Source organism: Martinezella dioscoreae (genome assembly GCF_009176305.1).
GTDB classification, from domain to species: domain Bacteria; phylum Pseudomonadota; class Alphaproteobacteria; order Rhizobiales; family Rhizobiaceae; genus Rhizobium; species Rhizobium dioscoreae.
Window position 1 is genome coordinate 1 of the sequence record NZ_BLAJ01000003.1, and the last position, 55961, is coordinate 55961.

A 55961-nucleotide genomic window follows, 5' to 3' on the forward strand; every position below is an offset into this window, starting at 1 on the left:
GTGCGCTTCGTTAATTGGCTCGACCATCTCAATCGGGCCGAAATCGCAATCGCAGTTCAGAAGGGGCCAGCATGTATGGACTAGATGTCGTTATAACAGAGTGGATCAATGGCATAGCCGGAAACCCGACAGTCGACAGCCTGATGATCCTAATCACGGCTTACGGCGTTCCCTTGTTGATCGTTCTCGTCGCTGTCCAATGGTGGGTCGGAGAACGTCGATCGGAAACCCGACACGCACTCGTTGCCGCGGGCCTGACCTTCGTCATCGGTCTCGGCATCAACCAAGTCATCCTGTTTTTTGTCAGTCGCGTTCGCCCGTATGATGTCGGAGTCACCAAGCTACTTATAAATCGCAGCAATGACCCGTCCTTTCCCTCCGACCACGCAACGGCCGCGTTCGCGATCGTTGCCGCATTTGCACTTCAACGCATGCCAGAGCGAAGCCTCTTCTTCCTACTCGGCGCGATCCTTGTCTCCTTCTCGCGAGTCTACGTCGGCACGCATTATGTCGGTGACGTCATGGGTGGGGTGCTTACCGCCGTTTTCGCGGCGATCCTGGTCAAGACGCTCTATCGTCCAGAAACCCGGCTGGATCGCTTCGTAACCGGCATCCTATAGGGTCAGATTTGAAGAGGCCATATATGCGAGCGCCCCGTTTTTCACGTTTTTTCGCCGGTCGCCTCAATACAACCCAATAAAAAAGTGTTGCCAAAGCTATGTGAGGAACCTCATCAGACTTTCGCGAGCGCCTGTTCCAGGTCGGCGATGATGTCCTTGACGTCCTCGATGCCGATCGACAAACGCACGACATCCGGGCCGGCACCGGCGGCAACCTTCTGCTCGTCAGTCAACTGTTTGTGGGTCGTCGAGGCGGGATGGATGACGAGCGAACGCGTATCGCCGATATTGGCAAGATGCGAAAAGAGCTCCAGACCTTCGACCAGCCCCTTGCCCGCTTCATAACCACCCTTCAGTCCGAAGGTGAAGACCGAGCCCGCGCCTTTCGGTGAGTAACGCTGCTGGAGGGCATGGTTCGGATCGTCTTCCAGGCCGGAATAGTTCACCCATGCCACCTTTTCCTGCGCTTTCAGCCAACGCGCAACGGCAGCCGCATTGTCGGAATGGCGCTGCATGCGCAATGGCAGCGTCTCAATGCCGGTCAGGATCAGAAAGGCATTGAATGGCGAGATGGCTGGCCCGAGATCGCGCAGGCCTAGCACCCGGCAAGCAATGGCGAAAGCGAAGTTGCCGAAAGTCGAATGCAGAACGACGCCGTTATATTCCGGGCGCGGTGAAGACAGCATGGGATAATTGCCCGAGGCGGACCAGTCGAAAGTGCCGCCGTCGACGATGATGCCGCCCATGGAATTGCCGTGGCCACCGAGGAATTTTGTCAGCGAGTGCACGACGATATCGGCGCCATGCTCCAGCGGCCGGATGAGATAGGGGCTTGCAAGGGTGTTGTCGACGATCAGCGGCAGGCCATGCTTGTGCGCGATGGCCGCGATCGCGGCGATATCGACGAAGGTGCCGCCGGGATTGGCAAGACTTTCGATGAAGACGGCGCGGGTGCGGCCATCGATCTGCGCCTCGAAGGTCGCAGGATCGGCGGAATCGGCCCAGTGGACTCGCCAGTCGAAATTCTTGAAGGATTGCCCGAACTGATTGACCGAGCCACCATAGAGCCGCTTGGCCGCAACAAAATTGTCGCCCGGCTGCATGATGGCATGGAAAACGAGCAGCTGTGCCGCATGACCGGAGGCCACCGCGAGAGCCGCGGTTCCGCCTTCAAGAGCCGCCACCCGCTCTTCCAACACCGCCTGCGTCGGGTTCATGATGCGCGTGTAGATATTGCCGAACTGCTGCAATCCAAACAGTGCAGCGGCATGATCGGCGTCCTGAAAGACGAAGGAGGTCGTCTGGTAGATCGGCGTCGCGCGCGCGCCTGTCGCCGGGTCTGGCTGCGCGCCGGCGTGGATCGCAAGCGTGTCGAAACCTGGGTTGTTGGTTGGCATATTTTTCCTCCCGCCGGATCTTGTTCGTAACGGGAAAAGCATAACGCCTGGCATATGAAAGTTAACCGCGAACTTTGCCGTGCTTCTCGGCTCGCGGAAAAAACTTGCCATCTTTCAGTGAGATCGCGCGATAAACGGCAGAATGCAGCCGTCATGCATGATCTCGGTCAAGCGACCAGACGCGGATACTCGATAGCCGGGCAGCGGTCCATGACGACCCTTACCCCCGCAGCTTCCGCTCTCGCCGCAGCCGCATCGTCACGCACGCCGAGTTGGCCCCAGATGACCGGGGGCCGCGGCTCGATCATGATCGTCTCCTCCACGACCGATCGGAGATATTCCGGCGCCCGAAAAACATCGACCATATCCACAGGCTCGGGAATGTCGGCCAGGCGTGCATAGACCCATTGCCCCAGAATTTCCTTGCCGGCCTGTCCGGGATTGATGGGGATGACGCGATATCCCCTGTTCAGGAGATAGGCCATCACACCGTTGCTCGGGCGCGCGGGATTGGGCGAAGCGCCGACGAGCGCGATGGTCCTTACGGACAAGAGGATATCGGCTATATAGGAATCGTCATAACTATCGTGGTTCATCACGAAGCCTCCCACCTCGATCACACTTGCGTTTTGTCACAAATATGGAAACCGCAATGGCGGTCTCCGCGTATATATATTGTATTATAACAACTTCAGGGAGGATTACTCAGATGAAAAATTTCATCCTGCTGGGCCTGCTCGTCACTTCGGCCGCGACGCCGGCATTGGCGATTTCGCGATATAATTCCATGTCCATGACCTGCGCCGAGGCCAGGGCGGTCATCAATCGGGAGCGTGCAGTCATCATGCGTTATCCGGCCAGAAGAACACCGAACATGACGCTCTATGATCGCTATGTTGCGGACAGCGGCGCATGCGATATGGGCTTTTACGCCTATCAGGATTATCTCCCCACGAAGGATCGCGCTTCCTGTCCGGTCTATATATGCAGGCCGACGACCGACCTCGATGACGATGATTTGATTTTCCGACGCTGATCGCAATAGACTACGGCTGGATATGACGGACGGCTCACGAGTTCGATACGACCATTGATTGTCCCAGGCACGGTGCATCTTGGGCCCTATGGCCGCGCGCGGGCATTTATACGCCTGTGTTCAAGCCCCTCTCCAAAGCGCTTTCATAAATTTTCCTGAAGCCGCGGGGTTGCGTTCTCAGGAAATGCAATCTTTGTTCGCTTTTTATTCGCATATAAATTAGAAACTTCGAATAGACAGTCAATTCCAACGAGAACCGAATGCGAACGCGGAACATATGCTATTTGATTATTTTCCCACAGAATAATTTTCGAGTTCGCGCAATGATATTGCCCTGCCAATTTTTGGTTCGACGATTCTATACTTATCTCTTATTATGATTTTCATCAGCAGCATCGCGCGCTCTACCTGTAATATTTTTCACCTCTTGTAGAATTATCCACTCTATTCATGAGGGGAAGAGAGATTGCGCACGGCGTTTTCGCGTCGATTTTCCCACGCCCGACAACACGCGGCGTTGCAGGCGACACAGCCCTCTGTCGTTTTTAAGTAAGAAGTGTCTAATGCTACTCTCGCGTTCACAGGACATGCGATATTTGTTCGCGCTTCATACTCCAATAAATTAGTTACTTATAATGCTGAAAAGAGCGATCTGGAACATAACAAAAACACCATTCTCAGCGCCCGACATGACCGGAGCAAATGGCAAGCCGTCAGAATGACCGATATTTCGTTGCTTTTCGATGTATTGCGGATCATATGGGGACCGCACTCCCACAAAATACCAAGCATTGCCATTACGCCTGCCAATTTCCGAGGTTTTCCGTGTCTCTCGACGTTATCGCGCTCGTTCTTTTCGGCGCCCTGCTACACGCGACGTGGAATGCGATCATCAAGGCCGGAACCGACAAATCGCTCGATGCGGCGCTGGTTTCGGCCGGCGGCGCGGTCGCGGCATTGCCCCTTCTGCCGTTCCTTCCCCTGCCCGCCTCAGCGGCCTGGCCGTTCATCGGTGCCTCGGCCATCCTTCAATTCGCCTATTTCCAGCTGGTGGCAGCCGCTTATCGCGCCGGGGATATCGGGCTCGTCTATCCGCTGATGCGCGGTGTCGCACCGCTCATCATTGTTTCGACAAGCAGCTTCATCCTGAAGGAAACGCTTTCGAGCGGCGCATTGATCGGCACCATGACCATTTGTGCCGGCATATTGACGCTTGCCTTCGAGGCCCGAAAGGGCAGCCGCCGGGCGATCGTTCTCGCCCTCGCCAATGCCGTTGTCATCGCGACCTATACCTATGTCGATGGCATCGGCGCGCGGATATCGGGCAATTCGGTATCCTATACTCTGTGGATGGCACTCCTTCCCCCCATTCTCCTTTTCGCCTGGGCGATATCGCAACGCGGCATCAATGCCGTCGCCGCCCACGTCCGTTACAACTGGTGGCGCGGGCTTATCGGCGGCGGCGGCTCGATCGCTTCCTACGGGCTGGCCTTGTGGGCGATGACCAAGGCGCCGGTCGCCATGGTCGCCGCCTTGCGCGAGACTTCGATCCTCTTCGCTTTGGTGATATCCGTCGTCGTTTTGAAGGAGCGGTCCAGCATCTGGCGCTATATTGCCGGCGCCATTATTGCTGGCGGAGTGCTGGTTTTGCGGCTTGGCTGACGATAAATTATGTGGTCTTATTTTACCACATAAACAACATATTGATTTTACTTTATAATTTTTTCGGCCTGCCAATCAGGCGATATTGACCCTGGCCCTTAATCGATCTATAAGCCGCCGCAGATTGCAGCCTCTCCCGGCTGCTTTCTTTTTTGGCACGCATTCATACGCGCCAAACCAAGCAACAAGAAACGCCCAGACGCCTTCGGGCCAAGGGTCCTAAAAGAGAGTATGCAACATGGCAACCTTCTCCCAGAAGCCTGCAGAGGTGGAGAAGAAGTGGGTTCTCATCGACGCCGAAGGGCTTGTCGTTGGCCGTCTCGCTTCTATCATCGCAATGCGTCTGCGCGGCAAGCATAAGGCTACCTTCACGCCGCACGTCGACGACGGCGACAACGTCATCGTCATCAATGCCGACAAGGTCGTTTTCACCGGCAAGAAGTACGAAGACAAGGTTTACTACTGGCACACCGGTTATGCCGGCGGCATCAAGGAGCGTACGGCTCGCCAGATCATCGAAGGTCGCTTCCCGGAGCGCGTCGTTGAGAAGGCCGTCGAGCGCATGGTTCCCCGCGGCCCGCTCGGCCGTCGCCAGATGAAGAACCTGCGCGTCTACGCCGGCTCCAACCATCCCCACGAAGCCCAGCAGCCGGTCGTCCTCGACGTCGCCAAGCTGAACAAGAAGAACGTAAGGAGCGCCTGATAATGGCTGACCTTTCCTCCCTGAAGGACCTCGGCACGACGTCTGAAGCAGCTGCTGCTCCGGTTCACGTCCGCAAGGTTGACTCGCTCGGCCGCTCCTACGCGACCGGCAAGCGCAAGGACGCCGTCGCCCGCGTGTGGGTCAAGGCCGGCTCCGGCAAGATCATCGTCAACGGCAAGGACTACACGGCTTACTTCGCCCGTCCGGTTCTGCAGATGATCCTCCGTCAGCCGATCGTCGCTGCTGCCCGTGACGGCCAGTTCGACATCGTAGCAACCGTAGCCGGCGGCGGCCTCTCCGGCCAGGCCGGTGCCGTTCGTCACGGCCTGTCCAAGGCGATCACCTACTTCGAGCCGGGCCTGCGCTCGGTCCTGAAGAAGGGTGGCTTCCTGACCCGCGACAGCCGCGTCGTCGAACGCAAGAAGTACGGCCGCGCAAAGGCACGTCGTTCGTTCCAGTTCTCCAAGCGTTAATCGCTTACCCGAGATCGGATTTTTGGAAAGGCCGGGTTTTCCCGGCCTTTTTCTTTTACATCATGAGAAAAGATGCAGATCCGCAAAGGCAAGCGGCACATTTTGTGGCAAAGTCCCGATACAAGCACCGGGAGAGTTCAATGCGTGGATTCATCTTTTCGCTTCTGTTTTTGATCGCGAGCGCCGTACCCGTTCTGTGTGACGATGCCCAGCCAGCTCCGCCTGCAGAAACGACGGCGGATATGCAGAGCATGAAGGATTTTCTCCACGCAAATGCCGATTGTCGCGAGTTCAACGACAGCTGCTCCTACTGTGTCGTGACCGATGGGCAGGCCGAGTGTTCCACGCCGCAGATCGCCTGTGTGAAAAAGGCATATCAATGCACCGCTAGATCGGGCAAATAATCACCGGATCTTGGCTTATAATTCCAGCCTGAATTTCCAGATTTGACCGCTCTCCGGAGAAACACCATGAGCAAGAGTACTTCATCGCGTTTCGCGGCCACTCCCGAGCCGCCCTATTACATCGTCACATTCGCGTCGCTCCGCACCGAAGGCGACAACGGCTATGGTTCGATGGGCGAGCGCATGGAAGAACTGGCAAGGGCGCAGGATGGCTTTCTTGGGCTTGAAAGCGCGAGAAGTACCGATGGTTTCGGCATCACCAACTCCTTCTGGCGGGACGAGGAAAGCATCCTCGCCTGGAAGAACGTGGTGTCGCATCTGGCTGCGCAGAAACTCGGGCGCGAGCGCTGGTACGAAGAATACAAGGTTCGCATAGGTAGGATAGAACGGGCCTACGACTTTCAAGCGAGCAAAGGAGAGGCCCTTGCCGAGCACATCGATTGACCATGCCTTTACCGCGGCAAGCCTGACCTCGGCTGCGAGCGACCCGACCTTTGCCGGCACGCTCTCCTTCATGCGCCGCCGCTTCACGAAATCGCTTGATGGTGTCGATGCCGTGGTTTGGGGCATCCCCTTCGATGCCGCCACCTCGAACCGGCCGGGAACGCGTTTCGGACCGCAGGCGATCCGCCGTGCGTCGGCCATCTTCGACAATGATCCGCAATATCCGTTCAATCGCGATCTTTTCGCCGAGATGGCCGTCATCGACTATGGCGACTGCCTGCTCGACTACGGCAATCATCAGGAGACACCCGCTGCAATCGAAAGACAGGCGGCCACGATCCTGGACAGCGGCGCCTTCATGCTGACCCTAGGGGGCGATCACTTCGTCACATGGCCGTTGTTGAAGGCGCATGCCGCCAAGCATGGGCCGCTGGCACTGGTGCAGTTCGACGCCCATCAGGACACCTGGTTCGATGACGGCAAGCGTATCGACCACGGCTCCTTCGTTGCGCGCGCCGTACGCGACGGGCTGATCGACCCGGACCGCTCCATCCAGATCGGCATCCGCACGCATGCGCCCGAGGATTTTGGTATCCAGATCCTCTATGGCCATCAGATCGAAGATATGAGCGCCGGCGATATCGCTTCGATGATCATTTCTCATACCAAAGGCGCACCAACCTATCTGACCTTCGATATAGATTGCCTCGATCCGGCCTATGCCCCGGGCACGGGAACGCCGGTCGCGGGCGGCCCTTCCAGCGCCAAGATCCTGTCGGTGCTGCAGCGGCTGCATCAGCTGGATATCCGGGGGGCCGATGTCGTCGAAGTGTCGCCCGCCTACGACCACGCCGACATCACCGCCATTGCGGGGGCGACCGTGGCGATGTATATGCTCGGTCTCCACGCCGAACGACGTGCGAGCGGTCGTTGAGACATGATTTCGGGATAGGTGGGACGGTTTTCGAAAGCCGCCTTCTGCTTCCACAGCGGCCGTTATGAAATTGAATCAACTGCATGGCAAACTGAGTCCGGAAACACTCTGAACCTATTGAAAGAGCAGGAATAAGATGGCACCGAAAATCTTCATCGATGGCGAACACGGAACCACGGGCTTGCAGATCCGCACGCGCATGGCCGACCGCCGCGATGTCGAGCTGCTGTCCATTCCCGAAGCCGAACGCCGCAACGCCGCCATGCGCGAGGACATGCTGAATAGCGCCGATATCGCCATCCTCTGCCTGCCCGACGACGCATCGAAAGAAGCGGTAAAGATGGTGGCGGGCAACAACAATGTCCGCGTTATCGACACCTCGACAGCTTTCCGCATCCATCCCGACTGGGCCTATGGCTTTGCCGAAATGGACAGCAACCAGGGCAGTAAGATCAAGGCAGCACGTTTCGTCGCCAATCCCGGCTGCTATCCGACAGGTGCGATCGGTGTCATTCGGCCGCTGCGCGCCGCCGGCATCCTTCCGACGGACTATCCCGTGACGGTCAATGCCGTGTCGGGCTACACGGGCGGCGGCAAGCAAATGATCGCCCAGATGGAAAATCCGGATCATCCGGATGCGATCACCGCGCCGCACTTCCTCTATGGCCTGCCGCTGACCCACAAGCATGTGCCCGAGATGACGACCCACGGCCTGCTGGAGCGCGCGCCGATCTTCTCGCCCTCCGTCGGCCGCTTCCCCCAGGGCATGATCGTGCAGGTGCCGCTGCATCTTAGCGATCTCGCGGAAGGCGCGACGCTGGAGAGCATTCATGCCGCGCTCGTCGAGCATTATGCCGGTCAGGATATCGTTCAGGTCGTTTCGCTCGATGAGAGCCGCGCCCTGCCCCGCGTCAACGCCGTCGAGCTCGCCGGCAAGGACACGATGAAGCTCTTCGTCTTTGGCACGCCGGGCGGAGCGCAAGTCAATCTGGTGGCGCTGCTCGACAATCTCGGCAAGGGCGCATCTGGCGCAGCCGTACAGAACATGGATCTCATGCTGAGCGCCTAACTCAGCCCGACGCAAATCGAAGCTTGTTCGGCCCGGCCCGTTCATCCGCAGAGGATCGATCAGGCCGGGCTTTTTACATGCCCGCAAGGGGTTTTGCGCGATTTCGAGCTCGCCATTGTTTGCGGCCTTATTTTTGCCGCTGCTCTAAATTAGCCGAAGCTACACGGAAAAGTGAATGCCTGTGAGGCTCCGCGACCAATTGTCGGCCGGATTTCCTCTTTAACGGCTTTGCTGGTCCGAATGGGCGGGACGTTTAAAACTATCCCTTTTTTCAATGAATATCCAAGAATGAGCCATCGTAAAGGAATTGGTTACCATAATTCGGCATGCTTCCAGACAGCCGGCAAGTTGGCGACCGAACGCGACACTCGCGTTAGGGCGCGTGTGCGTTCTTGAGCCGGCTTGGTGTCTGTGTAGTTTGGATAACGAGTATCATGGCGTTCGTGACCGAAACGTTCGGTAACTTCAATTCGCGCTCCGGCTACGCCTCGCGATCAAAAAAATCCTTCAGCATCCGTCCCGGCACCCTGGCCACCGGCGTCGCAGTCGCTGCTTTCGCCTGGATCGCGGCGACGCTGATGACGACGCAATCGATGGTGCTATCGCTTCCCGGCGCAGCGGCGCCGACCGATAATTTCCTGGCGCCCCGCGCATCGGCATTCATCGTTCCGCCAAGCCGCGCGGCTCATCCCGTCCGTTACGCCAGCCAGACGACCTCGCTGCATGGACAGAGCCGCTTCGGCGGCATCGCAGACGCGGATGTTCAAACGAAAGGTGTCGGTGCGGACGCTGTTCGACTGCAACTAGCCTATGCGCTTGCACAGCAGACCTCCGAAATGAAACAGGCGCAGGACGTAGCGGCGAGCATCAAGAGCGGTCGTATCGAAGTGGCCGCGGCTTCACCCGAGAAGATCGACCATTTGCGCAAGGTCATCGCCATAAACTTCGCGACTGCAATGCAATCGCTGAGCCAAGCAAAGTATGCAGCCGCGCTGATACCTGCCGCAAGTCCTCTAAAGACGACCGGACAGCCGGCTGCGGTTGCTTCGGCAGCCCCCGCGGTAAGCTTGCCCGCCGTTGCGGAAGCCAAGCCGTTGCCCGCCAAGGACGCCGACATTGCGGTGGCCGAAGCCGTTCTGAACGTCATTCCGGTGGCCCGCCCTGCCCGCGAGACACCGACACCCATGCAGCGCGCCAATGCCACGAGCGCGATCGCCAGAGCGACGGGCGACGAAGCAACCGCTCAGCCACCATCACGTCTCACGGCGTATGCCGATCCGGATGACAGTTCCGTGCGCAAGACGAAGCCGTTCATCAATCCGTTTGCGGCGATCAGCCCCGGCGCAGGCACGGCGATCTACGACATCGAGGCGAAAACCGTTTATTTGCCGAGCGGCGAGCGCCTCGAGGCCCATTCCGGCCTCGGCCACATGCGCGACAATCCCCGCTATGTCGACCGCAAGAATACCGGCCCGACGCCGCCTGAAACGTATAACCTGACTTATAGGGAAAGCCTGTTCCATGGCGTGCAGGCGCTGCGCCTGACACCCGCAAACGGCGCTCGCGTCTATGGCCGCGATGGCCTGCTGGCTCACACCTACATGCTCAGAGGCGGCCGTGGCGAATCGAATGGCTGCGTGGTCTTCAAGGATTACAACCGCTTCCTGGCTGCCTTCCGGCGTGGCGAAATCAAGCGATTGAAAGTGGTCTCGCGGATGTCGTCGGCGGCAAGCGTCGCTTCGGCACGGTAAAAGGATTCGAGGCGCAAAGCGCCTCAATCTCTCACGACGATCGAGGTCTGGCGCGGCAATTCGCCATAGAAACCGCGCCAATTGGCAATCGCAAAGCCGAAGACGATCAGGGCGCCGGCCTGATGTGCCAAGGCCAAATGCAGCGGCACGTGCAGCAGCAGCGTCGAAATGCCGAGGATCGCCTGGATCAGCACAAGCACGAAGAGAACGACGGATCGCCGCGCATGGGTCGTTTGCGCCGCCGCGCGCAGCGAGATGATCATGTTGACGGCGACCACGGCGAAGAGCGCATAGGCGCCGAGGCGGTGAACGAACTGGACCGTCTTCGGGTTCTCGAAGAAATTGATCCAGCCCGGCGACTGTATGAAAAGATCACTCGGTACGACGGCGCCATCCATCAGTGGCCAGGTATTGTAGCTGAGGCCTGCATCGAGACCGGCGACGAGCGCGCCGAGATAGATCTGAAACAAGGCCATAAAAGCAATCAAACCGGCGAGTTTTGCTGAATGACGTGTAGGCGGCGGCTCGTTCGAATGCGGCGACAGGGCGCGCATGAACCACATGCAGGCGGCAAAGATCAGACAGGCCGTCACGAGATGCGTCGCAAGGCGATATTGGCTGACGTCGGTGCGCGCTTCGAGCCCCGAGGAGACCATCCACCAACCGATCGCGCCCTGAAGGCCGCCGAGGAGGAAAATGCCCGCAAGCGGCAGCCAGAGCTTGCGCTCGACGCGGCCCGTCAACACGAAGAACAGTAGCGGCAGGCCAAAGATGATACCGATGGTGCGGGCCAGCAGGCGATGAGCCCACTCCCACCAGAAGATGCCCTTGAACTCTTCGACCGTCATATCCTTGTTCAGGATCTGGAATTGCGGGATGCGCTTGTAGAGATCGAATTCGTCCTGCCATTCCTGCGCATTCAGCGGCGGGATAACGCCATGGATCGGCTGCCATTGTGTGATCGACAGGCCGGAATTGGTGAGGCGCGTGGCGCCTCCCACCAGCACGAGACCGAAGAGAACCAGAAGCACACAGGCGAGCCAGATTCGTATAGCGCGACGATTGCGGTCCTGCCGGGCCACTTCCTTCAAAATGGCCTGTTCGGTCGTAAAATTAGTGGCAGCCATGGCTTCTCCCTTCGATCAGGCTGTTGATTTGCCCGATAGGGGCGTGCAAAACAAGTCCCGGGAGTTTGCGGCATGCCGTCGCGGCATGTTGCCATAATGAGGAGAAAACCCCGTGCCCCTTCGCCTGCGCAAATTCATTGGCATGATCCTGCTGGTGCTGCTGGTTGCAATCTATGCGATCGTCGCCATGATCGTTGCAGTGCGAACGCTTGCAGATCAACCCGGCTGGGTGCATTTCCTCTATTTCCTTTTCAGCGGCATCATCTGGGTGCTGCCGGCAATGGGCATCATCAAGTGGATGGCCGGGCCGCGCCCGCAGTAACGCGCGTTCTGGCAGGATTTACATTAGGCTAACCCTGATCCGCACCTTGTCCGGCGCGAGTGTCCCATCTTAAGCCAAAAATAAGCCGTTGCCCGCCAGACTGCGCCCGAATACCGCCGGAGCGGAGAAGATCGGATGCAGACCCAGACGCGAGATATCGCTGGCATAGCCGCCGAAGCAGCGGATAAGCGGATTGCGTGCATCGAGATGGAGCCTGCCGCCGCCGATCAGTTGCGGGTCGACATCTTCGACAGCATGGCACCGCTCGAAGCCGAATGGCGCGCGCTGGAACGGGACGATCTCAACTCGCTGCACCAGAGCTATGACTGGTGCGCAGCTTGGGTGGAGAACCTCGAACGTCCTCTCGCCATCATCCGGGGCTCGATCGGAGACCAGGTTGCTTTCATCCTGCCGCTCGAAATCATTCGCAGTCGCGGGACAAGACGAGCCGAGTTCATCGGAGGCCACCACAACAATATCAATACCGGATTGTTTTCAGCCGAGTTCCTGGAGAATGGGGGTTTGACGGCTCCTCAGGCGAGCGCCATCTCGGCGGCTTTGCGCGGCAAGGCGGACGTCGTCATCCTGCGCAACGTCCCGCTCGAATGGCGCGGCCGCAAAAATCCGCTCGCTTTGCTGACGTCGATCGAAAATCAGAACCACGCCTTTCAGATGCCCTTCCTCGGCAGTTTTGAAGCAAGCCTAAAGCAGGTCAATGCCAAGCGCCGGCGCAAGAAGTTCAAGCATCAGAGCCGGCTTCTCGATGCCAGGGGCGGCTACGAATATGTGATCGCCGGTCCTGACGAGCAGGACGCATTGCTCGATCTGTTCTTCCGGCAGAAGGCGATCCGCTTCGAGGATGCCGGCCTGCCCGATGCGTTCAAGGATGGCCGGATCAAGGCTGCGCTGCACGCCATGTTGCGCCGACGCCAAGGCGATGGCATCGGCGCGACGCTGGAGATGCATGCGCTGCGCCTAAAAGGCGAACACGAGGGCCATATTCCAGCCATCGCTGCCCTGTCCCGCAAGGGAGATCATGTCATCTGCCAGTTTGCCTCTATCGATGAGGCTCTGGTTGCGGAGGCGAGCCCCGGCGAATTGCTGTTTTGGCTGATGATCGAGCGGCTGCATCGCGAAGGCGTCGCGCTCTTCGACTTCGGTATCGGCGACCAGATTTACAAGCGTTCCTGGTGCCCGATGGAAACGGTGCAGTATGATCTCTTCCTGCCCGTCTCAGGCATGGGGCGTCTCGCGGCGATGGCGAACCGGGTCATCACGCGTACGAAGGTCGCGATCAAATCCAATCGCAAGCTCTATTCCTTCATCCAGCGGCTGCGGGCACGGCATGGAGCCGGCACCGCATCGGATGATGGAGGCGGCGACGCGGATTGATCAGGCTGCGTCCCGGCGCGTGTCCGGATCATGCTCCTCGCGCCAGCCGGACATCAGAATGATGTGCTCGTAGCCGGCCTTCTGGAATTCCGTCATGGCAGCGATGAACTGGCTTTCGTCGGGCTCAGGCATGGAGAGGATGATTTCCGTCTCCTTGCTGCGCGTCAGCCGTGCGACGCCGGAGACTTCAGCCGCGCCACATTCCACCAGAACGATGTCATAGGCCGAACCGAGTGCGTCGAGGATCAGCGACAGACGATCGGCGCCGCGCATGGCACGGGCAAGGTCGCTCATGCCCTGCGGCACGAGATGGGCATCCGACAGGCGATCCGGATGGATCGTATCGGCAAAGGCCGCTTCGCCGCAAAGCAGGTCGGTTACGCCAGGAAGTTCGTCATGCTCTGCCATGAGTCTGGAGGGACATCCGGTGCCGGTCATATCGACCAGCACGATACGGCTCCCCGCATCGGCGATGGTCCGCGCCAGCATGACAGTCGCGGTCGAACCATTATCACCGGTCGGAGATATGGCGATCGCCAGCCGCGAGCCGCTGTCGATCAGATAATCCGCGACGGATTGGATGGAGAAATCTTCCTCTTCCTCCGTCGCGCGAGCAGCCTGCCTGGGTTCATGGTCCGGAGCGATTGCAGTGCCCGGGGCGGCAGCGGCGTCGGGCGCAATTGCAGTGTCTGCAACCTGAACCGCGATGTCTTCTGGCGGGATCGAAAGCATGCTTGCCGGCGCCTCGGCACCGCTCGCGCTCGCAACTGCCCGAACCGGAGCAGGTTCGACGACGGGTCGAGTGCGCTTCGCCGTCTCCAGCATGACGGCATCTTCCCTGCGGGCAGGCCCGACCGGCCGCAATGCACGGCCGCTGAACAGCTCCGCGAGCATGATAACGATGGCCGTGAGGATGAAGGTGGCAAGGGTAGCGACGATGACGATCGGGCCGACTTTCGGGAAAGAGGGATCGACCGGTTCGACCGCCGTGGAAACGATGCGCGCATCGGCAGGGCTGGAATTCTTGTCGACGCGAGAGGCCGCTTCGCGATAACGGGCAAGATAGGTCTCTAGCAATTGTCGCTCTGCCGCAGCTTCACGCTCCAGCGCATTGAGGCCCACTTCGTCCTCCCCTGCCCGGGCGCTATCGGCCTTCAGCGTATTCGATTGGGCGAGGAGCTGCTGTTCGCGCAGCTGCGCTACCTTCGCCTCGTTCTCGATGCTTGCCAGAATCCTCTGGGTCTCGCGATCGATCTGCTGACGGATATCGACGAGCTGCGCCCGCAGGCTCTTCAGCCGTGGATGCCCATCCATCAGCGTCGTGGACAAATCCGATATCTGCGACTCGAGATTAGATTGGGTCGCCTTCAGCCGCTGAATAGTTTGCGAGCCTGCGACGTCCGCAAGCGTATCGGTCGAACGGCCGCTGGACAGTGCGCTGCGCACCGCCTGCGCCCTCGCCTCGGCATTGGCCTTGTCGCCACGCACCTGCGCCAGCTGCGTCGAGATATCCGCGAGCTGCTGCGTGGCGAAATTGTTGTTCTGACTGGTCTGGAGAAGACCGTTGGCGGAACGATAATCCGCAACTTTCTTTTCCGCCTCGCTCACCTTATCGCGCAGCTTGGCGATCTCCGGCTCCAGCCAGCGCGTCGCCTCGCTATTGGAATCGAGCTTGGCGCCGCTCTGCATGGATAGATAGACCTGCGCCATGGCATTCGGCACGCTGGCGGCGAGATCCGGATTGCGGGACGTGAAGCTGATGCCGATCACGCGTGAGCTGTTGATCTGATAGACCTGCAGGCGGCTGTTGAAGGCGTCCAGCATCCGCTCTTCCGGGGCCTTGTCGGCCGCCGCCCGCTTCAGATGCAGCTTGATCAGAATATCAGAGAGAGCAGAACCGTTGTTGCCGGCGGCGAATTCGGGACGATCGTAGAGCTTGAGATTGGTAATGACCTGCTTCACCAGATCCGCCGACTGCAGGATCTGCACCTGGCTGGCAATATTCAACTCGTCTAGCAGCGGGCCAGCACCGGCATCGTTGCCCGATGTCGTCGCCGCAAAGGCGGGCGCACGCTGCTCGATGAGGATGCGGGCCTCGCTGCGATATTCCGGCGACATGACCTTGGCGATCGCGAATGCCGCGCAGGCGCCAGCCAGCGTGATGGCAACGACGCGCACCCGCCGCTGCCACACAGCGCGAAAGAGCTGAGCGAGATCGATGTCCACATCCTGCTGGGTGTTGTTGACACCGGACATATGCAAAACTCCATAATAGAAAGCCAAAATTAATCGTAAACGACTATGGTAACCCAAGCGTTAATAGTATTTCGCCAGCATTATTTTTGGCATCTCTAATTTTTTCCTGGAATTTGATTTACTCTTTACCGACCGTTAACCCTAACGGATCGATAACGACGGCAGTGTCTTCCCTTTCTAATGAGCGCGAAATGCCCTTCGCAAAGTCAAAGATTGTCCTTGCACTCGGCATGGCTGCCGTGAGCGCCGCGCTCACTGGCTGCAACACCTATCAACCGGCACCCAAGGCCTTCAACGAGGCCACGATCCAGCCCTATACGCTTGATAGCGGCGACCGGTTGCGCGTCACGGTGTTCGATCAAGCCGGGCTGACCAACACCTATACTGTCGATCAGGCCGGCTATATCGCCTTCCCGCTGATCGGCCAGGTTGCTGCCCGCGGCCGCACGCTGCAGCAGCTCTCCGGCCAGATCGCGCAGAAGCTTCGCCAGGGATATATTCGCGATCCAGACGTCACCATCGACATCGACCGCTATCGCTCGGTCTATATTATGGGCGAAGTCGGCCAGCCGGGCCAATATTCCTATGTGCCGGGCATGACCATCCAGAATGCCATCGCGGTCGCAGGCGGGTTCACCAGCCGGGCCAACCAATCCAACGCGGATGTCACCCGCAAGATTAACGGTCATGTCATGACTGGACGGGTCGGCATCTCCGATCCGGTGCTGGCAGGCGACACCATCTATGTCAGAGAGCGGTTGTTCTAACCGCGACCGCTCATGGCCCGACCGCTTCGAATCCTTCACTGCTTCAGATCGCCCGTCGGCGGGGTCTTCCGCCATGTCCGGGATCTGGCGGAGGAACAGAGCAAAGCGGGCCATGAGGTCGGCATCCTTTGCGACAGCCTGACGGGCGGCGAGCATGAGGATCGTCTGTTCGACGATATCGCGCCATTCCTGGCTCTTGGCGTCGTCCGTCTGCCGATCCGACGGCAAATTACCCTCTCGGATGCTGCGACACTGTGGAGTAGCTATAAAGAAATCAAGAGTTTGCGGCCGGATGTGCTGCACGGGCACGGCGCCAAGGGCGGCCTGCTTGCGCGCGTTCTCGGCTCGATCCTGCGGGTCAACAGGTGTCGCGTAGCCCGCCTCTATACAGCGCATGGCGGAAGCCTGCATTTCTCGCGCGGCTCGTTCCAGGGCATGCTGGTGCACAGCCTGGAACGGATGCTCGAGTTTCTCACCGATGGCCTGATCTTCATTTGCGACTTCGAACGCCGCACCTATGAAAGAAAGATCGGCAAGCCGCGCACCCGCTCTGTGATGATCTATAACGGCATCAGCGAAAGAGATTTTCGCACCATACCGACACGATCGGACTCCGTGCATTTCGTCTATATCGGCATGCTGCGGGACCTCAAAGGTCCCGATCTGTTCGTGGACGCCTTTGCAAAAACGGAGCGGCGGATCGGCAGGCCGCTGTCAGCGCTGATGATCGGCGACGGACCGGACAGAGACAAATATCACCGAATGATGGTCGAACGGGGCCTCGGTCACCGTATCGGCATGCTACCCGCGATGCGCGTGCAGGAAGCCTTCACGGTATCACAGAACATCGTCGTCCCCTCGCGCGCCGAGGCCATGCCCTATATCGTTCTTGAAGCGCTCGCAGCCGGCAAGACCGTCATCGCCTCGCGCGTCGGCGGCGTTGCGGAAGCGCTTGGCGAAAACAGCGCAGCACTCGCCAAACCGGAAGATGCCGATGACCTCTCGCGCATCATGGCCGAAGCGATCACAGAACCGCTATGGGGCGCTCGCAACATGCCCGATATCGGAACGATACGATCGAATTTTTCGGCTTCGGCCATGGCGCGGGATACTTTGCACTTGTATCGAAATATACTTGGCCTGAACGAAGACGGTTAGAATACAGGCAAGTGTTGTAAGTGTTTCTTAGCTGATATCTGATAGGCCTTGTCCGGTAACGACTGGATAAGTTGCCATGAACACTACCGAAAAGTCCGAGCAATTCAACTTGGACCATCTTCGCAAACAGGTTTCGGAAATCCGCACTCGCGGTGCCAGCGAGCCTCATAGCGATCGCCCAGACAGCATGAATGCCTATGCGCGGCAAATCGCCGAACAGCTTCGCGAAACCAACCAGTCCCCGGCAATCATCGTCGGACAATACCGGCTGTTCGAATTTCTGTCGCTGCTTGCATTCGGGCTTGCGATCCTCCTCTTCGGGACGTCGGACAATCATCCCTTCCTGTCGAAGGCCGTGGTGACGATCGCCCTCTGCGGCCTTGCCATCGTCTTCCTGCAGATTGCGGATGCCTATCAGATACCGGTCTTGCGCTCGCCGCATCACTTCCTGCACCGGATACTCGGATCCTGGGCAGCCGCCTTCGCGGTCATGGTCATCGCCCTCTTCCCCTTCGACATCAACAATATCTATTCCCTCTCACTTCTCAGCCTTTGGTTTGCGGCGGGTGCAGGCTTCCTCCTCGTCGCCCGCCTGCTTTTCGCCTACGGTATCCGCCACTGGGCCCGTAACGGCGTCATGGAAAGACGCGCCGTCATCGTTGGCGGCGGCGAACCGGCAAAGGAGCTCATCCGCGCGCTCGAGCATCAGCCCGACAACGATATCCGTATCTGCGGCATCTTCGACGATCGCGGCGAAAAGCGCTCGCCAGTCATGGTCGCCGGTTACCCGAAGCTGGGCACGGTATCGGAACTGGTCGAATTCGCCCGACTCGTGCGCATAGACATGCTGATTATCGCGTTGCCGATCAGCGCCGAAGATCGCATTCTGCAATTGCTGAAAATGCTTTGGGTGCTACCCGTCGACATTCGTCTTGCCGCCCATGCCAACAAGCTGCGGTTCCGCCCCCGCGCCTATTCGCATGTCGGCGCCGTACCGATGCTCGACATCTTCAACAAGCCGATCCGTGACTGGGATGGCGTTGCCAAACGCATCTTCGACATCTTCTTCAGCCTGGTCGCACTTGCGTTGCTCTGGCCGATCATGCTCGGCGCCGCAATTGCCGTGAAGGCAACCTCGAGAGGGCCGATCTTCTTCATGCAGAAGCGCCACGGCTTCAACAACGAGATTATCAACGTGTTCAAGTTCCGCTCGATGTACACCCATATGAGCGATCCCTCGGCGCGCAATGCCGTGACCAAGAACGATCCGCGCGTGACCCCCGTCGGCCGCTTCATCCGCAAGACATCGATCGACGAGTTGCCGCAGCTCTTCAACGTGCTGCTCGGCAGCCTCTCGCTTGTGGGACCGCGCCCCCACGCCGTTCTGGCCGCCAGCCATAACCGCACCTATGCCGACGTCGTCGAAGGCTATTTCGCGCGCCATCGCGTCAAGCCCGGCGTCACTGGCTGGGCGCAGATCAACGGCTGGCGCGGCGAGATCGACAGCGACGACAAGATCAAGTTCCGCACGGCTTACGATCTGTACTACATCGAGAACTGGTCGCTGCTCTTCGATCTGAAGATCCTGTTCCTGACGCCGTTCCGTCTGCTCAATACGGAAAACGCCTATTGACCACGCTGGACCTGCCATCGCCCCGCGTCGCGCAGCCGCAGCTTGCCGCCATGCGGCTGGTCGGCACGGCAAGCGTTGCTGTCGGCGTGTTTCTGTCGGGCTTCGTCATCGCCGAGCCGGCACCCTACGAGCTATGGCTCGCTTTTCTGATCGGTACCTGGTTCATTCTCAGGCTCAAAATCTCGCGCAGCGTCGCGCCACTGCTGGCGCTGTTCCTACTGTTCAATATCGGCGGAATGCTGTCGATCACTCAGATGCATGATCTCGCCGCCAGCGATCATCTCGCCGGCCCGATCTATATCGCCGTTTCCACTTTCCTGGCGCTGAGTTCCGTCTTCTATGCCGCCATCACCGAAGACAACGAAAAGCGGCTGAAGCTGATCTTCAATACATGGGTGGTGGCGGCGCTGATCACCGCGAGCCTCGGCATCCTCGGCTACTTCCACGCCGTACCGGGCTTCGACATCTTCACCCGCTATGATCGCGCCATGGGTGCGTTCCAGGATCCGAACGTCTTCGGCCCCTATCTCGTGGCGCCAAGCCTTTACCTCATGCACGGCTTGCTCATCGGTGACCTGAAGAAAGCGCCGATCAAAGGCATATGCCTGTTCGTGCTCGCCTTCGGTATTTTCCTGTCTTTCTCCCGCGCCGCTTGGGCCCTCTTCGCCTTCGCCTCGGTGATGCTGATCTTCTGCATGCTGCTGAAGCACCGCAGCAATACCTTCCGGCTGCGGATCCTGGTGATGTCGCTGGCGGCCATCGTCCTCATGGTCGTTCTGCTCGTCGTTGCGCTGCAATTTCCGCAGGTCAGCGACCTGTTTTCGACGCGCTTGCAGCTGGTTCAGAGTTATGACGGCGGACATCTCGGCCGCTTCGAACGCCACAGCATCGGCTTCCAAATGTCCATGGAACGGCCTTTCGGCATCGGGCCGCTGGTCTTCGGTCAGATCTTCCGCGAGGACGAACACAATACCTGGCTAAAGACGCTGACCACTTATGGCTGGCTCGGCTTCGTCACCTGGGTCAGCATGATCTGCTGGACCATCTATATCGGCTTCCGCAACCTCCTGAGGGAGCGTCCCTGGCAGCCCTACGTGATGATCGCCTGGATCGTCATTCTCGGCCATGTCGGCATCGGCAACGTCATCGATACCGACCACTGGCGCCATTTCTACATGCTGATCGGCATCGTCTGGGGCTGCGGCGCCCTGGAGCAAAAGTATCAGCGTGACCTGAACAAAAGGAAAGCTGCGCCGTGAACATTCGCACCAACGTCAAACGCCTGTCGTTGCTGCAGGTTCTCGAACCGAGCGGCGGTGGCTCCGGGCGACATTTTCTCGACCTATGCCGGGCCATGCAGCATCGCGGCCATTCCGTGACCGCTATCTATTCCCCAGTGCGCGCAGAGCCCGCTTTCGTCACAGAACTGGAAAATATCGGCCTGGACAATGTCATTCCGCTTGGCATGCGGCGCGCGCCCGGCCCCTGGGATCTGACTGCATGGTGGCAACTGCGCAAGATCGCGGCCAGTCATGGGCCGTTTGATCTGATCCATGGCCATAGCTCGAAAGCGGGCGCATTAACGCGCTTGCGTTTGCCGGGGCGCCATGTCCCCGTTCTCTACACGCCGCATGCCTTCCGCACCATGGACCCGACGCTCGGTGCGAAGGGCCGCCTGATCTATGGCGGTATCGAGCGCCTTCTCGGGACGTGGCTGACCGATCGCCTGGTCTGCGTTTCGCAGGATGAATATAATCACGCCCTCTCGCTCGGCATCCCGGAAAAACGCCTGCGCGTCGTGGTCAACGGCGTCAACGCACCTCCCCTCAGCCAGCGAGCAGCCATCCGCAGACGATACGGCATTCCTCAGGAAGCTTTGCTCTTCGGCTTCGTCGGCAGAATGACACAACAGAAGGCGCCTGAGCGCCTGGTCGCGGCTTTTGCACGGATAGCAGCCCAATTGCCGCAAGCCCATCTGCTGATGATCGGGATCGGTGAGCTGGCCGACACTGCAAGGGAGATGATCAAGGCGGCCGGGCTTGAAGATCGCGCCCGCATTGATGGCAGCGTACCGGGGGTGACGGCCATCGACGCCTTCGATGTTGTCGTCATGCCAAGCCGCTATGAGGCGATGTCCTATGTGATGCTGGAGGCCGCAGCTGCGGGCAAGCCGCTGCTGCTTGCCGATGTCGGTGGCGCGCGCACGGTGCTGGAGCACGGCAAGAACGGCTACATCGTGCCGAACAGCGATAATCCGGAAGCGTTGGCGGCCGCGATGGCACGTCTTGGCGATCCGACGTTGCTGGCGAATTTTACTGCCGAAGCCCGTCGCCGTAAGGATGGATATACGCTCGCCGGCATGGCGGATGCGACCGAGAAGATCTATCACGACCTGCTCGGCTACCCCACCCCTGCCCCGCTGGAATTGGTAGCAAATTCCAGTTTGGATAATAAGCGCGAGGACCGGGAGAAAAGCGCGGCTGCCCTTTAAACTCGCAGAGGATTTTCGTCGGAAATCGGTTCCGCTTTTCAAGCCAATGCGATAGACTTAACTCATGATTACTTCAGCACAATTGCGCGGCGCGCGCGCCATGCTCGAACTGACAGTGGAGACGCTTGCCAGCGAGAGCAAACTCCCGGTTTCGGCGATCGAAGCGCTGGAAACAGGGACAAGCCCGGCGGATATGAGGGCGCTTGCGACAGTTCGCTCCGTCCTCGAGAGCCACGGAGTGCTTTTCCTCGCCGGCGGCAGTGACGGCATGGGTGGCCCTGGCATTCGCTTCAAGCATTGGTCCGAAAATGATGGCGTCCGGCCTGAGAACCTGAATGCCACCAATGACGATTGACGGCTGACGCAGTGCCTGAAATCTCCCAGCGCCGCTTCGCCTTCAGGCCTTAGGTCTTGCGATCTGCCTCAGGCCGCGAGCTTCCAGCCTTTGACAAGCTCTTCGGGCGCAGAGAGGGCTGCAGGCAGGATGTAGCGCTCGGTGTTGTTTGCCGGCTCCCAGCCTTCAACAATGGAGCCAACCGGCAGGCCATGCCCGAAATCGGTCAGCGTCACGAGCTCCAGGATCATATGGCCGTAGTCGTCGCGCCATTCGCGCCGCTCGCCACCTTCGAAGAGACGCAACCGACCCTTGGTGCGCGGACGCTCGCGAGCAGTCAGCCATTGCGCCACGGATGCCTCGGCATTGGCGAAAGACACCACATTATCGGCATCGCCATGCCAAATGGAGACGACGGGATAGCGAGCAGCTTCGGGGGAAACTTCGCGAACGAGCTCGCCCCATTTTTCCGCCGGGCGGCTTGAGCCGCGCTTCATAACGTCAAGCGCCGATATGGCATCGCGGGCAGCGCCGAAAGGCAGGCCGCCGATGATGGCGCCTGCGGCAAAGAGTTCCGGATAGGTCGCCAGCAATGCGGCTGCCACAGCGCCGCCAGCCGAGAGGCCCATGACGAAAATCCTGCTATCGTCGATCGCATGCAGGCGGCGGCTGAAATCGATCATTTCTCTGATGGATCCGAGCTCACCGCGATCGCGCGTGACCATGCTCGGGCGAAACCAGTTGAAACAGAGATTTGGGTTGTTCGATGCCTTCTGCTCCGCATAAAGCACGGCAAATCCGTGCTGGCGCGCAAGTGCGGTCCATCCGCTCGCGCGATCGAAATCCTCGGCATTCTGATGACAGCCGTGCAGGACAACGACGAGCGGCATCGGTCCCTTTACCCCCGGGGGTACATATTCGAGCATGCGCAAATCGCCGGGATTGCGGCCAAACCACAAAACTTCCGTCAGCCGCTGCGGCGACGGGCGCGTGGAAACGCGACGGCGCGACGGCTGCGATTGGGGCTGCATCATCGGAAATTTGAGCTGCGGCAGCTCGACGGAATCGACGAGCAAGCGGCGAAGCCGGCTCGGAACTTTAAAATTCATCATGGACCTTTCTATCCACGTCAGCCACGGCCGGTTTTTCCTCCGCTGCGGGCTAGCGCGCACTGTTCCTTTCCAGAATCAGTGACATCGAGAAATCGAATCTCTTTGTGCAACGCAGCAAATATAGGGAGGCTGCCCCGCTTCGAACAGGCACAAAGCATCATTGCTGCTATGTGAAATCAGCTTAAATCGATTAGATTTTCGGCCACAAAAAAACGCAGCTGCGTCAGAAATAAGCCCGTGCAAGTGCGAGAAGCTTCGCGTCATCCTTTACGCCCTGGCGATAAAGCTGAATAATCAATGCGCCAAGGCGCTCTGCTTCGAGGCTTCGCGGGCTCATGCCACGATCCTTGCAGACCGTATCAAGCACCTTCTCGAGTCGGTCCAGATCGTCTGAAAACAGCGGCAGATCTCGTGGATGGATAGGTGTGTCCAGCATTTGCGCGTCTCATTGTCCGTGGGGCAGAAGCACGCAGTACTTCGCCGGCACCCGTTTTATTCCCGACGATAGGATTAGACTATGCGCCTTGCGTGTGGGGTTGGCAAGGAAGCATTTCGGCCGACGCATTTCTGATTCGCAAATTTTACGGAAATTCGATCGAAGGTACAATTTTAAGTTAGTGCATCACCAAGCCTTTATCCGCATCTGCAATAAGCAGAAAAAACGGAGGCATAATGATGACCAGATTTCTGATCCGGGCTGCTCTCAGCTTGACGCTTGCAGCGGCGGCCCTGCCCGCCCTCGCGCAGAATTTTTCGAATCTTCCGCTGCGCAACCCTCGCCAGCCACCCGAAGGATATATTTCCGTGCAATCGGGAATATCGATCTCCTATCCCATAACAGATGGCGACAGCGAGGAGCAGCAGGAGAAGGCGTTGAAATCCTTCTATAAGATTGCCGCAAGCAGCTGCGCCACCCTGCTCGACACGATTGCCGATGCCTGCGAAATCAGTGCTCTGTCGAGCAATACTTCGGTCAACAATCCAGACAATCGCGGCACGAGACTTTCCATCAACGGACAGGTGACGATGGCGGTGAAACTGAAGCCGCCGACGGCGGCCACGAAATAGCCCTGCCCCATCGCAGTTCATGATCGCCGCCAAAGCCAACGGATCGGTAAGAAATGGCGGCGATAATCCCCCTCGCAATTGAGGGATGATACCATGGCGAAAGCGAAACGACGCACGCGGCGCAGGCCGCAATCCAAGGCGGGCAATTCGATGTGGCTATGGGGTGTTGTCGGCCTGGCAACGATAGCTGGCATCTACGCCTATCAGCATCGCAAGGACATGCCGTCGATGCTTGCGCATGCCGGCGCAGTCGCAGGCATGCCGCATATGGCTCGGGAGGCACCGGTGCCAGCGGCAAAACCGCAAATAAAGACGGCAGCAGTCACCTCGGAGCCGCGCGCGACATCCGCCCTGCCGGTACCGCCTGCCGCCATTCCTGTGGCGATGCCGGTCAACAAGATACCGGTCGAACGGCCGATACCCAGCCTGCGTGCGCAGTCCGGCGGTCGTTTCGTGCTATGCGGTGCTGGCTCTGGAACGAACTGCGTCGTCGATGGCAATACCTTCTGGCAGGATGGCATCCGGATTCAGTTGGCCGATATCGATGTACCGGACGCCGGTGCCGCGCGTTGCCCGAGCGAAAGACAGAGAGGCGTAGCCGCGAAACTGCGCCTGCAGGCCATTCTCAATGACGGAAGCTTCGTGCTTTCCGGCAGCAGCCGTCGCGACGACCCGAATGGCGGCAAACTGCGCATTGCCATGCGCGCGGGGCGCTCGCTCGGCGATCAGATGGTGTCGGAAGGTCTCGCACGCCGCTGGACCGGCCAAGCGTCGTCCTGGTGCAGCTGACTTTCAGAAATTCGATTGGGAGTTCAAGGAGATAAATGGTCGGGGCGACTGGACTCGAACCAGCGACCCCTTGACCCCCAGTCAAGTGCGCTACCGGGCTGCGCTACGCCCCGACCTGCCGAAACGGCTTGTTTCGTTTAGAGTTTAGCGTTTCCCGACGCAAGCGAAAAGTGTCGGCCTGCTCAGAAAAAGTTGCCGTTCAACGGCACAGCTGCCTCGGTCCGCGGCTCGGCTGATAGGTGTTATCGGAGGCGCGATAAGAGCGGTAGCGGCTTGCGCAGTCACGCGCATGAACGCCGTAATAGCTCTGTGAGCCCTGCCTGTTGAACAGCGTGCCGGTCACAAAGGATTTAAAGAGCACGCCGCTATCCGAATCGTCGTCATAATAGCTGTCCGAGCCATGCAGCCGATGGCCGCTGCCCCAACGATTATGGTGATGATGCCAATGGCCGTGGCCATGACCGTGATCGCGCACCTGGATGATGTCCGACTGTCCGGTTGCAGGCACGGTCAGGGTCGGCATGGTGACGGCATTCGCCGGCATGGCGGCACCGGCCGCCAGCAAAAGACCAAAGCCTGCGGCAGTTATCGATCTCGCAATCGTAAACATATGCGACTCCTTCGAAATCCGGCGGCGCAATCAAGTAAATCTGCATAACAACCTTGCTGCCGAGCACGCCGTCATTATCTGTATATAGTGATTTGGAGCCACACTCATAGATGCCCTTCCGTCTTTATGTGCGACGGATATCGCAAGACGGAAAGTGGGCGGAAAGTCAAAGCAATGAAGCCTTATATAATGACTCTCCTGTTATGTGCACCGCTGCTTTCCTCGTGCAATACGACGGAATCGGTGCAGCCCATCCCGGGCAGCATCACCTATGGCGGCCAGCCGCATATGAAACTGACGAAATCGCCTCCCGGATCGCAATTCCAGCATCACTTCACGAACCAGTGGGGCCAGGATGTTATCGAAACCTATATCGTCCAGCCGGACCGAAGCGTGAAGCTCGTGAACCGCCAGGAAATGAGCCCGCCAGACTAGGTGTGCCTTCCGACGGAAAATCGCTGCAGTCTCCTAGAACTACTCTGGAGGTTCGTTTGGCCTGAAACGACAACTCCGTCAGCGTGAGCCGACGGAGCGTGATGTAACACAGATAAAAGCCACGCTTACCAGCAGCGATAGCATCGGCGGTAATAGGGCCGGCCGTAATAGCCGCGGTGATGATGATTATCGCTGACAGCGGCGCCGACGAGAACCCCGCCGATGATGCCGGCGGCGGCCAGGGCAGCAGCCTGGTTTTCAGCCTGTTGCGCCTGAGCGCGATTGGACTGGTAGGTCGCGCCGACGCAGCGGTTATAACGCTGCGTACCTGGACGGAAGCCCTGCGACTGGCAGGTCATTTCCGCATTCATCGCAGATTCCTGCGGTGTCTGACAGCTCGATAGAATGGTTGATATAGCGACAAGGCTCGCCGCCATCGTGGCACGTATGCGCATATTCCCTCCGGCAATTTAGGATACAACCCCGGAAAGCGAAATACAGCCAAAGGTAAGCTTTAGCAAGCCAACCTTATCAAGCATCGCGCGAAAATCCGTCAAGTCGTGGCAAAACTGCACGCAAGGATGGCATCGTGCTTAACGACCGGATAGCAGCATAGCGCAAAATGAAAAGACCCCGTTGAGACGGGGCCCTCATATCCGATTTGCACGCCCGCAGCCCATCAAGACGGCGGGCGTGTTTTCGATCAGAAGTTCCGTTCGAAACGAAGGATGCCGGCGACCGTATCATCTTTGATGTAGTCGTAGTGCACATAGGTGAGTTCCGGCTCGACCAGGAAATCCTTGACCGGATAGATCTTGAGGTTTGTGGTCGCTTCGAACATCTTCGACTCTGTATAGGCGAGCTGCAGGTTCCACTTCAGCTTGTCGTTGACCGGGACGCCGACGCCGCCCCAGAGCGCCCAGTCACCCCAGCCGCATTTGGCGGCATTCACAGTGCCGTTCGATCTCGTGCAGGCCGAGATATCCTGGTTCGTGCCTGCATATTTGTTCAGCTTGTCGCCGTCCGTATTCCAGCCCCCCATCAGGAAGGCTTCCACGCCACCGAATTTGGCGTCGAGACGAGCCTTGATGGCACCCTCTTCGACGATGGAGTCATAACCACCGACAACCTTGATGCCCCAGTTGCCTGCCTTATAGCCGAGGCCGGCCACAACATCGGGAGCATAGTGGTTGGATTTGTCGTCCGTCCACCAGCCTGCACCGTAGGAGGCCTCGCCGTCGGAAGTGGAATTGGAGTCTTCCAGCGAGATCATAGCCGAGAAGCCATTGTCCGGCTCGTATTTATAGGTCAGCTGATTAAGTTCATACGGGCCGTCATAGATCACGTCGTCGTTGATGACATCGCCAGCATAGCCGGCGTAAAGATTGAATTGCGAATCGAGCTTACCCACCGTGAAGCCGGCGAGGCTGATATTGGCAAACAGCAGCTTCGAGGATGTCGCGCCCCCATCGTTCCACTCCCAGCGGAAGATGGTATTGGTCTTCAACGGCCCGTATTCGGTGTCGGTCGCCGTATCGACGTTGAGCTCCACACGCTCATGCCAGAGCGTGCCGACCTTGCTGCGCGGATTATAGGCGTCATACCACTCACCCTCCGTGCGAACCTTTCCGCCGATTTTCAGGCAGGTTTCAGTGCCGGGAATATAGAAATAGCCTGTGCCGTATCCATCGCAGATACGGACATATTCAAGCGGTTCGGGTTCCGCAGCGACGATAGCATCGGCGGCATGGGCGGCGCTCGCCGCGGCGATGGCAGCGGCGGAGCCAAGAAGAAGGCTCTTGATGTTCATGGTGTCTCCATTCGACTATCCGTCAGAGATGGAGTCTCCCGGCAGACAACAGCGTGCCCCTCCATAGCCTGACTGTTCCCCTCAAACAGGGCGAAGCAATAAGCTTCGCCGTCAAACTGAACCCGTGAGCTTGCCCCAGCAAGTTAATAAGGCTGCCGAACTAATTCCTACAACGCAGAAGAGTAGCAGACGTGACAAAAATGTCACATGCCTGTCGCAATGACAAAACGAACGCACCACAGGTAGCCGAAACATGCATCGGACAAGAGAATGCATACACCTGCAACATAATATGCTTTAAACGCAATCCCCAACACGTGCGACCCGGGGCGCGGGCAGTCTTATCGCACCTGATCGAGGAGACGCTTGCATTCCAGAAGATCGTAAAGCGTCTCCTGAAGCAAAGCGCGATCTTCCTTGCCGACGCTCGATTTGCCAATGGAGACGTCAGGCACGCCATCGTCACCGCTGACGAAATTGAAGAAACGGCGGCTGATCGGCGCCTTGGCGCGGCCGACGATCTGGTCTTCGTCGGAATTGGCAGAGGCGACGCGGGGCTCCATGGCGGCAGGCTCCTGGGCCGCCGCAAGCGCCTCCACACTGGCCAGATCACCATGCCCGACAGCGATGACGAACTTGTTGCCGTTGGTCTTCAGAAGCTTCTGAACACCCTTAATCGTATAGCCGTGATCGTAGAGGAGATGGCGGATACCATTCAGCAGGTCGACGTCCTCGGGGCGATAGTAGCGCCGGCCGCCACCCCGCTTCATCGGCTTTATCTGCGGAAACCGGGTCTCCCAGAACCGTAGGACATGCTGCGGCAGATCAAGGTCTTCCGCGACTTCGCTGATCGTGCGAAATGCATCCGGGCTCTTGTCCATCATCATACTCCCACACTGCGCATGCAGCGCCGTTTGGCCGGATCACGCAAAGCGGATGTCGGCATTCGTATCGTTCCATGATACGACTCACCATATTTCAACGGTTTGGCGGTGGAAATTCAAGTCACATCTTCAGCCGCTGCACAGGCTGGCGACAAATCAACACAGAAGATGCACTGGAGCGACCGCACGACAAGGCATGCGGTCGAGCGAAAACAGAAATCATAAGGATGGATCAGGAGGCAGGATTTACCGGCTTGGCCTTCGCCTTGCGGCTCGCATGTGCTTTCAGAATGCGGGTCTTGAGGACGTTCGACGCCTTGAAGGTCATGACACGCCGCGGAGAGATCGGCACTTCCTCGCCGGTTTTCGGATTGCGGCCAATGCGCTCATTCTTGTCACGCACCTGGAATGTCGCAAACGAGGAGAGCTTTACCGTTTCCCCACGCACGATGGCGTTGCAAATTTCATCGATCACAGTCTCGACGAGCTCCGCCGACTCCGTTCTGGAGAGACCGACTTTCCGGAATACCGACTCCGCTAGGTCTGCGCGCGTCACTGTCTTGCCCGTCATAGCTCCCCGCCCATATTGCTGCGTAATCTTCTTCAAGTTTCGCGAGACTATTGCCGTTGCGCCGAACGGTCAAGCTCTTGTTCGGAACGGCTTTTAGAGATGTGGCACTACCAGCGCAGCAGGACCGCGCCCCAGGTGAAGCCGCCACCCATAGCCTCCAGCATCACCAGGTCGCCCTTCTTGATTCGTCCATCACCTGCCGCAACGGCGAGCGCAAGCGGAATTGATGCAGCCGATGTGTTACCATGAAGGTCCACGGTGACCACAACCTTCTCGGGAGCAATTCCGAGCTTCTTGGCGGAACCATCGATGATGCGGCGATTGGCCTGATGCGGCACGAGCCAATCGAGATCGTCGGGCGTGGTGCCCGTTGCATCGAATGCGGCCTGGATGACGTCGGTGATCATGCCGACGGCGTGCTTGAAGACCTCACGGCCCGCCATATGGAGAACGCCGACGGTTCCCGTTGTTGACGGGCCGCCATCGACATAAAGCTTGTCCTTGTGCGAACCGTCGGAGCGCAGGCTTGCCGTCAGCACGCCGCGATCGCTATTGGCGCCACTCCCCTCGCCGGCCTCCAGGATCAGCGCGCCGGCACCGTCCCCAAAGAGAACGCATGTCGTGCGGTCGGTCCAATTGAGGATGCGGGAAAATGTCTCGGCGCCGATGACGAGTACGCGCTTGGCAAGGCCGCCGCGAATATAGGCGTCAGCCGTGGTCACCGCATAGACGAAGCCGGTGCAGACGGCCTGGACATCGAAGGCGAAGCCATGATGCATACCGAGCCTGTTCTGGATATTCACCGCCGTTGCGGGAAAAGTATTGTCCGGCGTCGAGGTGGCAACGATGATCAGATCGAGGTCATCCGGTGTCATCCCGGCATTGGCGAGAGCGGCGCGTGCCGCCTGCTCGCCCAGGGACGCCGTGGTTTCGCCTTCACTGGCGATGTAGCGCTGACGAATGCCCGAGCGTTGGACGATCCAGTCGTCGCTCGTGTCGACGATCTGCTCCATCTCGGCATTGGTCATGACGCGTTTGGGGAGCGCCGCCCCAAAACCGCGGACTATTGAACGGATCATTCTGCGTATACCCCGTCTCTCATGCCGCTTCCGGCCCGATAGGGGGCAGCCGTTTGGCATGATATCTCTTCAAATCGTTTTCGATTTTCTGCGTGAGCCCATTCTTGGCCATATCGTAGCCGACATCGATGGCAGCTGCGAAGGCTTCGACATTCGCACCGCCATGGCTCTTAATGACGATGCCGTTCAGGCCAAGGAAGACGCCGCCATTGACTTTGCTGGGATCGAGCTTTTCGCGCAGCAGGTCGAAGGCGCCCTTGGCAAAGACATAACCGATGCGTGCAAGCAGCGTGCGCGACATGGCGGCGCGCAGATAGGCGCCGATCTGCTTTGCCGTGCCTTCGGCCGCCTTCAGCGCGATATTGCCGGAGAAGCCTTCCGTGACGACGACGTCGACCGTGCCCTTGCCGATATCATCGCCCTCGACGAAACCGGAATATTCAAGCGATTCGAGATTGGCTTCGCGAATGAGGCGGCCGGCGTCCTTGACTTCCTCCTGCCCCTTGATTTCCTCGACGCCGACGTTCAGCAAGCCGACGGTGGGGCGCTCGATCTCGAAGAGCGCGCGTGCCATGGCGCCGCCCATCAGGGCAAAGTCGAGCAATTGCTGGGCATCGGCGCCGATCGTGGCGCCGACATCAAGCACGATGCTTTCGCCACGCAGCGTCGGCCAGATCGCCGCGATTGCCGGGCGTTCGATATTGGCCATGGTGCGGAGGCAAAATTTCGCCATCGCCATCAGCGCGCCGGTATTGCCGGCGGACACGACGACATCAGCATCGCCCGTCTTCACCGCCTCGATCGAGCGCCACATGCTGGAGACGTAGCGGCCGCGGCGAAGCGCCTGGCTCGGCTTTTCATCCATGCTGATGGCAACCTCGCATTCGTGAAAGACCGATTTTTCGCGAAGCTTGGGATATTTGGCGAGGACCGCCTCGCAGCGTTCCTTCTGTCCGTACATGACGAATGTGATATCGGGATGCCTATCCAGCGCCTTGGCCGCGCCGGGAACAACAACCTCAGGGCCGAAGTCGCCACCCATTAGGTCAAGAGAAATTCTGATCACGCGTCCCTAGTCCTTTTTCTTCGCCGCGACGGGCGAATTTGGCGTCAAAATACCGTTTTCTCCCCCGGTTACAACTGAATTGTGCTCGAACGGCACCGGGGCCTATTCCTTTTTCCAGTCTTTCAGAACAGCGAAGGGCGACGGTTTTCTGTCATCTTCGCCCGTGTCTTCAATATGCGCTTCGAATTCGACGCCAGGCTTGCGCGGATAGGGATCAATGGCGAGAGCGGCAAATTCCGCAACGACCGCGCCGGCATCAATCGTGTCACCGGTAAAGGTCTCCGGAAGATCCGGACCATCGGGATCAAGTATCATTTCTCCGGCATCCACAGAGGGCGCACGCGCCAGTTTGGAATCCTCGGGCACGAAGATGTGCTCGAAGTCCTCGTCGATATCAGATTCGACCGGCTCGAGTGTGACAACGCAAGCCTGAACGATCTTTGCCTTCACATTGCCCTTGATGCGCACGCCGTCGCGCTTCCAGCGAGAAATCTTGAGGTCGGCTTCTAGCTTGCCGACCGAGAGAACATCCCAGAGAGCAGCGAGCCCGGCCAGTTCGCGATCGTCAGCCTCGAGGTGCACATCCACCGGATTGGCGGAGATATGCCCCACCTTCACCGGATAGGAGAACGGCGTTTCATCGGAGTCGTGTCTTTTCATTTTTATCTCCTAACCGGCCCGTTGGCCGACTTTATCTGGCACTGGCAGCGTCGCCGAGCCCGTAGCGATCTGATTTTCGGTTATGGTCGCCAAGTGCGCTTCTGCGATCATCATCCAATCGGCCAGCGAACGCATGGATGCCGCATTTTCATTCGCCTTGGGATAGATGTTGCGCTGTAGCGCCGCGGCAAGCGCGGTGCGATCATCGCTATCCATGGCACCCGCATAGCTTTCGAGCCGTCCATAAAACATGCCGGCCAGCTTCTTCATGCGCTTCGGCACGCTGTTGTCGCCTATACCGAGCTCGCGGATCGAATAATCGATATCCTCGAAGAAGGCATCCACGATTTCCTGCGCCAGCTCCTGGCCGCTTGTTGCCGAAGACCGCGTACGGCGAAAGAACAGGATCATCATGACAGACAGCAATTCGAAGCGCCCCATCACCGTATCAGGCACCTCGTAGTCGGTATAGAAAACCGGCTGCCGCGCCATGGATGTCAGGATCTCATACTGCCTGACCACGATGATCTGATTGTGATTTCTTTTACGGAAGAGCCCAAAAATCATGAAAATTCCCGGAATTGGCTCCCTCAGAGCGCGCCGTTTTTGCTTGGCCTTGTTGCATCCACGCAAAAGCTGGTTTACCGAAGCAAGCGCGAATTGCAATGCCGTTTGTGCCCGCTTCGAGGCTCCAGCCCTTACCGTCGTCACGTTGTGCATGATCGGTGACGAAGAGTGCCGAACAACATGATTGTGCCTTTTGCCATCGCGGAAAGGCCACAATGATGTGCACAGCAAGGTCATATCGGCCGTCCGGCCATCGGATTGATTCATTAGGGGAGATGAGATGTCGTTGACCAGACGGTATTTCAAGTCTGACATTACTTTCAGCAGCGCTGCCGCCATCGCCCTGGTGATTGCGACCATGGGCCTTTCGGGATGCAAGACCAGTGAGGTCATGAACAACGGCTACATCTTCGACCCGCAGTCGCTGGCGCTCGCGCCGGTCGGTTCGAGCCGCGAACAGGTCCTGCTGTCGCTCGGCACGCCTTCCACCACCGCAACCTTCGATGGCGAGGTCTTCTACTACATCTCCCAGAAGCGTACGCGCGCCGTCGCCTTCATGAAGCCGAAGCTGGTCGACCAGAACATTCTGGCGATCTATTTCGACAAGGACGGCGTGGTGAAGCAGGAAGCCAACTACACGCTGAAGGACGGCAAGGTCTTCGACATGATCAGCCGCACGACCCCGACCGGTGGTCGCGACATCACCTTCCTGCAGCAGATCCTCCAGGGCAGCGGAAGCGGCGTCAACGGCGCACGGAACTTCCTCAACAACCTCAACCCGGGCCAGTAAGACCGGGACGATATCTCAACGAAAAACCCGCGAGGCACTGCGCCCCGCGGGTTTTCTTTTTGCGTTCGGTCTGCTTCGCTTAGCCGGCGAGAATCGCAAGTAACAGCAGGGCGACGATATTGGTGATCTTGATCGCCGGATTGACGGCCGGACCCGCCGTATCCTTGTAGGGATCGCCGACGGTGTCGCCCGTCACCGATGCCTTGTGAGCTTCCGAGCCCTTCATGTGGCGCGTGCCGTCCTTGTCGACGAAACCGTCCTCGAAGCTCTTCTTGGCGTTATCCCAGGCGCCGCCGCCCGACGTCATCGAGATGGCGACGAAGAGGCCGTTGATGATCACGCCGAGCAGCGAGGCGCCGAGAGCGGCAAAGGCAGAGGCCTTGGAGCCGGACAACAGCAGGACGCCGAAATAGACGACGACAGGCGCCAGAACCGGCAGCAGCGACGGGATGATCATTTCCCGAATGGCAGCCTTGGTCAACAAATCGACGGCGCGGCCATAGTCGGGACGCTCGGTGCCCTGCATGATGCCGGGCTTTTCACGAAACTGCCGGCGCACCTCTTCCACGATCGAACCGGCGGCACGACCGACGGCCGTCATGGCGATACCGCCGAAGAGATAGGGGATCAGACCGCCGAACAGCAGGCCGGCAACGACGTAGGGGTTTGAAAGCTCGAACGAAATCGTGCCCACATTGGCGAAATACGGGAACTTGTCGCCGTGCGCCGCGAAATATTGCAGGTCGTTCGAATAGGCGGCAAACAGCACGAGCGCACCGAGACCGGCCGAACCGATGGCATAACCCTTGGTGACGGCCTTGGTGGTGTTGCCGACCGCGTCCAGCGCATCGGTGGATTTGCGCACTTCCGGCGGAAGATGCGACATTTCCGCGATGCCGCCGGCATTGTCCGTCACCGGACCGAAGGCATCGAGCGCGACAATCATGCCGGCAAGGCCGAGCATGGCGGTAACAGCAATACCCGTGCCGAACAGGCCGCCGAGCTGGTAGGTGGCGATGATGCCGCCGACGATGACGATTGCCGGCAATGCCGTCGATTCCAGCGAGACGGCAAGGCCCTGAATGACGTTGGTGCCGTGACCGGTAACCGACGCCTGGGCGATGGAATTGACCGGCCGCTTGTTGGTGCCGGTGTAGTATTCGGTGATGACGACGATCAGCGCCGTGACGATGAGACCGACGATACCGCAGGTGAAGAGCTTCGTGCCGGTAACGTCGAAGCCGCCAACGGTGCCGATCGAACCCCAGCCGATGGTGAGCGAGGTGGCTGCGGCCAGACCGACGATCGACAGCACGCCGGTCGCGATGAGGCCCTTATAAAGAGCGCCCATGATCGAACCATTGACACCGAGCTTGACGAAGAAGGTACCGATGATCGAGGTGATGATGCAGGCGCCGCAAATCGCCAGCGGGTAGATCATGGCAGAACCGAGGATCGGGGAGCCGGCGAAGAAAATGGCGGCGAGAACCATGGTCGCAACGACGGACACCGCATAGGTCTCGAACAGGTCGGCTGCCATGCCAGCGCAATCGCCGACATTGTCGCCGACATTGTCGGCGATCGTGGCGGGATTGCGCGGATCGTCTTCCGGGATGCCGGCCTCGACCTTGCCGACGAGGTCGCCGCCGACATCGGCCCCCTTGGTGAAGATACCGCCGCCGAGACGGGCGAAGATCGAAATCAGCGAGGCGCCAAAACCAAGGGCGACGAGCGCATCGATCACGTCACGCGAACCCGCTTCGTGACCGAGGATGCCGGTAAGCACATAGAAGTAGATGGAGACGCCGAGCAGGGCGAGACCTGCAACTAGCATGCCGGTGATGGCACCGGACTTGAAGGCAATGTCGAGGCCTGCAGACAGGCTCTGCGACGAGGCTTGCGCGGTTCGAACATTGGCGCGCACGGAGACATGCATGCCGATGAAACCTGCGGCGCCTGAGAGGATTGCGCCGATCAGGAAGCCGAACGCGGCTTCGGCCGACAAGAGGAGCCAGGCCGCGATGAAAACAATGATCCCGACGATGGCGATGGTTCTATATTGGCGCGCCAGATAGGCTTGCGCTCCTTCACGAATATACCCGGCAATCTCCTGCATGCGGGCATTGCCCTGATCGGCAGCGAGCACCGACCGGGTTGCCCATACGGCATAGATGACCGAGAGCAGTCCGCATGCGATCACTCCTAAAAGAATCGACATTTCGCTTTTTCCCTCCAAAAAAGCCGGCGGTTTACTCCTCCCCCGGCCGCCTGCGACAACGATCGGTCCCCTCCTCCAGGAGATCGGCTGATGTGCAGTTGCGAGATTGATGGCGGGAAAACGTCGCGTCAAGACCGTCCGCAGGTAAAACACCCGCAGGAGGTTCAAAAGAATATTCGAAGATGAAATCAGGCGCGAACGAAGAAAACGAAAATGCGTTACATCGCGATCTGAACGTCCGGCGAAGCCTATTTCTTCGCTTCGCCGCGAACCTGCTTGGCGATTCGGTCGAGCACGGCATTCACGAGCTTCGGCTCGTCCTCCTCGAAGAAGGCATGCGCAATCTCGACATACTCGGTGACGATGACCGGGACCGGCACGTCCTTGCGGTCGATAAGCTCGAAAGTGCCGGCGCGCAGGATAGCGCGCACGGTGCTGTCGAGACGCGACAGCGCCCAGTCATCCTGAAGCGCGGAACCAATCAGCGGATCGAGCCGGGTCTGCTCACGCACGACGCCCGACACGATGGAGCGGAACCAGGATGCGTCGGCCTTCAGATAGGTCTCGCCATCCAGCTCCTGCCCGAGACGGTGGGCCTCGTATTCAGCCACCACCTCCAGAACGCCGGTTCCGCCGATATCCATCTGATAGAGCGCCTGAACCGCCGCAAGACGTGCGGCACCCCGCTGGTTGGCGGGCTTGGCCGGTCGCTCGTTATCCTGATTGCTCATCTATTATGCACCCAACTTCTCTTTCAGCGCGATCATGGTCAGCGCCGCACGGGCAGCGAAACCGCCCTTGTCCTTGTCCGAACGGCGCGCACGCGCCCATGCCTGCTCATCGTTCTCGACGGTGAGGATACCATTGCCTATCGCAAGAGATTCGCTGACGGCCAGATCCATCAGAGCCCGCGAGGATTCATTGGCGACGATATCGAAATGATAGGTCTCGCCGCGGATAACCATGCCGAGAGCCACATAGCCGTCATAAACCACATTACCATTGTCGCCGCCATCTAGCGCCATGGCAATTGCTGCGGGGATCTCCAGCGCGCCGGGGACGGTAACGACGTCATAGGTCGCGCCTGCCTCATCGAGAGCGGCCTTGGCGCCGTCGAGCAGTGCATCGGCCATATCGTCATAGAAGCGAGCTTCGACGATAAGGATATGAGCGTTGGAAGAGCTGGTCATACATCACCTGCAATTTGAGAGGGCGCGGCACCTTGTTAGGCCCGGGTCAAATCACGGCGAGCCTCGCTTGGCAAGTGTTTTTCAATGGCGCGGTCCGATTCCGACCCTATTTGGAAATGATCGGCGCACCGCGGAAATTGTGGCTTTCGCACACGCAACCGCTTCGGTAATAATTTGCAGCCTGCAAGGGGGAGGTTCATGACAGAGAAATCCACACCCGCCATCAATGTCGGCGAGCTTGAACTGGAACATTGGCAGCAAGGCAGCTTCTTTGCCGGCAGCGACACGTCCTTCGGGGCGAAGCTCGGGCTGAAGCAGCTCGGCATCAGCTACAACGAGGTGCCACCGGGCAAATCCGGCTGTCCATTTCACAATCATCATGTCGAGGAGGAGATGTTCGTCATTCTCGACGGCGAAGGCGAATACCGCTTCGGCGACCAGCGGATCACGGTCAGCAAGGGCGATATTCTTGGAGCTCCGGCCGGCGGCCCGGAAACGGCACACCAGCTGATCAACATCGGCCCCAGCGTGCTCACCTATCTCGCCATTTCAACGAAGGCGCGGACCGAGATCGTGGAATATCCCGATTCCGGCAAGTTCCTGGCCAAGACCTATAGCGGCGGCAAGACGGCGTTCCGCGCCATCGGCCGCGCCGCTGCCACCAACCTCGACTACTGGGACGGCGAGCCCGGCGCCTCGGACGACTGACCATCACCAAAAACATTTTCGGCAAAGACCTGACCCGATGACCCACATTCCAACATTGACGACTGATCGGCTTCTGCTGCGCGGCCATACGCTTGATGATTTCGAAGAATTCCTCGAGCTCTGGAAGCACAAGGAGATTGTCCGCTTCATCGGCGGCGAGATGCCGACACGCGAGCAGGTTTGGGCCCGACTGTTACGCTATGCCGGCCTATGGCATCATCTCGGCTTCGGTTTCTTTGCCGTCGAGGAACGCCAAAGCGGCCGGTTGATCGGCGAAGTGGGATTCCTCGACCTGCATCGCGACATGACGCCGATGACGGAAGGCACGCTGGAGGCCGGTTGGGGCATTACGCCGCCAATGCAGGGCAAGGGCTATGCTACGGAAGCCATGAATGCGGCGATTGCCTGGGCGGACAGACTGTTCGCAGGCCGTCGCATGACCTGCATCGTGGATTTCGAGAACCTGCCGTCGATACGGGTTGCCGAAAAAATCGGCTTCCGCCGTATCGGCGAACTCGTGCTCAAGGACAGGTCCAACGTCCTATTCGAACGTTAGGCGTTGCGGGGAGAACTATCATGCCGGCTCCGCAGGACAGGTTTTCCGTCAGATCTTACGAACCGGATGACGCCGAAGCCACGATCGATATTTTCCTGAGAGCCATTCGCGAGGTGGCGTCCAAGGACTACAACCCGGCCCAGATCGCTGCCTGGGCGAAGGTCGATGATGCAGAAAAATGGGCACAATATCGAGCGAGCCGGCCGACCTGGCTTGCGATGGACGATTCGAAACCCATCGGCTTTACCGATCTGAAATCGGATGGTTGCCTGGATATGATGTTCGTTTCGCCCGATTATCAGGGAAAAGGCGTCGCCAGCCTGTTGCTTGCAACCGTCGAAAATGCGGCCCGCGAACGGGGCCTTCAACGGATCTTCACGGAAGCGAGCCTGACGGCCCGCCCCTTCTTCGAGCGCAAGGGCTTTGTCGTCGTGACCTCGCAACAGGTAGAAAAGCGCGGCCAGATCTTCTCGAACTTCCTGATGGAAAAGACGCTCGCGTAGAACCGCCAGGCGCAGGTCGGCGCCTTTAGGAAACTTGGGCTTCGCGAACCACCGGAAATTCCGCCAGACGAGCGGCGTAGCGGGCCATGGTGTCGACTTCGAAATTGACGAAATCGCCAGCCTTGCGCTCGCCCCAGGTGGTGACCTCCAGGGAGTGGCGGATCAGGAGCACATCGAATTCCGTACCCTCGACGGCATTGACCGTGAGCGAGGTGCCATCAAGAGCGACCGAGCCCTTCGGCGCCACGAATCTTGCGAGATGCTCCGGCGCGCGCAGGCGGAAGCGGGTGGCCTCGCCTTCTGATGTCACCGATAGGATTTCCGCCTTGCCGTCGATATGGCCTGACACGATGTGGCCGCCAAGCTCGTCGCCGATCTTCAGGGAACGCTCGAGATTGATCTTAGCCCCGGGCTCCCAGCTGCCGATGGTCGTCAGGCGGAGGGCCTCTTCCCAAGCCTCGACCTCGAACCAGCGTCCATTGCTGCCCTCTTCCGGCAATCCGGTCACCGTCAGGCAGACGCCTGCGTGCGAGATGGATGCGCCCATGTCGATCGTCGCCGGATCGTAATTGGTGGCAACGCGCAGCTTGATGCCTTCCTGCATCGGGGAAATGGATTCGACCGTGCCGACGTCGGTGACAATTCCGGTAAACATCAAAAACCTCTCTCGTATTCGTCGCAGAGATCGTCGCCGAAGCGGCTCTCGCCGACATGCATAAAATCAGCTGGGATATTGGACTTGAGGACCGGCGATTCAATACCGCCCTCGCCGATATCGGCCGCCCCCCGGAACAGCAGAATGCGATCGACGAGCCCGGCGTCGAGAAAGCGCTGCGCCGTCCTGGCGCCACCTTCCACCAGCAGGGACGAGATGCCGCGCGTACCCAGCGCCTCCAGCAGCTCTCCCGGCTCGCTGGAATTGGATTGCAACACCTCGACGCCAGCAGCATCGAGCGCCGCGCGCCGTCCGAGGAATGCAGCATCGGTATTGTCATCGAAGGACGGCGGATGGCCGGCAACTGCGATCACCGGATGCTGCCGGGCCGTCCGGACCAGCTTGCTGCCGAGAGGCAGCCGCAGTTCGCCATCGATGACGATACGGAGCGGCGAACGATCCTCCAGGCCGGGAAGCCGGCAAGTCAATTCTGGATCATCTGATATCGCCGTGCCTATGCCGACGAGAATGGCGTCGCTTTCGGCGCGCAGCATCTGGACCTGCGCGCGCGCGATATCGCCGGTAATGCGCACCTGTCCCTCGCCCGACTTGCCGATCATGCCATCGGCGGAAACGGCAAGCTTGAGAGTCACATAAGGCCGGTTTCTCGTCTGGCGCATGAGATAGCCGGCGAGAGACCGCCTGCCTTCCGCCTCCAGAATGCCGGCGTCGACCTCGATGCCCGCATCGCGCAGCATGGCGATGCCACGCCCGGAAACGCGCTGGTCGGGATCGGTGACGCTGATGACGACGCGTGCCACGCCATAGGCAATCAGCGCCTCGGCGCAGGGCGGTGTCTTGCCGTAGTGAGAACAGGGTTCCAGCGTCACATAGGCGGTAGCGCCCAGCGCCCCCGCCCCCGCCTCGGCCAGAGCCTGAGGTTCGGCATGCGGCCGCCCCCCAAGCGCTGTCACAGCGCTGCCCAAGACTACGCCGTCCTTGACGACGATGCAGCCGACGGACGGATTGGTGGAGGTCAGTCCCAAATGCCGGCGCGACAGGCGGATGGCCGCGGCCATGAAACGCTCGTCTTCAGGCCGCAACACCATGGTCAAGGGTCCAGCGGATCGCGGGCGATCTTGGCGTTGATCTCGTCGATCACGTGCTCGAAATCCTCCGCATGCGAAAAATCGCGGTAGACGGAGGCGTAGCGCACGAAGGCGACGTCATCGAGACTTTTCAACGCTTCCAGCACCTGCAGACCGATCTGCTCGGAGCTGATTTCGGTTTCGCCCGAGCTTTCGAGGCGGCGAACGATACCAGACACGGCACGCTCGATCCGGTCACGATCGACCGGACGCTTGCGCAGCGCGATCTCGAAGGAGCGCACCAGCTTGTCACGATCGAACGGCACCTTGCGTCCAGTCTTCTTGATGACCATGAGCTCGCGCAGCTGCACGCGCTCGAAGGTGGTGAAGCGGCCGCCGCAATCCGGACAAATGCGCCGACGGCGGATGGACGTATTGTCCTCCGCCGGGCGCGAGTCCTTGACCTGGGTATCTTCTGAGCCGCAGTAAGGGCAGCGCATGCGCTCTCCTTAGCCCATGTAGCCGTACATCGGGAAGCGGTCGGTGAGCTTGACCACCTTCTCGCGCACGGCAGCCTCGACGGCAGCATTGCCTTCGTCGGAATTGGCGACCTTCAGGCCATCGAGCACTTCGATGATCAGATTGCCGATCTCACGGAACTCGGCTTCCTTGAAGCCGCGCGTCGTGCCGGCCGGCGTGCCGAGGCGGACACCGGAGGTGACAAAAGGCTTTTCGGGATCGAACGGAATGCCGTTCTTGTTGCAGGTGACGTAAGCGCGGCCGAGTGCGGCTTCCGCACGCTTTCCAGTCGCATTCTTCTTACGCAGGTCGACCAGCATCAGGTGGTTGTCGGTGCCGCCAGAGACAACGTCGACGCCGCCGGAAATCAGCGTTTCAGCCAGAGCCTTGGCGTTCTTGACGATCTGGGCAGCATAGTCCTTGAAATCGGGCTGCAGCGCTTCGCCGAGGGCAACGGCCTTGGCGGCGATGACGTGCATCAGCGGGCCGCCCTGGAGGCCCGGGAAGACGGCCGAGTTGAACTTCTTTGCCAGATCCTCGTCATTGGTAAGGATCATGCCGCCGCGCGGGCCGCGGAGCGACTTGTGCGTGGTCGTGGTGGCGACATGGCAATGCGGGAACGGCGACGGATGCTGGCCACCGGCGACGAGACCGGCAATATGGGCCATGTCCACCATCAGATAGGCGCCGACGCTGTCGGCGATCTCGCGGAAGCGCTTCCAGTCCCAGATACGGGAATAGGCCGTGCCGCCGGCAATGATGAGCTTCGGCTTGTGCTCTTCGGCCTTGCGCTGCACTTCGTCCATGTCGAGCAGGTTATCGCCTTCGCGCACGCCGTAGGACACGACGTTGAACCACTTGCCGGACATGTTGACCGGCGAACCATGCGTCAGATGACCACCCGAATTCAGGTCGAGGCCCATGAAGGTATCGCCCGGCTGCAGAAGTGCAAGGAAGACGGCCTGGTTCATCTGCGAACCGGAGTTCGGCTGAACGTTGGCGAAGTTGACGCCGAACAGCTTCTTGGCGCGCTCGATGGCGAGTTCTTCGGCGATATCGACGAACTGGCAGCCGCCGTAGTAGCGCTTGCCCGGATATCCCTCGGCATATTTGTTGGTCATGATCGAGCCCTGCGCTTCCAGAACGGCGCGCGAGACGATGTTTTCCGAGGCGATCAGTTCGATTTCGTGCCGCTGGCGACCGAGTTCCTTGCCGATCGCGCCAAAGATTTCCGGATCGGTGTCGGCAAGCGAGCGATTGAAGAAGGGTTCGGTGGACGCGTTGGTCATCGTGAAAGCTCCTGAACGGGCCGGAACGGCAATGCAGACGGTATTAACGCCCGGGTCGCCGGAGAGCAATACGACCAGCGACATTTGCTGGGCAAACTACGATAGCTGACACCGACACACGAAAAAGCCGCGTCCGAAAACGCGGCTTCGATAAGAATTGCAATTGGAATGCCGATTATTGAACCGGCTGCTCCATGCCCTCAGTCGTATTGAGCGCCAACTGGGAATTGCCGTCGAGATTATAGATATCGTCACGGAACTGGACGATGCCGTCGCGGGCGCTCCAGGCCGAAATATAAACGAAATAGACAGGCACTTCGGTCGCCAGCTTGATCGGCGTGTTGACGCGGGTGGAAATGACCTGCTCGATGTGCTGACGCGGCCAGCCTGGCGTTTCAGCCAGCAGCCAGGTTGCGAGGTCGCGTACGTTCTGGACGCGCACGCAGCCCGAGCTGTCGAAACGCATTAGCTTGTTGAAGAGGCCCTGCTCGGGCGTATCGTGCATGTATTCGTTATTGGGATTATAGAAGTTGATCTTCGTGGATGCCATGGCATTCGTCTTGCCCGGGTCCTGACGGAACATCAGGTCCGGCGCCTTGTCCGAATTCCAGTCGATCGTCTCGGGGGCCACTTCCTGGCCCTTGCCGTCGAGAAGGCGAATGTTGTTCTTCGTCAGGTAGGTCGGGTCCTTGCGCATCAAGGGCACGATGTCCTTGACGACGATGGAGCGCGGCGCCGTCCAGTACGGGTTGAGGATGACCTCATAGATCTTCGAATTGATGATGTGCGTCGGCCGCGATTCACGGCCCACGATCGCCTGGTGGCGCAACGCTACCTGGCCATCCTCGACGGCTTCGACACGTGTCGCCGGGATGTTGACCATGACGTGACGACGGCCGAGGTCGGACGGGAACGTCTGGAGGCGAACAAGATTGGTGTTGAGCTGCTGCAGGCGGACATTGGCGGGGATGTTCATCGCCTTCAGCGTGAAATCGCCCAGGACGCCATCTGCCGGCAGTCCGTGACGGGCCTGGAAGCGCTTGACCGCACCGTCGACATAAGAGTCGAAGGCAGAGGAGATACCAGCCTCACGCGGCAGGTCGCCGGTGATCATCAAATGCTGGCGCAGCGACTGTACCGCCGGATCGGTCACACCGAGCTGCAGCGGCTGCTGGCTTGTCGGATTGATCTGCGGCCATCCGCCGTTGGCGGCAATACTCTGATATTGCGCGATCGCCTGCTGAATATTCGATACGGAATCTGGCCCGAGAATTGGCGTGTTCGACTGAACAGCAGCGGCGGTGCGCGCCGCAGCCTTGGCGTCGAACTGATCATCCCAATTGCCGCGAGAACGGTCGTTGATCAGCGCTTCCAGTGGGGTCGCGTTTTGCGCGAGAGCCGGAGCAGCCAGTGCAGCAGCGCCAAGAGTTGCAGCCGACCGCAGGAAAGCGCGGCGCGAAAAGGGTTCAATTCCGTTTTTCTTCGACATATCCTAACCGTTCAACGCTGCGATCCAATCATGCGCAGCCTAGAGAGGAAGCAGTAAATAGCGCAAGCTTGCGCCAAGTAACGTGGCTCAGTATCAATCCGTTCCCTTAATGCACCACCAAAAACTTGGCCACGAACTATCACAATATCGCGAAGCCAAGACCTTCAGGTCGGAAGATCGTATTTCGAGAACGCTGCCTGCAGTCGATTTCCGCTGTCATAGCAATATGGCCAATTCGTGTCTCACGGCATGAAACTTGCTTTGCCGCGCGAGTGCAAAAGAAAAGCCAAACTGCATTTGCTAAAATACCACAGCTGCGCGTGGTTCATAGCGTGTCCTGATCTTGCGTCAATGGCTTAGCCGCCCGGGACGTTACATGTGACGGAAGGTGAAGCGCGGACGTGGCAAAAAACGCACAACGGCCGAACCGTCAACGCGTTCAAGCCGGACACGCAGGGAACGTGTCCAGCTTGCTTTGACTGGAAGGCCTTGGGATCTGTCCCTGCCCGCTACTTACAGGCGATAGAGGATCTGATCGTTCCAGAAGCGGTCCAGACGCTGCAGGAGCTTGTTCATCTGGGTGAACTCGTCCGTGCCGATGCCGCCGACCTTGTCGATCGAGCCGATATGGCGCTCATAGAGCTTGGCGACGGTTTCGGCGATATCCTGGCCGGTTTCCGTCAGGCTGATGCGGACCGAGCGACGGTCGATGCGCGAGCGCTGATGGTTGATGAAGCCCAGGTCGACCAGCTTCTTGACGTTATAGGAAACGTTGGAGCCGAGGTAGAAACCGCGGGAGCGCAGTTCGCCGGCCGTCAGCTCGGAATTACCGATATTGAAAAGGAGAAGTGCCTGTACGGCGTTGACATCGTCGCGACCCTGGCGGTCGAACTCGTCCTTGATAACATCAAGCAGGCGGCGGTGCAGACGCTCGACCAGGTGAAGGGATTCCATGTAGAGGGCCCGGATGTCATCAACCTGCTGATCCCGAGCGTTTGCAACTGCCTGCGGCTTGATTTTCGTGTTCATCATGACTTGGCCTCACTCTGTTTTGTTTGGCGGTGTCGTTTTCTTCCCGCCTTGAGTGAGACCCTATCGAATACACATAAAATTCTACTTAAACTGCAGGCTTAACAGCACCTTACCAGGAAGTGTTGCTGTCTCAGGGTAAATCAACCATTACCTGCTGCCGACGACGCCGGCGTTTCTCCTGCCACAGCAGGACGCGGAAAGCGCAATAAATCACCGCGACACAGGCATGCAAGATCATGATCAGCGGATTGGATCCGAATATCTCCGGCCAGACGCCATACATCAGCCCCTGCCCGCCTGCAGCCAGCACCCACATGACCGGCCCCCAGGAAACTGTAAGCCATAATCCAAGGGCTGCGACCGGAAAAACCACGGCAAGCCCGGCACCCGCGACCTTCCAGGGCAGAGCGAGCAGATCGAAGCGGGCGTGACCATCCAGCGAATAGCCGACCAGCATCGCCCAGTATTGCAGGCCGAGCCAGAAGCAGGCGATCGCGATCAGCCGCAGGAACAGCACGAACAGGATGTCCGTCAGCGTATTCTTGGGTACGGTCGAAGAATCAGGTTCCATGCGCGAACAATACGTAGGAGGCACGTGCCTCGCCAGAATATAATGGCTGCGGCCTTTCGCCTTGTTTTGAATCCTGGGGACGGCGTGATAGGTACGCGCCCCATAGAGAATGCCATAAATAGACGAAGAAGGATGGCGGCATCATGGAGAACAAGACGCATCTCGTTGACGAGATCACCGGTCATCGGCGCATGCGGCGCAACCGCAAGGCCGATTGGACGCGCCGTCTCGTGCAGGAAAACCGGCTGACGGTCGACGATCTGATCTGGCCGATCTTCGTGATCCCAGGCACCGGCATCGTCGAGCCCATCCCGGCCATGCCCGGCGTCAACCGCATGACCGTGGACAAAGCTGTGGAAGCGGCCAAGGAGGCAGCCGATCTCGGCATTCCCGCGCTCGCGACATTCCCCAACATCGAGATGGAACTGCGCGATGAGACCGGCTCCAACAGTCTCGAGAAGAATAATCTCATCAACCTCGCCACGGCCGCAATCAAGAAGGCGGTGCCGAACATTGGCGTCATCACAGACGTCGCGCTCGACCCTTTCACCAGCCACGGCCATGACGGCATCCTGCGCGGCAACGAGATCGTCAATGACGAAACGGTCGAACAGGTGGCGCGTGCCGCAGTATATCAAGCGGATGCCGGAGCAGACATCATCGCGCCTTCGGAAATGATGGACGGCCGCATCGGCGCGATCCGCCAGGCACTCGATGCAGCCGGCCACCAGAGCGTCGGCATCATGAGCTATGCGACGAAATTCAGCTCGGCCTTCTACGGTCCCTATCGTGAGGCAATTTCGACCGGCGGTCTGCTGAAGGGCGACAAGAAGACCTATTATATCGACCCGGCAAACGGCACCGAGGCCGTGCGCGACGCGACGCTCGACGTCGAGGAAGGCGCCGACATGCTGATGGTCAAGCCCGGCCTGCCCTATCTCGACATCTGCTGGCGGCTGAAGGAAGCCTTCGGCCTTCCGACCTTCGCCTATCAGGTCTCCGGCGAATACGCTATGATCAAGGCTGCCGCGGCCAACGGCTGGATCGACGGCGAGAAGGTAATGCTCGAAACCCTGCTCGCCTTCAAGCGCGCCGGCTGCGATGGCATCCTCACCTATTTCGCTGTCGAGGTGGCGAGACATCTGGCGAAGAAATAACGTCACGCCGCTCGCTTATTGTATTTGCTGAAGCCGATACCATATGTTCGGCAAATGTTTCCTCGCCGCGACTTTTGCGTGCCCTACCGGTCGCACAAAAGTCGCAGAGGGATCTTTAACTGGCATTGGCCCCTTGCGGATCTGAAGAATTGACGGGGGCTAGTGCGAAGGAGCAAAACGATGAGCCTGAACCCCAGCCCGCTCTATGCAGCACCGGATGACTGGCGCGCCTATAGTGGCGTGCTGAGCCGGCGCATCTTCGCCTTCATCGTTGACTACATCATCGTCGCGCTGCTGTGCATTCCGGCGGCCGTACTGCTGTTCCTCGTTTCAATCCTGACACTGGGGCTCGGCTTCTTCCTTTATCCGGTGCTGTTCGTTCTCGTTGCCGGCCTCTATTTCGGGTGGACGCTTGGCGGCCCCTATCAGGCGTCGCTCGGCATGCGCGCCATGGGCCTCACCATGGTTCGAGTCGACGGCCGGCGCATGGATTTCCTGACCGCGATCGTACATCTGGCCCTGTTCTGGATCCTGAACTCCGTCCTGACGCCGCTTATCCTGCTGGTAGGTCTCTTCACCGACCGCAGCCGGCTTGTGCATGACCTGCTGCTCGGCACGGTCATCGCCCGGACGGCCTAAAACAACGCATAAGCATAGGGCACCCCCACGATTTCCCACGGGCCATGGCGCGCGCGGGAGATATTTCTGTGCATGGTCAATTAGGAAACTTCGATCTTTAGCGAAGGACGTAGTTGACGTTTTCTAAACTTGGGCCATGCTTGTAGAAAACGGGTGCCGAGAGAAAGGTCAATCAACGGCAGATGAACACGCAGTCGACGCCATCTCCGCAGTTTTATCTGACGGCACCGGCTTCCTGCCCGTACCTGCCGCACGAAATGGAACGCAAGGTCTTTACGCACCTTGTTGGTCCGCGCGCCGCCGAGATGAACGATATTCTGACCCAGGGCGGCTTCAGGCGCTCGCAGAACATCGCTTATCGTCCCGCCTGCGAATCCTGCAGGGCCTGCATATCGGTACGCATCCTCGCCCAGGAATTCGAGCCCACCCGATCGATGAAACGGGTACTGACCGCCAACAACGATATCATCGCCACCGAATTTCCGGCGCAGCCCTCCAGCGAGCAATATTCGCTCTTCCGTCGCTATCTCGATTATCGTCATCAGCAAGGCGGCATGTCCGACATGACCGTCCTCGATTATGCGATCATGGTCGAGGACACACATGTGAACACGCGCATCATCGAATATCGCCGCCGCGAAGAGGGTTCGGGGCTGGAACAGCGCCCGAAGGGCGAACTGCTGGCCGCCGCCCTGACCGACGTCATGAGCGACGGGCTGTCCATGGTCTATTCCTATTTCAATCCCGATCTCGATGCGCGGTCGCTCGGCACGTTCATGATTCTGGACCACATCAAGCGGACGAAGGCCCTGGGGCTGCCGCACGTCTATCTCGGCTATTGGGTCAAGGGCTCGCGCAAGATGGACTACAAGACGCGCTTCCAGCCTCAGGAGCATCTCACCCCACGCGGATGGGAGCGCTTCGATCCGGCCGCCGACGGCGACAAAGAAATCGTCCGCTGAATGTTCTCCCAGCTTTCGGACCACAAGAAGGGCCTGCTGCTGACGACGCTCGGCGGCCTGGCGCTGTCGATGGATATTCCCTTGATCCGGCTTTCCAGCGGCGAAGTCTGGTCGGTGCTGTCGGCACGCAGCCTTGCGACCATCGTCGTGGCACTCGCAGCTCTTTTCGTCATCCGCCGGGTCACAGGCTCGTTGCAAGGCGTACTGCCGGGCTGGCTTGGAATTCCCGTTGGCTTCTTCTACGGGCTGACCACCATCACCTTCCTGCTTGCCGTCTATTATACGAAGGCGGCGAATGTGGTCTTCATCATCGCGCTCAACCCAATGTTCACCGCGCTGCTGTCTTGGATTTTCCTGAAAGAGCGACCTGCCGTGTCCACCTTCATCACCATGGCAGTGATGATCCTCGGTGTTGGCCTGATCGTCGGCGACGGCATGGAGGCTGGGCACCTGCTTGGCGATGCCCTTTCGGTGATCGCATCGCTTTCCATCGCCTGTGCGATCACGATTAGCCGCGCCTCGGGGCGGGATATGGGCTTTGCTTCCTTGCTGGCAGCGATCATCCCAGCCGCCGTCGGCCTCTATCACGTGGCTCCCTCCGGCTTTTCCATCACCCATCCCGGCTGGATCCTTTTTGACGGCGCCGTACTGATGCCGCTTTCCTTCTGGTGCCTTGCGACGGGCACACGCTTTCTCTCAGCGCCGGAAGTGGCGATGTTCTATCTGCTCGAAACGATCCTCGCGCCGATCTGGGTCTGGATGATCTTCTCGGAGGCGCCGACCACCATGACACTGGCCGGCGGCGCGATATTGATCCTGGCGCTGGCCGCACACTCGCTCTGGCAGGCGCGGGTCAAGGCTAGAGCAGCGATCACCGCGCAAAGCCTTGCGCATTGAAACAACAGTCGGCCAATGTTATAACTGAGTTATTACATTGGAGTTGAGACATGAATGTCACCATCCGCAAAATCGGCAATTCCGAAGGCGTGATTATTCCGAAGGAAGTCCTTCACAGACTCGGCTTGAAGAACGGCGATGCATTGGAAATACGCGAAGTAAACGGCAACATCGAGTTGGTGCCGGAGCGTGCCGATCTCGCCGAGCAACTGCGGGCTGCGCGGCTTGGCATGCAAAAATATCGCGCTGCTCTGCGTGAACTTGCAAAATGATCGAATACAAATGGCTCTCCCGCGAAGCCATCGAGATCATGCACGAGGAACAACTCGCCGAGCATGGTGGCTTATTGGGTTTAAAGGATGAAAATGCTTTGGAAGCGGCGTTGGCTCGTCCGCTCAACAAAGCTGTCTATGGCGAAAATGACCTATTCGCTTTGGCCGCCGCCTATCTTTACGGTCCGTTACGGAACCATCCTTTTTCCGACGGGAACAAAAGAACTGGTTACCTGGCGGCGTTCACATTTCTCTACATCCATGGCTATCTGATTGAAGCCGACGATGGGATGATCGTGACGTTTGTATTGGGTGTCGCGGCCGGGGAAATCGATGAAATAGGTGCGACTCAATTCCTGAAAGATTTCAGCGTTCCGCTGGCCGGGTGACGGGCTGCCGTATCCGTTATCCCCGGCCCTTCGCTAGCGCTCAGGGCGTTCGTCGCTGTAATCGACCCATGGGTCGATTGCTCGGACTTTGCCTGACCGCTCCTCACCCCGAAAACCTGCCGCTTCTGGGGAAGCCCTTCGGGACGGCACGGCCGGCGCCGGCGCGGTCGCCCAACCATTCCACCAACTCATCCTTGCTCTTGGTGAAGGTGCGGCCGGCGCTGTCTTCCCAGGTCAGGCCATCTGCGATCGCGAAGCATCTGATATCGGCGATGCCGCCATCCTTGTAGCGCTGCAGGCGCACGCCCTTGCCGCGCGACATTTCCGGCACCTGCGAAAGCGGGAAGATCACCATCTTGCGGTTCTCGCCAACCACGGCGACATGGTCGCCCGAAACCGGAACCAGAAGCTTGGTCTCGTCGGGATAAGAGACGTTCATGATCTGCTTGCCCTTGCGGGTGTTTGCGACCAGTTCCGCCTCGGCAACGATGAAGCCGTTACCTGCCGTCGATGCGATTATCTGCTTGCGCTGCGGATCATGGACGAAGGCGGTCAGCACATCCTGATCGTTTTCCATGTCGATCATGATGCGCAGCGGCTCGCCATGGCCGCGGCCGCCCGGCAGCTTGTCGCCTCCGAGCGTATAGGCCTTGCCGCCGGTCGTAATGATGAGGATCTTGTCCGTGGTCTGCGCCGGGAACGCAACCTTGAGACCGTCACCCTCCTTGAAGGTCAGCGACGAGGTATCGGAAATGTGGCCCTTGAGAGCACGAATCCAGCCCTTTTCCGAAACGACGACGGTAATCGGCTCCTTCTCGATCATCGCCTGCTGGATGGCCGCATCATCGGCTTCGGGCGCTTCGGCAAACTGCGTGCGGCGCCGACCAATGTCAGTGGCCTTGGCGAATTTCTTCTTCACCTCGCCGATTTCCCAGGCAACCGTCTGCCACTGCTTCTCGTCCGAAGCGAGCAATGCCTCGATGTCGGCTTTCTCCTTCGTCAGGCCGTCGAACTCCTTGCGGATTTCGAACTCCTCCAGCTTGCGCAAGGAGCGCAGCCGCATGTTGAGGATCGCCTCGACCTGATTGTCCGTGAGGCCGAAACGCTCCATCATCACAGGCTTCGGCTCATCCTCCTCGCGGATGATGGCGATGACCTCGTCGATATTGAGATAAGCGACCAGCAAGCCGCCGAGAATTTCGAGGCGCTTTTCGATGGCCGCCAGACGGAAGCGCGAACGGCGCAGCAGGACTTCCCGGCGGTGATCCAGCCATTCCTTCAGCACTTCGTTCAGCGCCATGACCTTGGGAATGCGGCCCATGGACAGAACGTTCATGTTGAGCGGGAACCGGCTCTCAAGCTCGGTGAGCTTGAACATCGACTCCATCAGGATCGTCGCGTCGACTGTGCGGCTCTTCGGCACGAGAACGACGCGGATATCTTCGGCGGATTCGTCACGGATGTCCTCGAGCAGCGGCAGCTTGCGCGCCAGAAGCAGTTCGGCGATCTTTTCGATCAGCCGCGACTTCTGCACCTGGAACGGAATTTCCGTGATGACAATCTGGTAGCCGCCGCGACCGAGATCCTCGATCTCCCACTTGGACCGGACACGGAAACCGCCGCGGCCGGTCTTATAACTTTCTATGATGCTCTGCCGATCATCGATAATGATGCCGCCGGTCGGAAAGTCGGGACCTGGAATATACAGTTCCACCAGCTTCTCGACCGTCGCATCGCGATCCTTGATCAGATGCAGGGCGGCGTCGCAAAGCTCGTGAGCATTGTGCGGCGGGATAGAGGTCGCCATGCCGACGGCAATGCCAGAAGAGCCGTTGGCGAGCAGATTGGGAAAAGCCCCAGGCAGAACGATCGGCTCGGAATTCGACTCGTCATAGGTGTCACGGAAATCCACTGCATCCTGGTCGATACCCTCGAGCAGCAGCTCGGAAACCGCCGTCATCTTGGATTCGGTGTAGCGCATCGCGGCCGGGCTATCGCCGTCGATATTGCCGAAATTGCCCTGGCCGTTGACCAGCGTGTAGCGCTGCGAGAAATCCTGCGCCAGGCGCGCCAGCGCATCGTAGATCGATTGGTCGCCATGCGGGTGATAGTTACCCATCACCTCGCCGACAATCTTGGCGCATTTGCGGAAGGCAGCGTTCGGGCGGAGCCCCATCTCGCTCATCGCATAGACGATACGGCGATGCACCGGCTTCAGCCCGTCGCGGACGTCCGGAAGCGCGCGTTGCGTAATCGTCGACAAGGCATAGGCCAGGTAACGCTCTTCGAGCGCGGCCTTCAGATCGACCGGAAGGATGTTGTCGTCGCCGTCACCGGGCGGCGGTGTCAGATTTTTTCCCATGGCCCTTGACTATAAGAGATGACGATTCACAGCAAGAAATCAGCCGAAAGCACCTGTGGATGAAGGCGTTTCAGGCACATTGCAGGGTGGCTATCGATACATTTTTGCTGCACTCGCACTCTACATTCATTGTCGTTGGATTTTCACAGAAAGATCAATATAAGTCAGCGCAGTACACGCTCAATCTGTACGTCCCCGCCAATACCACCGGCTCAACGAGGAACGCCATCATGACTTTCTATCGGACCACGCGGCTGATGCTGTGCAGTGCCGCCACCCTGTCTTTCGCCAGCTCCGCCTTTGCGCTCGACGGCAACGATCTGCTGAAGAAGATCAACGACGTCTATAGCCAGCAGGGCGGTTCGATTGCCGCTAGCAGCATCGATGTCGACGGCAGCACAGTGACGCTGAAGGGTGCAAGCGTCAAGGCGGCCGGCATGGAAGACAGCATTCCGCTGGGCGATATCACCCTTGATGGCGTCGAGGAAAACAATGGCGGCTACACGATCGAAGAAATCGATTTTGCGGATGTCGATTTCAAAAAGGACGGTGCCTCCGTTTCCGCCACCGATCTCAAGCTGAGCGGCGTAGAGATCCCGGCCGACGCAAGCAAGGGCGACCTGAGCTCGCTGCTCTACTACAAGAGCGCTCATGCCGGCGCCGTGTCCGTAACGAAGGACGATACCGAGGTGTTCTCGATCGAGGGCGCCGACGCCAACATGAAGAGGCGTGACGACAAGTCGGGCCTCGACTTCGACGCCAAGATCAACGGCATCAAGGCCGATCTCAGCAAGGTCGACGATGCGAAGACAAAGGAAGCGATCGATGCGCTGAAGCTGCAGCAGATCGACGGTACCGTCTCCATGAAGGGCAGCTGGGAAATCGGCCCCGGCACGATCGACATCAGCGAATACTCCTTTGACTTCAGGGACATCGGCAAGCTGAACCTCGCCTTCAGCATTTCCGGCTATACGCCCGCCTTCGCCAAGTCGATGCAGGATGCGCTGAAGACGGTTCGCGCCAATCCGAACCAGCAGGAAGCGCAGCAGTCCGCCGGCCTCGCCATGCTCGGCCTGCTGCAGCAGCTCACCTTCAACAGCGCCCAGATCCGCTTCGACGACGCGTCGATTACGGCACGCGCGCTCGACTTCGCCAGCAAGCAGCAGGGCGTTACCGGCAAGCAGCTCGCCGACACGCTGAAGGCAATGACGCCGATCATGATGGCGCAGCTCAACGTTCCGGAGCTCCAGAATGCCGTCTCCGCAGCGGTCAGCGCCTATCTCGACAATCCGAAGAGCCTGACGGTCACGGCTGCTCCCGGCAAGCCGGTGCCTGTGCCGATGATCATCGGCGCTGCCATGGGCGCGCCGACGACGATCCCGCAGGTCATCGGCCTCAAGGTTTCCTCGAACGACTAATCGGTCATTTCCAAAACCATTCCGGAACCCGGCGATCTCGGTCGCCGGGTTTTTCTTTGCCTCGGCTCAGGCTTCCTGCCGCACTTGATAGGTTTTCAGTTCGTTGAGCGCATGAGACAAGAGGGCGAGCAATTCGTCCGTGGTTGCGCCGTCGCGGGCCTGAACGGACATGCCCTGCACGATCGCGCCCAGAAAACGCGCCAGCGACCGAGCGTCCGCGTCCGGCCGCATATCCCCCTCCGCAATCCCGCGCTCGATGCGGGCGGTGAAGATATCCAGCGTCTGCAGACGCATCGATGCGACATGATGGGCGATCGGCTCGTTCTCCTCTGCGCAATTCAGCACCGCGGTGGATATCATGCAGCCTTTCGGGTGTTCCGGCGCCGTGAAGATCTTGGCGGAGTTCGTCAGAAAGCGCTCGAAGGCAGTCACGGTATTCACCTTGTCCTGGAAGGGATTGCCGGGTTCCGGACGGGGCATGCGCCGATATTGATCCAGCGTCTCGCGATAGAGCTCGGCCTTCGAACCGAAGGCGGCATAAAGGCTTTGCGGCGTAATGCCCATGGCGGCCGTCAGGTCGGCAATGGAGGAACCGTCGTAGCCGTGCTTCCAGAAAGTATCTCGCGCGGCGGCAAGAACCGTTTCCCGATCGAAAGCGGGCGGCCGCCCACGCTTGCGTGGCGAAGAATTTTCCTTCTCTTCAATATTTTTCACAATGGTCACTCTAGAATTATTTCCCGACTTGGTTTATTCAGGAATGGTCATTGTGATTATATAAGGTTTTTCCCCATGAGTCTTCCACTGGAAAATTCCGTTCCTCTCACCGACGGCAGCCTCGCTGAAGGCGTCGATGCTGCAATCGATTCCGCGCTGGCCGACAAAAGGCTGGTCGGGACCGTCGTTCTGATCGCTCAGGACGGAGAATTGGTCTACACCCGCGCCGCCGGTCTGGCGGATCGCGAAAACAAAGTCGCAATGCGGGAAGACGCTATTTTCCGCCTTGCTTCCGTCACCAAACCGATCGTCACCATTGCCGCCATGCGGCTCGTCGAACAGGGCCGCATCGGTCTCGACGATCCGATCACCAAATGGCTCCCGGATTTCCGGCCGCGTCTGCCCGATGGCGGCGAAGCCGTTATCCGTATTCGACATCTTCTCACCCATACCTCCGGGTTGGGTTACACATTCGCCGAGGCGCAAGACGGCCCCTATCACACGGCTGGCGTATCCGACGGGCTGGACACACCGGGTCGTTCGCTGGCAGACAACCTCCAGCGCCTCGCCAGCGCCCCTCTTCTCTTCGCGCCCGGCCAAAACTGGCAGTATTCGCTGGCGATGGATGTCCTTGGCGGCATCATCGAGAAGGAAACCGGCGGCCGGCTCGGCGATGCAGTTGCCGATCTTGTCATGAAGCCGCTCGGCATTTCCGACACGGCCTTCTACGTGCGCGACCGCAGCCGCCTGGCAGCCGCCTATGTGAATGATGCTCCCGAGCCGCAACGGATGGGGGACGAGGCTCTCGTTCCGATTTTCGACGGCACGATCCGCTTTGCACCCGACAGGGTATTCGATCCCGCTTCCTACCACTCCGGCGGCGCCGGCATGGCCGGAACGGCAAGCGATATCCTTGCCATTCTGGACACGATCAGAAAGGGTGGAGCACCGCTGCTGTCGGCCGATACGGTGAAGACCATGATGACAGATCAGGCAGGCGGCCACATGCAGGCCCAGCAGGCCGGCTTCGGTTTCGGTTACGGCTGGTCCGTCGTCCTCGATCCCTTCGTCGCTCAGGTCCCCTTCTCGGCTGGCACGATCAAATGGGGCGGTGTCTATGGGCACAGCTGGTTCGTCGATGCCCAAAAGGGCCTGACGGTGGTCGCGCTGACGAATACAGCGCTCGAAGGCATGTGGGGGCAATTCACGATCGACCTGGCGAAAGCGGTCTATGCCGCAATCTAACTGATATCAGCAGACAAGCAAAAACCCGGCGATTGCGGTCGCCGGGTTTTTGTATTTCATGAAATTGAGCAACGCGAACATATGTCGCCGCCACAAATGCAACCAATGTTTGCATTTCAATAAAATGAATCCTATTGCTTGCAATGATAAGCAATTTATTGTTTCAGATGTACACTTTTAATCCGGGACACTCCATCATGATTTTCTATCGGGCAAGGTGGCGGGCGGCGATCAGTGTCGGGCTTCTATTCTCAGCGAGTTCTGCTTTCGCGCTCGACGGTGCCGACGTCCTCAAGAAGCTAAACAACGCCATGGTCGCGCAAATAGGCGACTCAGTCGAAGCCGGAAGCGTCGATGTTAACGGTTCAACCGTCGTTCTGAAAAACGTGAGATATATGCCGCGAGGAAGAACCGCCATTAGCCTCGGAGATGTCGTCATGACCGACGTGACCGAACGGACGGGCGGTTATGCAATCAAGAAGGTGCTCATTCCCGATATTACAATAGAACAAAAGGACTTCAGTGCGAATGCAACGGGGCTAAGGGTGGAAGATCTCGAAATTCCCGCAAATGCGACGTTGAGTGATATCGACTCAGTATTCACTTATCACGCACATGCTGGCCCGGTGTCTGCCCTCAAAGTCGGTGAAAAGTTTTTCTCCATATCCGCTGCC

61 protein-coding genes and 1 tRNA gene (1 of these 62 running past the window's edge) are annotated in these 55961 nt (G+C 59.1%); 34 read left to right on the forward strand and 28 right to left on the reverse strand.

Translation table 11 applies throughout. From position 1 onward, the window contains the following. Positions 1-71 precede the first annotated feature (71 nt). Complete coding sequence (locus tag GDN47_RS11805) at positions 72-620, forward strand: phosphatase PAP2 family protein (protein ID WP_152093450.1); 549 nt, start codon at positions 72-74, stop codon at positions 618-620. A gap of 113 nt (positions 621-733) precedes the next feature. Here GDN47_RS11805 and GDN47_RS11810 read toward each other — a convergent pair whose 3' ends face one another. Further along, complete coding sequence (locus tag GDN47_RS11810) at positions 734-2017, reverse strand: O-acetylhomoserine aminocarboxypropyltransferase (RefSeq protein WP_152093451.1); 1284 nt, start codon at positions 2015-2017, stop codon at positions 734-736. A 167-nt stretch (positions 2018-2184) separates the two neighbouring features. Further along, the gene (locus GDN47_RS11815) at positions 2185-2613 is read right to left on the reverse strand and encodes a CoA-binding protein (protein WP_015339469.1); all 429 of its coding nucleotides are present in this window, start codon (positions 2611-2613) and stop codon (positions 2185-2187) included. Positions 2614-2726: 113 nt separating this feature from the next. On the opposite strand from GDN47_RS11815, the gene GDN47_RS11820 reads away from it, so the two are divergent. The 9 genes from GDN47_RS11820 to GDN47_RS11860 all read left to right on the forward strand — a co-directional run bounded on the left by GDN47_RS11820 (position 2727) and on the right by GDN47_RS11860 (position 10493). Continuing rightward, the gene (locus GDN47_RS11820; protein WP_113329005.1) at positions 2727-3053 is read left to right on the forward strand and encodes a hypothetical protein; all 327 of its coding nucleotides are present in this window, start codon (positions 2727-2729) and stop codon (positions 3051-3053) included. Between the two features lie 825 nt (positions 3054-3878). Further along, positions 3879-4715: an EamA family transporter gene (locus GDN47_RS11825; protein WP_152093452.1), complete on the forward strand. Its 837-nt coding sequence runs from the start codon at positions 3879-3881 to the stop codon at positions 4713-4715. Between the two features lie 238 nt (positions 4716-4953). Next, on the forward strand, positions 4954-5418 hold the full coding sequence (gene rplM / locus GDN47_RS11830) for a 50S ribosomal protein L13 (protein WP_004122374.1): 465 nt from the start codon (positions 4954-4956) through the stop codon (positions 5416-5418). Positions 5419-5420: 2 nt separating this feature from the next. Next, positions 5421-5891, forward strand: a complete 471-nt coding sequence (gene rpsI, locus GDN47_RS11835; protein WP_069616279.1) for a 30S ribosomal protein S9 — start codon at positions 5421-5423, stop codon at positions 5889-5891. A 140-nt stretch (positions 5892-6031) separates the two neighbouring features. Then, positions 6032-6295 carry a hypothetical protein gene (locus GDN47_RS11840; RefSeq protein ID WP_069616278.1) on the forward strand — a complete coding sequence of 88 codons (264 nt, stop codon included), beginning with the start codon at positions 6032-6034 and terminating at the stop codon, positions 6293-6295. A gap of 66 nt (positions 6296-6361) precedes the next feature. Beyond that, a complete protein-coding gene (locus tag GDN47_RS11845; RefSeq protein ID WP_152093453.1) occupies positions 6362-6739 on the forward strand; it encodes an antibiotic biosynthesis monooxygenase family protein in 378 nt (125 codons plus the stop codon). Further along, positions 6720-7673 carry an agmatinase gene (speB, locus tag GDN47_RS11850; protein ID WP_145631447.1) on the forward strand — a complete coding sequence of 318 codons (954 nt, stop codon included), beginning with the start codon at positions 6720-6722 and terminating at the stop codon, positions 7671-7673. The genes GDN47_RS11845 and speB overlap by 20 nt, the downstream gene beginning before the upstream one ends. 136 nt (positions 7674-7809) lie before the next feature. Then, on the forward strand, positions 7810-8742 hold the full coding sequence (argC, locus tag GDN47_RS11855) for an N-acetyl-gamma-glutamyl-phosphate reductase (RefSeq protein ID WP_145631450.1): 933 nt from the start codon (positions 7810-7812) through the stop codon (positions 8740-8742). A 434-nt stretch (positions 8743-9176) separates the two neighbouring features. Further along, positions 9177-10493: a DUF2778 domain-containing protein gene (locus GDN47_RS11860; protein ID WP_152093454.1), complete on the forward strand. Its 1317-nt coding sequence runs from the start codon at positions 9177-9179 to the stop codon at positions 10491-10493. A 23-nt stretch (positions 10494-10516) separates the two neighbouring features. Here the strand turns inward: GDN47_RS11860 and GDN47_RS11865 are convergent, their stop codons facing one another. Continuing rightward, a complete protein-coding gene (locus GDN47_RS11865; protein WP_113354723.1) occupies positions 10517-11620 on the reverse strand; it encodes a COX15/CtaA family protein in 1104 nt (367 codons plus the stop codon). A gap of 112 nt (positions 11621-11732) precedes the next feature. Here GDN47_RS11865 and GDN47_RS11870 point away from each other — a divergent pair, with 112 nt between their 5' ends. Both GDN47_RS11870 and GDN47_RS11875 read left to right on the forward strand, forming a co-directional pair. Beyond that, on the forward strand, positions 11733-11942 hold the full coding sequence (locus tag GDN47_RS11870; protein ID WP_069616272.1) for a DUF2842 domain-containing protein: 210 nt from the start codon (positions 11733-11735) through the stop codon (positions 11940-11942). A gap of 135 nt (positions 11943-12077) precedes the next feature. Further along, a complete protein-coding gene (locus tag GDN47_RS11875; RefSeq protein WP_152093455.1) occupies positions 12078-13334 on the forward strand; it encodes a GNAT family N-acetyltransferase in 1257 nt (418 codons plus the stop codon). Here the strand turns inward: GDN47_RS11875 and GDN47_RS11880 are convergent, their stop codons facing one another. After that, the gene (locus tag GDN47_RS11880) at positions 13335-15590 is read right to left on the reverse strand and encodes a GumC family protein (protein WP_113329015.1); all 2256 of its coding nucleotides are present in this window, start codon (positions 15588-15590) and stop codon (positions 13335-13337) included. 191 nt (positions 15591-15781) lie between these two features. On the opposite strand from GDN47_RS11880, the gene GDN47_RS11885 reads away from it, so the two are divergent. The 6 genes from GDN47_RS11885 to GDN47_RS11910 all read left to right on the forward strand — a co-directional run bounded on the left by GDN47_RS11885 (position 15782) and on the right by GDN47_RS11910 (position 21994). Next, positions 15782-16357 carry a polysaccharide biosynthesis/export family protein gene (locus GDN47_RS11885; RefSeq protein WP_069616269.1) on the forward strand — a complete coding sequence of 192 codons (576 nt, stop codon included), beginning with the start codon at positions 15782-15784 and terminating at the stop codon, positions 16355-16357. A gap of 12 nt (positions 16358-16369) precedes the next feature. After that, complete coding sequence (locus tag GDN47_RS11890) at positions 16370-17515, forward strand: glycosyltransferase family 4 protein (protein ID WP_145631461.1); 1146 nt, start codon at positions 16370-16372, stop codon at positions 17513-17515. A 76-nt stretch (positions 17516-17591) separates the two neighbouring features. Beyond that, positions 17592-19148: an undecaprenyl-phosphate glucose phosphotransferase gene (locus GDN47_RS11895; RefSeq protein WP_113354719.1), complete on the forward strand. Its 1557-nt coding sequence runs from the start codon at positions 17592-17594 to the stop codon at positions 19146-19148. Further along, the gene (locus GDN47_RS11900) at positions 19145-20407 is read left to right on the forward strand and encodes an O-antigen ligase family protein (protein ID WP_152093456.1); all 1263 of its coding nucleotides are present in this window, start codon (positions 19145-19147) and stop codon (positions 20405-20407) included. The genes GDN47_RS11895 and GDN47_RS11900 overlap by 4 nt, the downstream gene beginning before the upstream one ends. Then, a complete protein-coding gene (locus GDN47_RS11905; protein ID WP_152093457.1) occupies positions 20404-21639 on the forward strand; it encodes a glycosyltransferase family 4 protein in 1236 nt (411 codons plus the stop codon). The genes GDN47_RS11900 and GDN47_RS11905 overlap by 4 nt, the downstream gene beginning before the upstream one ends. A gap of 64 nt (positions 21640-21703) precedes the next feature. Next, the gene (locus GDN47_RS11910) at positions 21704-21994 is read left to right on the forward strand and encodes a RodZ family helix-turn-helix domain-containing protein (RefSeq protein ID WP_145631470.1); all 291 of its coding nucleotides are present in this window, start codon (positions 21704-21706) and stop codon (positions 21992-21994) included. A 68-nt stretch (positions 21995-22062) separates the two neighbouring features. Here the strand turns inward: GDN47_RS11910 and GDN47_RS11915 are convergent, their stop codons facing one another. Together GDN47_RS11915 and GDN47_RS11920 are read right to left on the reverse strand one after the other, a co-directional pair. Continuing rightward, positions 22063-23085: an extracellular catalytic domain type 1 short-chain-length polyhydroxyalkanoate depolymerase gene (locus GDN47_RS11915; protein WP_233789896.1), complete on the reverse strand. Its 1023-nt coding sequence runs from the start codon at positions 23083-23085 to the stop codon at positions 22063-22065. A gap of 223 nt (positions 23086-23308) precedes the next feature. Next, positions 23309-23521: a hypothetical protein gene (locus GDN47_RS11920; RefSeq protein ID WP_069616263.1), complete on the reverse strand. Its 213-nt coding sequence runs from the start codon at positions 23519-23521 to the stop codon at positions 23309-23311. Between the two features lie 236 nt (positions 23522-23757). Between GDN47_RS11920 and GDN47_RS11925 the strand changes: the two genes are divergently transcribed. Continuing rightward, positions 23758-24153, forward strand: coding sequence for a hypothetical protein (locus GDN47_RS11925; RefSeq protein WP_113354716.1), 396 nt, complete (start codon positions 23758-23760; stop codon positions 24151-24153). A gap of 93 nt (positions 24154-24246) precedes the next feature. After that, positions 24247-24942 carry a thermonuclease family protein gene (locus GDN47_RS11930; protein ID WP_113329024.1) on the forward strand — a complete coding sequence of 232 codons (696 nt, stop codon included), beginning with the start codon at positions 24247-24249 and terminating at the stop codon, positions 24940-24942. A gap of 36 nt (positions 24943-24978) precedes the next feature. Here GDN47_RS11930 and GDN47_RS11935 read toward each other — a convergent pair. Both GDN47_RS11935 and GDN47_RS11940 read right to left on the reverse strand, forming a co-directional pair. Next, a tRNA-Pro gene (locus tag GDN47_RS11935) sits at positions 24979-25055 on the reverse strand. Between the two features lie 86 nt (positions 25056-25141). Then, positions 25142-25552, reverse strand: coding sequence for a BA14K family protein (locus GDN47_RS11940; RefSeq protein ID WP_113329025.1), 411 nt, complete (start codon positions 25550-25552; stop codon positions 25142-25144). Between the two features lie 174 nt (positions 25553-25726). On the opposite strand from GDN47_RS11940, the gene GDN47_RS11945 reads away from it, so the two are divergent. After that, positions 25727-25987, forward strand: coding sequence for a hypothetical protein (locus GDN47_RS11945; protein WP_112723085.1), 261 nt, complete (start codon positions 25727-25729; stop codon positions 25985-25987). Positions 25988-26112: 125 nt separating this feature from the next. On the opposite strand, the gene GDN47_RS11950 is transcribed toward GDN47_RS11945, so the two are convergent. The 8 genes from GDN47_RS11950 to GDN47_RS32680 all read right to left on the reverse strand — a co-directional run bounded on the left by GDN47_RS11950 (position 26113) and on the right by GDN47_RS32680 (position 32624). Then, positions 26113-26442, reverse strand: a complete 330-nt coding sequence (locus tag GDN47_RS11950; RefSeq protein ID WP_069616257.1) for a hypothetical protein — start codon at positions 26440-26442, stop codon at positions 26113-26115. A 248-nt stretch (positions 26443-26690) separates the two neighbouring features. Beyond that, positions 26691-27797 carry a porin gene (locus GDN47_RS11955; RefSeq protein WP_113329026.1) on the reverse strand — a complete coding sequence of 369 codons (1107 nt, stop codon included), beginning with the start codon at positions 27795-27797 and terminating at the stop codon, positions 26691-26693. Between the two features lie 341 nt (positions 27798-28138). After that, positions 28139-28684 carry a MerR family transcriptional regulator gene (locus GDN47_RS11960; RefSeq protein ID WP_069616255.1) on the reverse strand — a complete coding sequence of 182 codons (546 nt, stop codon included), beginning with the start codon at positions 28682-28684 and terminating at the stop codon, positions 28139-28141. 229 nt (positions 28685-28913) lie between these two features. Next, complete coding sequence (locus tag GDN47_RS11965; RefSeq protein ID WP_069616254.1) at positions 28914-29252, reverse strand: integration host factor subunit alpha; 339 nt, start codon at positions 29250-29252, stop codon at positions 28914-28916. A gap of 107 nt (positions 29253-29359) precedes the next feature. Then, entirely contained in the window at positions 29360-30331 is a 972-nt protein-coding gene (locus GDN47_RS11970; protein ID WP_113329027.1) for a beta-ketoacyl-ACP synthase III, read from the reverse strand. 19 nt (positions 30332-30350) lie between these two features. After that, positions 30351-31397: a phosphate acyltransferase PlsX gene (plsX, locus tag GDN47_RS11975; RefSeq protein ID WP_113329028.1), complete on the reverse strand. Its 1047-nt coding sequence runs from the start codon at positions 31395-31397 to the stop codon at positions 30351-30353. 102 nt (positions 31398-31499) lie between these two features. After that, positions 31500-32057 (reverse strand): YceD family protein, encoded by a 558-nt coding sequence (locus tag GDN47_RS11980; RefSeq protein ID WP_095434461.1) that lies wholly within the window; start codon positions 32055-32057, stop codon positions 31500-31502. Between the two features lie 9 nt (positions 32058-32066). Beyond that, on the reverse strand, positions 32067-32624 hold the full coding sequence (locus tag GDN47_RS32680) for a ubiquinol-cytochrome C chaperone family protein (RefSeq protein ID WP_069616334.1): 558 nt from the start codon (positions 32622-32624) through the stop codon (positions 32067-32069). Positions 32625-32904: 280 nt separating this feature from the next. On the opposite strand from GDN47_RS32680, the gene GDN47_RS11990 reads away from it, so the two are divergent. Then, positions 32905-33414, forward strand: a complete 510-nt coding sequence (locus GDN47_RS11990; protein ID WP_069616250.1) for an outer membrane protein assembly factor BamE — start codon at positions 32905-32907, stop codon at positions 33412-33414. A 79-nt stretch (positions 33415-33493) separates the two neighbouring features. Here GDN47_RS11990 and GDN47_RS11995 read toward each other — a convergent pair whose 3' ends face one another. The 3 genes from GDN47_RS11995 to GDN47_RS12005 all read right to left on the reverse strand — a co-directional run bounded on the left by GDN47_RS11995 (position 33494) and on the right by GDN47_RS12005 (position 36822). Next, positions 33494-35632: a sodium-translocating pyrophosphatase gene (locus GDN47_RS11995; RefSeq protein WP_113354712.1), complete on the reverse strand. Its 2139-nt coding sequence runs from the start codon at positions 35630-35632 to the stop codon at positions 33494-33496. A 248-nt stretch (positions 35633-35880) separates the two neighbouring features. After that, on the reverse strand, positions 35881-36363 hold the full coding sequence (gene nusB, locus GDN47_RS12000) for a transcription antitermination factor NusB (protein WP_047627120.1): 483 nt from the start codon (positions 36361-36363) through the stop codon (positions 35881-35883). 3 nt (positions 36364-36366) lie between these two features. After that, positions 36367-36822, reverse strand: coding sequence for a 6,7-dimethyl-8-ribityllumazine synthase (locus GDN47_RS12005; protein WP_069616248.1), 456 nt, complete (start codon positions 36820-36822; stop codon positions 36367-36369). A gap of 198 nt (positions 36823-37020) precedes the next feature. On the opposite strand from GDN47_RS12005, the gene GDN47_RS12010 reads away from it, so the two are divergent. From GDN47_RS12010 to GDN47_RS12020, 3 genes are read left to right on the forward strand one after another with little or no spacing between them, the layout of a single operon-like run. Further along, entirely contained in the window at positions 37021-37530 is a 510-nt protein-coding gene (locus tag GDN47_RS12010; protein WP_152093458.1) for a cupin domain-containing protein, read from the forward strand. 37 nt (positions 37531-37567) lie between these two features. Next, positions 37568-38086 carry a GNAT family N-acetyltransferase gene (locus GDN47_RS12015; protein ID WP_152093459.1) on the forward strand — a complete coding sequence of 173 codons (519 nt, stop codon included), beginning with the start codon at positions 37568-37570 and terminating at the stop codon, positions 38084-38086. Between the two features lie 20 nt (positions 38087-38106). After that, positions 38107-38589 (forward strand): GNAT family N-acetyltransferase, encoded by a 483-nt coding sequence (locus GDN47_RS12020; RefSeq protein WP_152093460.1) that lies wholly within the window; start codon positions 38107-38109, stop codon positions 38587-38589. Between the two features lie 25 nt (positions 38590-38614). On the opposite strand, the gene GDN47_RS12025 is transcribed toward GDN47_RS12020, so the two are convergent. The 7 genes from GDN47_RS12025 to GDN47_RS12055 form a co-directional block, all read right to left on the reverse strand. Next, entirely contained in the window at positions 38615-39244 is a 630-nt protein-coding gene (locus GDN47_RS12025) for a riboflavin synthase (RefSeq protein ID WP_152093461.1), read from the reverse strand. Then, complete coding sequence (gene ribD / locus GDN47_RS12030; RefSeq protein ID WP_152093462.1) at positions 39244-40353, reverse strand: bifunctional diaminohydroxyphosphoribosylaminopyrimidine deaminase/5-amino-6-(5-phosphoribosylamino)uracil reductase RibD; 1110 nt, start codon at positions 40351-40353, stop codon at positions 39244-39246. The genes GDN47_RS12025 and ribD overlap by 1 nt, the downstream gene beginning before the upstream one ends. A gap of 2 nt (positions 40354-40355) precedes the next feature. Beyond that, positions 40356-40832 (reverse strand): transcriptional regulator NrdR, encoded by a 477-nt coding sequence (gene nrdR, locus GDN47_RS12035; protein ID WP_015339425.1) that lies wholly within the window; start codon positions 40830-40832, stop codon positions 40356-40358. A 9-nt stretch (positions 40833-40841) separates the two neighbouring features. Beyond that, a complete protein-coding gene (gene glyA / locus GDN47_RS12040; RefSeq protein WP_069616242.1) occupies positions 40842-42140 on the reverse strand; it encodes a serine hydroxymethyltransferase in 1299 nt (432 codons plus the stop codon). A gap of 175 nt (positions 42141-42315) precedes the next feature. Then, positions 42316-43629: a L,D-transpeptidase family protein gene (locus tag GDN47_RS12045; RefSeq protein ID WP_113329034.1), complete on the reverse strand. Its 1314-nt coding sequence runs from the start codon at positions 43627-43629 to the stop codon at positions 42316-42318. A 513-nt stretch (positions 43630-44142) separates the two neighbouring features. Next, a complete protein-coding gene (gene ldtR, locus GDN47_RS12050) occupies positions 44143-44658 on the reverse strand; it encodes a transcriptional regulator LdtR (RefSeq protein ID WP_069616333.1) in 516 nt (171 codons plus the stop codon). A gap of 133 nt (positions 44659-44791) precedes the next feature. Then, complete coding sequence (locus GDN47_RS12055) at positions 44792-45232, reverse strand: DUF6163 family protein (protein WP_069616240.1); 441 nt, start codon at positions 45230-45232, stop codon at positions 44792-44794. A 143-nt stretch (positions 45233-45375) separates the two neighbouring features. On the opposite strand from GDN47_RS12055, the gene hemB reads away from it, so the two are divergent. From hemB to GDN47_RS12085, 6 genes are all read left to right on the forward strand, one after another. Beyond that, positions 45376-46389, forward strand: a complete 1014-nt coding sequence (gene hemB / locus GDN47_RS12060; protein WP_113329035.1) for a porphobilinogen synthase — start codon at positions 45376-45378, stop codon at positions 46387-46389. Between the two features lie 180 nt (positions 46390-46569). Next, entirely contained in the window at positions 46570-47028 is a 459-nt protein-coding gene (locus tag GDN47_RS12065; RefSeq protein WP_113329036.1) for an RDD family protein, read from the forward strand. A 182-nt stretch (positions 47029-47210) separates the two neighbouring features. Then, complete coding sequence (locus tag GDN47_RS12070) at positions 47211-47990, forward strand: arginyltransferase (RefSeq protein WP_113329037.1); 780 nt, start codon at positions 47211-47213, stop codon at positions 47988-47990. Then, entirely contained in the window at positions 47991-48887 is an 897-nt protein-coding gene (locus GDN47_RS12075) for a DMT family transporter (protein WP_152093463.1), read from the forward strand. 50 nt (positions 48888-48937) lie between these two features. After that, positions 48938-49159 carry an AbrB/MazE/SpoVT family DNA-binding domain-containing protein gene (locus GDN47_RS12080; RefSeq protein WP_113329039.1) on the forward strand — a complete coding sequence of 74 codons (222 nt, stop codon included), beginning with the start codon at positions 48938-48940 and terminating at the stop codon, positions 49157-49159. After that, complete coding sequence (locus tag GDN47_RS12085; RefSeq protein WP_113354706.1) at positions 49156-49548, forward strand: type II toxin-antitoxin system death-on-curing family toxin; 393 nt, start codon at positions 49156-49158, stop codon at positions 49546-49548. The genes GDN47_RS12080 and GDN47_RS12085 overlap by 4 nt, the downstream gene beginning before the upstream one ends. A gap of 103 nt (positions 49549-49651) precedes the next feature. On the opposite strand, the gene parC is transcribed toward GDN47_RS12085, so the two are convergent. After that, the gene (gene parC, locus GDN47_RS12090) at positions 49652-51910 is read right to left on the reverse strand and encodes a DNA topoisomerase IV subunit A (RefSeq protein WP_069616234.1); all 2259 of its coding nucleotides are present in this window, start codon (positions 51908-51910) and stop codon (positions 49652-49654) included. Between the two features lie 230 nt (positions 51911-52140). Between parC and GDN47_RS12095 the strand changes: the two genes are divergently transcribed. Then, positions 52141-53328 (forward strand): aq_1923 C-terminal domain, encoded by a 1188-nt coding sequence (locus GDN47_RS12095; RefSeq protein WP_152093464.1) that lies wholly within the window; start codon positions 52141-52143, stop codon positions 53326-53328. 66 nt (positions 53329-53394) lie between these two features. Here GDN47_RS12095 and GDN47_RS12100 read toward each other — a convergent pair whose 3' ends face one another. After that, positions 53395-54051 carry a TetR/AcrR family transcriptional regulator gene (locus GDN47_RS12100; protein ID WP_173002488.1) on the reverse strand — a complete coding sequence of 219 codons (657 nt, stop codon included), beginning with the start codon at positions 54049-54051 and terminating at the stop codon, positions 53395-53397. A gap of 66 nt (positions 54052-54117) precedes the next feature. Here GDN47_RS12100 and GDN47_RS12105 point away from each other — a divergent pair, with 66 nt between their 5' ends. Together GDN47_RS12105 and GDN47_RS12110 are read left to right on the forward strand one after the other, a co-directional pair. Next, positions 54118-55287, forward strand: a complete 1170-nt coding sequence (locus GDN47_RS12105; RefSeq protein WP_152093465.1) for a serine hydrolase domain-containing protein — start codon at positions 54118-54120, stop codon at positions 55285-55287. Between the two features lie 197 nt (positions 55288-55484). Next, positions 55485-55961 carry the beginning of an aq_1923 C-terminal domain gene (locus GDN47_RS12110; RefSeq protein WP_145320494.1) on the forward strand. Its footprint extends 708 nt past the window's final position, so only the first 477 of its 1185 coding nucleotides appear in the window; its start codon is at positions 55485-55487; its stop codon lies off the right edge, out of view.

Bases quoted from the DNA above. Each gene is read 5' to 3' on its own strand.
- GDN47_RS11805 (WP_152093450.1), top strand. From the start codon at position 72: ATGTATGGACTAGATGTCGTTATAACAGAGTGGATCAATGGCATAGCC.
- GDN47_RS11810 (WP_152093451.1), bottom strand. From the start codon at position 2,017: ATGCCAACCAACAACCCAGGTTTCGACACGCTTGCGATCCACGCCGGC.
- GDN47_RS11815 (WP_015339469.1), bottom strand. From the start codon at position 2,613: ATGAACCACGATAGTTATGACGATTCCTATATAGCCGATATCCTCTTG.
- GDN47_RS11820 (WP_113329005.1), top strand. From the start codon at position 2,727: ATGAAAAATTTCATCCTGCTGGGCCTGCTCGTCACTTCGGCCGCGACG.
- rplM (WP_004122374.1), top strand. From the start codon at position 4,954: ATGGCAACCTTCTCCCAGAAGCCTGCAGAGGTGGAGAAGAAGTGGGTT.
- rpsI (WP_069616279.1), top strand. From the start codon at position 5,421: ATGGCTGACCTTTCCTCCCTGAAGGACCTCGGCACGACGTCTGAAGCA.
- GDN47_RS11840 (WP_069616278.1), top strand. From the start codon at position 6,032: ATGCGTGGATTCATCTTTTCGCTTCTGTTTTTGATCGCGAGCGCCGTA.
- GDN47_RS11845 (WP_152093453.1), top strand. From the start codon at position 6,362: ATGAGCAAGAGTACTTCATCGCGTTTCGCGGCCACTCCCGAGCCGCCC.
- argC (WP_145631450.1), top strand. From the start codon at position 7,810: ATGGCACCGAAAATCTTCATCGATGGCGAACACGGAACCACGGGCTTG.
- GDN47_RS11860 (WP_152093454.1), top strand. From the start codon at position 9,177: ATGGCGTTCGTGACCGAAACGTTCGGTAACTTCAATTCGCGCTCCGGC.
- GDN47_RS11865 (WP_113354723.1), bottom strand. From the start codon at position 11,620: ATGGCTGCCACTAATTTTACGACCGAACAGGCCATTTTGAAGGAAGTG.
- GDN47_RS11875 (WP_152093455.1), top strand. From the start codon at position 12,078: ATGCAGACCCAGACGCGAGATATCGCTGGCATAGCCGCCGAAGCAGCG.
- GDN47_RS11880 (WP_113329015.1), bottom strand. From the start codon at position 15,590: ATGTCCGGTGTCAACAACACCCAGCAGGATGTGGACATCGATCTCGCT.
- GDN47_RS11885 (WP_069616269.1), top strand. From the start codon at position 15,782: ATGCCCTTCGCAAAGTCAAAGATTGTCCTTGCACTCGGCATGGCTGCC.
- GDN47_RS11890 (WP_145631461.1), top strand. From the start codon at position 16,370: ATGGCCCGACCGCTTCGAATCCTTCACTGCTTCAGATCGCCCGTCGGC.
- GDN47_RS11895 (WP_113354719.1), top strand. From the start codon at position 17,592: ATGAACACTACCGAAAAGTCCGAGCAATTCAACTTGGACCATCTTCGC.
- GDN47_RS11910 (WP_145631470.1), top strand. From the start codon at position 21,704: ATGATTACTTCAGCACAATTGCGCGGCGCGCGCGCCATGCTCGAACTG.
- GDN47_RS11915 (WP_233789896.1), bottom strand. From the start codon at position 23,085: ATGATGAATTTTAAAGTTCCGAGCCGGCTTCGCCGCTTGCTCGTCGAT.
- GDN47_RS11920 (WP_069616263.1), bottom strand. From the start codon at position 23,521: ATGCTGGACACACCTATCCATCCACGAGATCTGCCGCTGTTTTCAGAC.
- GDN47_RS11925 (WP_113354716.1), top strand. From the start codon at position 23,758: ATGATGACCAGATTTCTGATCCGGGCTGCTCTCAGCTTGACGCTTGCA.
- GDN47_RS11930 (WP_113329024.1), top strand. From the start codon at position 24,247: ATGGCGAAAGCGAAACGACGCACGCGGCGCAGGCCGCAATCCAAGGCG.
- GDN47_RS11940 (WP_113329025.1), bottom strand. From the start codon at position 25,552: ATGTTTACGATTGCGAGATCGATAACTGCCGCAGGCTTTGGTCTTTTG.
- GDN47_RS11945 (WP_112723085.1), top strand. From the start codon at position 25,727: ATGAAGCCTTATATAATGACTCTCCTGTTATGTGCACCGCTGCTTTCC.
- GDN47_RS11950 (WP_069616257.1), bottom strand. From the start codon at position 26,442: ATGCGCATACGTGCCACGATGGCGGCGAGCCTTGTCGCTATATCAACC.
- GDN47_RS11955 (WP_113329026.1), bottom strand. From the start codon at position 27,797: ATGAACATCAAGAGCCTTCTTCTTGGCTCCGCCGCTGCCATCGCCGCG.
- GDN47_RS11960 (WP_069616255.1), bottom strand. From the start codon at position 28,684: ATGATGATGGACAAGAGCCCGGATGCATTTCGCACGATCAGCGAAGTC.
- GDN47_RS11965 (WP_069616254.1), bottom strand. From the start codon at position 29,252: ATGACGGGCAAGACAGTGACGCGCGCAGACCTAGCGGAGTCGGTATTC.
- GDN47_RS11970 (WP_113329027.1), bottom strand. From the start codon at position 30,331: ATGATCCGTTCAATAGTCCGCGGTTTTGGGGCGGCGCTCCCCAAACGC.
- GDN47_RS11980 (WP_095434461.1), bottom strand. From the start codon at position 32,057: ATGAAAAGACACGACTCCGATGAAACGCCGTTCTCCTATCCGGTGAAG.
- GDN47_RS32680 (WP_069616334.1), bottom strand. From the start codon at position 32,624: ATGATTTTTGGGCTCTTCCGTAAAAGAAATCACAATCAGATCATCGTG.
- GDN47_RS11990 (WP_069616250.1), top strand. From the start codon at position 32,905: ATGTCGTTGACCAGACGGTATTTCAAGTCTGACATTACTTTCAGCAGC.
- GDN47_RS11995 (WP_113354712.1), bottom strand. From the start codon at position 35,632: ATGTCGATTCTTTTAGGAGTGATCGCATGCGGACTGCTCTCGGTCATC.
- nusB (WP_047627120.1), bottom strand. From the start codon at position 36,363: ATGAGCAATCAGGATAACGAGCGACCGGCCAAGCCCGCCAACCAGCGG.
- GDN47_RS12005 (WP_069616248.1), bottom strand. From the start codon at position 36,822: ATGACCAGCTCTTCCAACGCTCATATCCTTATCGTCGAAGCTCGCTTC.
- GDN47_RS12010 (WP_152093458.1), top strand. From the start codon at position 37,021: ATGACAGAGAAATCCACACCCGCCATCAATGTCGGCGAGCTTGAACTG.
- GDN47_RS12015 (WP_152093459.1), top strand. From the start codon at position 37,568: ATGACCCACATTCCAACATTGACGACTGATCGGCTTCTGCTGCGCGGC.
- GDN47_RS12020 (WP_152093460.1), top strand. From the start codon at position 38,107: ATGCCGGCTCCGCAGGACAGGTTTTCCGTCAGATCTTACGAACCGGAT.
- GDN47_RS12025 (WP_152093461.1), bottom strand. From the start codon at position 39,244: ATGTTTACCGGAATTGTCACCGACGTCGGCACGGTCGAATCCATTTCC.
- ribD (WP_152093462.1), bottom strand. From the start codon at position 40,353: ATGGTGTTGCGGCCTGAAGACGAGCGTTTCATGGCCGCGGCCATCCGC.
- nrdR (WP_015339425.1), bottom strand. From the start codon at position 40,832: ATGCGCTGCCCTTACTGCGGCTCAGAAGATACCCAGGTCAAGGACTCG.
- glyA (WP_069616242.1), bottom strand. From the start codon at position 42,140: ATGACCAACGCGTCCACCGAACCCTTCTTCAATCGCTCGCTTGCCGAC.
- GDN47_RS12045 (WP_113329034.1), bottom strand. From the start codon at position 43,629: ATGTCGAAGAAAAACGGAATTGAACCCTTTTCGCGCCGCGCTTTCCTG.
- ldtR (WP_069616333.1), bottom strand. From the start codon at position 44,658: ATGAACACGAAAATCAAGCCGCAGGCAGTTGCAAACGCTCGGGATCAG.
- GDN47_RS12055 (WP_069616240.1), bottom strand. From the start codon at position 45,232: ATGGAACCTGATTCTTCGACCGTACCCAAGAATACGCTGACGGACATC.
- hemB (WP_113329035.1), top strand. From the start codon at position 45,376: ATGGAGAACAAGACGCATCTCGTTGACGAGATCACCGGTCATCGGCGC.
- GDN47_RS12065 (WP_113329036.1), top strand. From the start codon at position 46,570: ATGAGCCTGAACCCCAGCCCGCTCTATGCAGCACCGGATGACTGGCGC.
- GDN47_RS12070 (WP_113329037.1), top strand. From the start codon at position 47,211: ATGAACACGCAGTCGACGCCATCTCCGCAGTTTTATCTGACGGCACCG.
- GDN47_RS12075 (WP_152093463.1), top strand. From the start codon at position 47,991: ATGTTCTCCCAGCTTTCGGACCACAAGAAGGGCCTGCTGCTGACGACG.
- GDN47_RS12080 (WP_113329039.1), top strand. From the start codon at position 48,938: ATGAATGTCACCATCCGCAAAATCGGCAATTCCGAAGGCGTGATTATT.
- GDN47_RS12085 (WP_113354706.1), top strand. From the start codon at position 49,156: ATGATCGAATACAAATGGCTCTCCCGCGAAGCCATCGAGATCATGCAC.
- parC (WP_069616234.1), bottom strand. From the start codon at position 51,910: ATGGGAAAAAATCTGACACCGCCGCCCGGTGACGGCGACGACAACATC.
- GDN47_RS12095 (WP_152093464.1), top strand. From the start codon at position 52,141: ATGACTTTCTATCGGACCACGCGGCTGATGCTGTGCAGTGCCGCCACC.
- GDN47_RS12105 (WP_152093465.1), top strand. From the start codon at position 54,118: ATGAGTCTTCCACTGGAAAATTCCGTTCCTCTCACCGACGGCAGCCTC.